48 protein-coding genes (1 of these 48 only partly in view) are annotated in these 57,291 nt (G+C 73.6%); 26 read left to right on the forward strand and 22 right to left on the reverse strand.

Going from position 1 to position 57,291, the window contains the following annotated elements; genetic code table 11:
• The first annotated feature begins 99 nt into the window (after positions 1-99).
• Both IH09_RS00005 and IH09_RS00015 read left to right on the forward strand, forming a co-directional pair.
• Positions 100-1,185 carry an XRE family transcriptional regulator gene (locus IH09_RS00005; protein WP_318279353.1) on the forward strand — a complete coding sequence of 362 codons (1,086 nt, stop codon included), beginning with the start codon at positions 100-102 and terminating at the stop codon, positions 1,183-1,185.
• 581 nt (positions 1,186-1,766) lie between these two features.
• Entirely contained in the window at positions 1,767-2,234 is a 468-nt protein-coding gene (locus tag IH09_RS00015; RefSeq protein WP_052853109.1) for a hypothetical protein, read from the forward strand.
• Positions 2,235-2,332: 98 nt separating this feature from the next.
• On the opposite strand, the gene IH09_RS00020 is transcribed toward IH09_RS00015, so the two are convergent.
• Positions 2,333-3,763, reverse strand: a complete 1,431-nt coding sequence (locus IH09_RS00020; RefSeq protein ID WP_052853110.1) for an amino acid permease — start codon at positions 3,761-3,763, stop codon at positions 2,333-2,335.
• A 238-nt stretch (positions 3,764-4,001) separates the two neighbouring features.
• On the opposite strand from IH09_RS00020, the gene IH09_RS00025 reads away from it, so the two are divergent.
• A complete protein-coding gene (locus IH09_RS00025) occupies positions 4,002-4,220 on the forward strand; it encodes a dodecin (protein ID WP_052853111.1) in 219 nt (72 codons plus the stop codon).
• Positions 4,221-4,296: 76 nt separating this feature from the next.
• On the opposite strand, the gene IH09_RS00030 is transcribed toward IH09_RS00025, so the two are convergent.
• Both IH09_RS00030 and IH09_RS00035 read right to left on the reverse strand, forming a co-directional pair.
• Entirely contained in the window at positions 4,297-4,758 is a 462-nt protein-coding gene (locus IH09_RS00030; protein WP_052853112.1) for a universal stress protein, read from the reverse strand.
• A gap of 108 nt (positions 4,759-4,866) precedes the next feature.
• Positions 4,867-5,568 (reverse strand): PAS domain-containing protein, encoded by a 702-nt coding sequence (locus IH09_RS00035; protein ID WP_110951957.1) that lies wholly within the window; start codon positions 5,566-5,568, stop codon positions 4,867-4,869.
• Positions 5,569-5,672: 104 nt separating this feature from the next.
• Here IH09_RS00035 and IH09_RS00040 point away from each other — a divergent pair, with 104 nt between their 5' ends.
• Together IH09_RS00040 and IH09_RS00045 are read left to right on the forward strand one after the other, a co-directional pair.
• Complete coding sequence (locus IH09_RS00040) at positions 5,673-8,849, forward strand: cytochrome P450 (RefSeq protein WP_052853113.1); 3,177 nt, start codon at positions 5,673-5,675, stop codon at positions 8,847-8,849.
• Positions 8,850-8,975: 126 nt separating this feature from the next.
• Positions 8,976-10,154 carry an FAD-dependent monooxygenase gene (locus IH09_RS00045; RefSeq protein WP_052853114.1) on the forward strand — a complete coding sequence of 393 codons (1,179 nt, stop codon included), beginning with the start codon at positions 8,976-8,978 and terminating at the stop codon, positions 10,152-10,154.
• On the opposite strand, the gene IH09_RS00050 is transcribed toward IH09_RS00045, so the two are convergent.
• Positions 10,136-10,762, reverse strand: a complete 627-nt coding sequence (locus tag IH09_RS00050) for a DUF2165 domain-containing protein (protein WP_110951958.1) — start codon at positions 10,760-10,762, stop codon at positions 10,136-10,138. The two genes, IH09_RS00045 and IH09_RS00050, sit on opposite strands and share 19 nt — an antisense overlap.
• Positions 10,763-10,880: 118 nt before the next feature.
• On the opposite strand from IH09_RS00050, the gene IH09_RS00055 reads away from it, so the two are divergent.
• Positions 10,881-11,915 carry a phosphatidylinositol-specific phospholipase C domain-containing protein gene (locus IH09_RS00055; RefSeq protein ID WP_052853115.1) on the forward strand — a complete coding sequence of 345 codons (1,035 nt, stop codon included), beginning with the start codon at positions 10,881-10,883 and terminating at the stop codon, positions 11,913-11,915.
• 28 nt (positions 11,916-11,943) lie between these two features.
• On the opposite strand, the gene IH09_RS00060 is transcribed toward IH09_RS00055, so the two are convergent.
• The 7 genes from IH09_RS00060 to IH09_RS00090 form a co-directional block, all read right to left on the reverse strand.
• Entirely contained in the window at positions 11,944-12,966 is a 1,023-nt protein-coding gene (locus IH09_RS00060) for a trypsin-like serine peptidase (RefSeq protein ID WP_052853116.1), read from the reverse strand.
• Positions 12,967-13,279: 313 nt separating this feature from the next.
• Positions 13,280-14,182, reverse strand: a complete 903-nt coding sequence (locus IH09_RS00065; RefSeq protein ID WP_052853117.1) for a phosphatidylinositol-specific phospholipase C — start codon at positions 14,180-14,182, stop codon at positions 13,280-13,282.
• 168 nt (positions 14,183-14,350) lie between these two features.
• On the reverse strand, positions 14,351-15,313 hold the full coding sequence (gene egtD, locus IH09_RS00070; RefSeq protein WP_052853118.1) for an L-histidine N(alpha)-methyltransferase: 963 nt from the start codon (positions 15,311-15,313) through the stop codon (positions 14,351-14,353).
• The gene (gene egtC, locus IH09_RS00075) at positions 15,310-16,065 is read right to left on the reverse strand and encodes an ergothioneine biosynthesis protein EgtC (protein WP_052853119.1); all 756 of its coding nucleotides are present in this window, start codon (positions 16,063-16,065) and stop codon (positions 15,310-15,312) included. Before egtC ends, egtD begins: the two co-directional genes overlap by 4 nt.
• A 76-nt stretch (positions 16,066-16,141) precedes the next feature.
• Positions 16,142-17,461: an ergothioneine biosynthesis protein EgtB gene (egtB, locus tag IH09_RS00080; protein ID WP_052853120.1), complete on the reverse strand. Its 1,320-nt coding sequence runs from the start codon at positions 17,459-17,461 to the stop codon at positions 16,142-16,144.
• Positions 17,458-18,792 carry an ergothioneine biosynthesis glutamate--cysteine ligase EgtA gene (gene egtA / locus IH09_RS00085; RefSeq protein WP_052853121.1) on the reverse strand — a complete coding sequence of 445 codons (1,335 nt, stop codon included), beginning with the start codon at positions 18,790-18,792 and terminating at the stop codon, positions 17,458-17,460. The genes egtB and egtA overlap by 4 nt, the downstream gene beginning before the upstream one ends.
• A gap of 292 nt (positions 18,793-19,084) precedes the next feature.
• Positions 19,085-20,296: a pyridoxal phosphate-dependent aminotransferase gene (locus IH09_RS00090; protein ID WP_052853122.1), complete on the reverse strand. Its 1,212-nt coding sequence runs from the start codon at positions 20,294-20,296 to the stop codon at positions 19,085-19,087.
• A gap of 143 nt (positions 20,297-20,439) precedes the next feature.
• Here IH09_RS00090 and IH09_RS00095 point away from each other — a divergent pair, with 143 nt between their 5' ends.
• From IH09_RS00095 to IH09_RS00105, 3 genes are all read left to right on the forward strand, one after another.
• Positions 20,440-21,084: a winged helix-turn-helix transcriptional regulator gene (locus IH09_RS00095; RefSeq protein WP_052853123.1), complete on the forward strand. Its 645-nt coding sequence runs from the start codon at positions 20,440-20,442 to the stop codon at positions 21,082-21,084.
• A gap of 206 nt (positions 21,085-21,290) precedes the next feature.
• The gene (locus IH09_RS00100) at positions 21,291-21,809 is read left to right on the forward strand and encodes an SLATT domain-containing protein (RefSeq protein ID WP_318279354.1); all 519 of its coding nucleotides are present in this window, start codon (positions 21,291-21,293) and stop codon (positions 21,807-21,809) included.
• Positions 21,810-21,966: 157 nt separating this feature from the next.
• Entirely contained in the window at positions 21,967-23,091 is a 1,125-nt protein-coding gene (locus IH09_RS00105; RefSeq protein ID WP_052853124.1) for a glycosyl hydrolase family 18 protein, read from the forward strand.
• Here the strand turns inward: IH09_RS00105 and IH09_RS00110 are convergent.
• Positions 23,035-23,931, reverse strand: coding sequence for a helix-turn-helix transcriptional regulator (locus IH09_RS00110; RefSeq protein WP_052853125.1), 897 nt, complete (start codon positions 23,929-23,931; stop codon positions 23,035-23,037). The two genes, IH09_RS00105 and IH09_RS00110, sit on opposite strands and share 57 nt — an antisense overlap.
• A 171-nt stretch (positions 23,932-24,102) precedes the next feature.
• Between IH09_RS00110 and IH09_RS00115 the strand changes: the two genes are divergently transcribed.
• Genes IH09_RS00115 through IH09_RS00125 form a run of 3 tightly spaced genes read left to right on the forward strand, consistent with a single transcriptional unit; the run spans position 24,103 to position 27,460 of the window.
• Positions 24,103-25,134 (forward strand): zinc-binding dehydrogenase, encoded by a 1,032-nt coding sequence (locus tag IH09_RS00115; protein ID WP_052853126.1) that lies wholly within the window; start codon positions 24,103-24,105, stop codon positions 25,132-25,134.
• Positions 25,131-26,312: an acyl-CoA dehydrogenase family protein gene (locus IH09_RS00120; protein WP_052853127.1), complete on the forward strand. Its 1,182-nt coding sequence runs from the start codon at positions 25,131-25,133 to the stop codon at positions 26,310-26,312. The genes IH09_RS00115 and IH09_RS00120 overlap by 4 nt, the downstream gene beginning before the upstream one ends.
• Entirely contained in the window at positions 26,309-27,460 is a 1,152-nt protein-coding gene (locus IH09_RS00125; protein ID WP_052853128.1) for an acyl-CoA dehydrogenase family protein, read from the forward strand. The genes IH09_RS00120 and IH09_RS00125 overlap by 4 nt, the downstream gene beginning before the upstream one ends.
• A gap of 88 nt (positions 27,461-27,548) precedes the next feature.
• On the opposite strand, the gene IH09_RS00130 is transcribed toward IH09_RS00125, so the two are convergent.
• A complete protein-coding gene (locus IH09_RS00130; RefSeq protein ID WP_052853129.1) occupies positions 27,549-28,127 on the reverse strand; it encodes a hypothetical protein in 579 nt (192 codons plus the stop codon).
• A gap of 210 nt (positions 28,128-28,337) precedes the next feature.
• On the opposite strand from IH09_RS00130, the gene IH09_RS00135 reads away from it, so the two are divergent.
• The 9 genes from IH09_RS00135 to IH09_RS00175 all read left to right on the forward strand — a co-directional run bounded on the left by IH09_RS00135 (position 28,338) and on the right by IH09_RS00175 (position 39,285).
• Positions 28,338-29,702, forward strand: coding sequence for a hypothetical protein (locus IH09_RS00135; protein ID WP_052853130.1), 1,365 nt, complete (start codon positions 28,338-28,340; stop codon positions 29,700-29,702).
• Between the two features lie 479 nt (positions 29,703-30,181).
• Complete coding sequence (locus IH09_RS00140) at positions 30,182-31,408, forward strand: S1 family peptidase (protein ID WP_052853131.1); 1,227 nt, start codon at positions 30,182-30,184, stop codon at positions 31,406-31,408.
• Positions 31,409-31,584: 176 nt separating this feature from the next.
• Positions 31,585-33,186 (forward strand): ABC transporter substrate-binding protein, encoded by a 1,602-nt coding sequence (locus IH09_RS00145; RefSeq protein ID WP_052853132.1) that lies wholly within the window; start codon positions 31,585-31,587, stop codon positions 33,184-33,186.
• Between the two features lie 29 nt (positions 33,187-33,215).
• Positions 33,216-34,181 (forward strand): ABC transporter permease, encoded by a 966-nt coding sequence (locus tag IH09_RS00150; RefSeq protein ID WP_052853390.1) that lies wholly within the window; start codon positions 33,216-33,218, stop codon positions 34,179-34,181.
• The gene (locus IH09_RS00155) at positions 34,174-35,085 is read left to right on the forward strand and encodes an ABC transporter permease (protein ID WP_052853133.1); all 912 of its coding nucleotides are present in this window, start codon (positions 34,174-34,176) and stop codon (positions 35,083-35,085) included. Before IH09_RS00150 ends, IH09_RS00155 begins: the two co-directional genes overlap by 8 nt.
• A 98-nt stretch (positions 35,086-35,183) precedes the next feature.
• Positions 35,184-36,212: an ABC transporter ATP-binding protein gene (locus tag IH09_RS00160; RefSeq protein ID WP_110951993.1), complete on the forward strand. Its 1,029-nt coding sequence runs from the start codon at positions 35,184-35,186 to the stop codon at positions 36,210-36,212.
• The gene (locus tag IH09_RS00165; RefSeq protein WP_052853134.1) at positions 36,196-36,888 is read left to right on the forward strand and encodes an ATP-binding cassette domain-containing protein; all 693 of its coding nucleotides are present in this window, start codon (positions 36,196-36,198) and stop codon (positions 36,886-36,888) included. The genes IH09_RS00160 and IH09_RS00165 overlap by 17 nt, the downstream gene beginning before the upstream one ends.
• Positions 36,889-36,974: 86 nt before the next feature.
• Positions 36,975-37,451: an acyl-CoA thioesterase gene (locus IH09_RS00170; protein ID WP_240150961.1), complete on the forward strand. Its 477-nt coding sequence runs from the start codon at positions 36,975-36,977 to the stop codon at positions 37,449-37,451.
• A gap of 325 nt (positions 37,452-37,776) precedes the next feature.
• Complete coding sequence (locus IH09_RS00175) at positions 37,777-39,285, forward strand: FGGY family carbohydrate kinase (protein WP_052853136.1); 1,509 nt, start codon at positions 37,777-37,779, stop codon at positions 39,283-39,285.
• 81 nt (positions 39,286-39,366) lie between these two features.
• Here IH09_RS00175 and lysX read toward each other — a convergent pair whose 3' ends face one another.
• The 3 genes from lysX to IH09_RS00190 form a co-directional block, all read right to left on the reverse strand.
• Positions 39,367-42,681, reverse strand: coding sequence for a bifunctional lysylphosphatidylglycerol synthetase/lysine--tRNA ligase LysX (lysX, locus tag IH09_RS00180; protein WP_052853137.1), 3,315 nt, complete (start codon positions 42,679-42,681; stop codon positions 39,367-39,369).
• Between the two features lie 26 nt (positions 42,682-42,707).
• Positions 42,708-43,853 carry a L,D-transpeptidase gene (locus tag IH09_RS00185; RefSeq protein WP_240150962.1) on the reverse strand — a complete coding sequence of 382 codons (1,146 nt, stop codon included), beginning with the start codon at positions 43,851-43,853 and terminating at the stop codon, positions 42,708-42,710.
• A 203-nt stretch (positions 43,854-44,056) separates the two neighbouring features.
• Complete coding sequence (locus IH09_RS00190) at positions 44,057-44,815, reverse strand: YwiC-like family protein (RefSeq protein WP_052853139.1); 759 nt, start codon at positions 44,813-44,815, stop codon at positions 44,057-44,059.
• Between the two features lie 168 nt (positions 44,816-44,983).
• Here IH09_RS00190 and IH09_RS00195 point away from each other — a divergent pair, with 168 nt between their 5' ends.
• The 4 genes from IH09_RS00195 to IH09_RS00210 all read left to right on the forward strand — a co-directional run bounded on the left by IH09_RS00195 (position 44,984) and on the right by IH09_RS00210 (position 49,202).
• Complete coding sequence (locus tag IH09_RS00195; RefSeq protein WP_052853140.1) at positions 44,984-46,168, forward strand: TIGR04053 family radical SAM/SPASM domain-containing protein; 1,185 nt, start codon at positions 44,984-44,986, stop codon at positions 46,166-46,168.
• A 56-nt stretch (positions 46,169-46,224) separates the two neighbouring features.
• A complete protein-coding gene (gene hemG / locus IH09_RS00200) occupies positions 46,225-47,688 on the forward strand; it encodes a protoporphyrinogen oxidase (RefSeq protein ID WP_318279355.1) in 1,464 nt (487 codons plus the stop codon).
• Between the two features lie 111 nt (positions 47,689-47,799).
• Positions 47,800-47,994: a hypothetical protein gene (locus tag IH09_RS00205; RefSeq protein ID WP_052853141.1), complete on the forward strand. Its 195-nt coding sequence runs from the start codon at positions 47,800-47,802 to the stop codon at positions 47,992-47,994.
• The gene (locus tag IH09_RS00210) at positions 47,991-49,202 is read left to right on the forward strand and encodes an MFS transporter (RefSeq protein WP_052853142.1); all 1,212 of its coding nucleotides are present in this window, start codon (positions 47,991-47,993) and stop codon (positions 49,200-49,202) included. Before IH09_RS00205 ends, IH09_RS00210 begins: the two co-directional genes overlap by 4 nt.
• A gap of 58 nt (positions 49,203-49,260) precedes the next feature.
• Here the strand turns inward: IH09_RS00210 and IH09_RS00215 are convergent, their stop codons facing one another.
• The 6 genes from IH09_RS00215 to IH09_RS00240 form a co-directional block, all read right to left on the reverse strand.
• On the reverse strand, positions 49,261-50,508 hold the full coding sequence (locus IH09_RS00215; RefSeq protein ID WP_052853143.1) for a phosphodiester glycosidase family protein: 1,248 nt from the start codon (positions 50,506-50,508) through the stop codon (positions 49,261-49,263).
• A gap of 146 nt (positions 50,509-50,654) precedes the next feature.
• Positions 50,655-51,182 carry a hypothetical protein gene (locus IH09_RS00220; protein WP_052853144.1) on the reverse strand — a complete coding sequence of 176 codons (528 nt, stop codon included), beginning with the start codon at positions 51,180-51,182 and terminating at the stop codon, positions 50,655-50,657.
• Positions 51,183-51,252: 70 nt separating this feature from the next.
• A complete protein-coding gene (locus tag IH09_RS00225) occupies positions 51,253-51,867 on the reverse strand; it encodes an N-acetylmuramoyl-L-alanine amidase (RefSeq protein WP_052853145.1) in 615 nt (204 codons plus the stop codon).
• Positions 51,868-52,102: 235 nt separating this feature from the next.
• Positions 52,103-53,518 carry a family 2B encapsulin nanocompartment shell protein gene (locus IH09_RS00230; RefSeq protein ID WP_052853146.1) on the reverse strand — a complete coding sequence of 472 codons (1,416 nt, stop codon included), beginning with the start codon at positions 53,516-53,518 and terminating at the stop codon, positions 52,103-52,105.
• Between the two features lie 125 nt (positions 53,519-53,643).
• The gene (locus tag IH09_RS00235; RefSeq protein ID WP_110951959.1) at positions 53,644-55,056 is read right to left on the reverse strand and encodes a family 2B encapsulin nanocompartment shell protein; all 1,413 of its coding nucleotides are present in this window, start codon (positions 55,054-55,056) and stop codon (positions 53,644-53,646) included.
• Positions 55,057-55,384: 328 nt separating this feature from the next.
• On the reverse strand, positions 55,385-56,350 hold the full coding sequence (locus IH09_RS00240) for an acetylxylan esterase (protein WP_052853148.1): 966 nt from the start codon (positions 56,348-56,350) through the stop codon (positions 55,385-55,387).
• 147 nt (positions 56,351-56,497) lie between these two features.
• Between IH09_RS00240 and IH09_RS00245 the strand changes: the two genes are divergently transcribed.
• Positions 56,498-57,291, forward strand: partial view of a hypothetical protein gene (locus IH09_RS00245; protein ID WP_052853149.1) — the 5' portion only. It continues 61 nt past the right edge of the window; only the first 794 of its 855 coding nucleotides appear in the window; it begins with the start codon at positions 56,498-56,500; its stop codon lies off the right edge, out of view.

The following is a 57,291-nucleotide window of genomic DNA, read 5'->3' on the forward strand; positions in this document are numbered from 1 at the left end:
CACCGAACAGATCTGACCAACCATCAGCTATCTCATCCACCACGAAGCAAGCAACGACGACGACCGCATCGAGTCACGGAGTGTCGTTGCAGTACTAGGGTGGCGGATACGAATCGGGAGGACGGTGAGGATCCGGTGCGGCGACGGCAGTTGCTGGCGAACCTCGCGGTCACGGCCGCCGCAGCAGCCGGTGCCCCGCTGACCTCCGGCGGCAAGCCCCCGGTGCACGAAGCCGCGCTCGGCGACGTGCTCATCGGCCGACTCCGCGACGCGATGCTCGGCCTGCACCACGACATCGCCGTCCCGCCGGCCGCCGCACTGCACACCGAGCTCGCGCGCGCCCTCGCCGACTTCCACACCTGCCGCTACGGCAGCCTCGCCGTACGCCTGCCCCGCCTCATCTGCGCGGCCCACGCACGCGCCACGGACGGCGACGGTCTCGAACACGGCGGACTGCTGGCCCGGAGCTACCTGCTGGCCACGCGCATGCTGATCAAGCTCGACGAGCAGCAACTCGGCTGGATGGCCGCCGACCGCGCTCGTCAGACCGCCGATGCGAGCGGTGCCCCCTTGCTGGTCGCCGAAGCCGCCCGTCAACTCGCCGTCCTGGCCCGCAAGGCGGGCTGGCACGGTCAGGCCATGTCCCTCGCTCTCACCGCCGCCGACCACCCCGGCCTGCGCAGTGGCGGACCGGCCTGCGCGGCCGAGCGCGGTCTGCTGATCCAGTCCGCCGCCTACACCGCGGCCCGCGCCGGGGACGCGGACGGGATGCGTGAGCTGACCGACGAGGCCGCCGCCATCGCCGACGAGCTCGGCGGCACCACCTTGCTGCGGGACCACGGCGGCGGCTTCAGCCCCATCACCGTCCAACTCCACCTCGTCTCCGCCGAGAACTCCGCGGGTGATCCCTCCGCCGCGCTCGCCGCAGCCCAGGCGGTGGCGCCGCGGAACCTGCCGAGCACCGAACGCCGGGCCCGCTACTACACCGACATCGCCACGGCATTCGCGCGGTGGAACCGCCGGGACGAGTGCATCCGCGCGCTGTTGGCCGCCGAGCACCATGCCCCCGAGGAGACCCACGCCCGCCCCGCGGTCAAGTCCCTGGTCTCCGGGCTGCTTGTCTCCGGGCGGACCACCACCGAACTCCGCGGGCTCGCTGCCCGTGTCGGCGTCCTCGCCCGATGACTCGCTTGGCGCGTACGGCCGGGACGGCTCGGCATCTTCGCCGTACGCGCCAGACAGGCCCGCGGACCGACTTCCCGGGCCGGACGCAGTCCTTCTGCTCCCCCGGTGGGCTCGCCGTGCCGCATGGGCAGAGGACAGGGGGCCAATCCAGTACCACACCGCCCGCTTCCGCCTCGTGCCGCAACTCGCCAGGGCCCTCAACGTGCCGACCCGCCTCGTGTACAAGCCGGGCTCGGCCCGGATCGAGCTGCCCCGGCCCGCGAGTGCCGGTAAGTCGGTCGGGCGTGTCCCGGCCGATGACGTCATGCTCTCCTGAGTTTGTGGGCGGATCCGCGACCCGCCGCGCACGAGGCGGTCGAACGCTGGATGAAATTGGCGCGAACACGTCAAAAATCTTGAGGAGTCTGCCTTGCTCTCTTCAGGGGTGCGTGTCTCAATGGGCAGCGATTCAGGTCGCTGACCACCCATCAGATCCGGGTGTGGTCGGCACGGGGCCCGAGCCGCGGTCCCCGCGTGGCCGCCTGCCGCACCGTCTCTCCGACGGCCACGAGCCTGTCCCCCCACCAGAAGGCGGAACCCTCATGAAACACGGCAAGCTCGGAATCGGCGCGGCGCTGGGCGTCGGGGTGGCTCTCGCGGGCACCCTCGCGATGGCGCCGGCCGCGGTCGCGGTGACGCCGACCACCGCCACCATCACGTTCGACTGCGGTCTGTACGGCTCCGGTACGGCGACGCTCACGGCGAGCCAGAACGGGACGGCCGCGACCATCAGCCTGTCCACGTCGGCGATCACCGCGCCCATCGACGTCGGGGCGAACTCGGTCAGCTCCAAGCTCACCCTCACCAAGAACGGCTCCGGGACGACAGTGTTCAGCGGCAACTCCAACCCGGCGATCCCGTCCGGCAGCGCGGTCTCTACCGGTCCGCTCACCGGTACGGTCGCCGCGGGCGACAGCCTGACGGCGAAGTCGCTTCAGGTCGTGGTGTTCGGCGTGACGGCCACCTGTAACGCCACCTCCGCGCAGTCCCCGGGCCCGTTCGTGTTCTGACGGCCGGCGGGGCGGCCGAGGTGCGGGGCCGTACGGCCGTACGGCCCCGCACCGCACCGGGCGGGCCCCGGCGCGGCCCGGCCGGGCCCGTACGGCCCTCAGGACCCGTCGCCCTCCCGGTCCGGTCCCGCCAGCTCGGAGCGGCGGTAGGAGTACGTGAAGTAGACGACCAGGCCGATGACGAACCACACGGCGAACCGCACCCAGGTCTGCCACGCCAGGAAGGTGATCAGCCAGAGCGAGAAGACGACGCCGATCGCCGGCACCACCGGCATCCCCGGCGTCCGGAACGTCCGCGGCAGCTCGGGGCGCTTGTAGCGGAGCACGATCACCGAGATACAGACGACCACGAACGCGAGCAGGATGCCGATATTGGTCAGCTCGGCGGCCTCCCCGATCGGCAGGAAGCCCGCGATGGCCGCCGACGCGACGCCGACGATCCAGGTCACCCGGGTCGGGACCTGGTGCCGGACGCTCGTCTTGGCGAACCACTTCGGCAGCAGCCCGTCCCGGCTCATCGAGAAGAAGACCCGGGTCACCCCGAGCATGAACGTGAACATGACGGTCAGAATGCCGATGATCGCGCCGACCGCGATGACATCCGCCAGCCGGTCCAGGCCCACCGACTTGAACGCCGTCGAGAAACCGCTCTCCGGGTTGATGTCCCGGTAGTTCTGCATGCCCGTCAGTACCAGGCAGGCCAGGACGTAGAGCACCATCGAGATCGCCAGCGAATACATGATCGCCTTCGGCATATGGCGCCGGGCGTCCCGGGACTCCTCGGCCGCGGTGCTCATCGCGTCATAGCCGAAGACCGCGAAGAAGACCGTGGCCGCACCGGTGAACGCGCCGCCGACCCCGAACGGGAAGAACGGGTGGTAGTTCCCGGTGTCGACGTGGAAGAAGCCGACGCCGATCACCACCAGCACCACCAGGACCTTCAAGCCCACCACGATCGTCTCGAAGCGCGCGGCGTTCTTGATGCCCAGGGTCAGCAGATAGGCGACCAGGAGACAGAGCGCCGCCGCGAAGAGGTCCACCCGGTGCCCGGGACCGGTTCCCGGCGCGCCCAGCAGCCACGCGGGCAGGTGGAGCCCCATCTCGCCGAGCAGAAAACTGAAGTAGCCGGAGATGCCGATCGCCACCACCGCGACGATCGCGGTGTACTCCAGCAGCAGATCCCAGCCGATGAACCAGCCGGCCAGCTCGCCGAGGACCGCGTACCCGTAGGTGTAGGCCGACCCCGCCTTCGGGATCAGCCCGGCGAATTCGGCGTACGAGAAGGCGGCCGCCGCGCTCGCCACGCCCGCGATGAGGAAGGACAGCAGGACCGCGGGCCCGGCCTTCCCGTTCGCGACCGTACCGGCCAGTGTGAAGATGCCCGCCCCGATGATGCCGCCGACCCCGATGGCCGTCAGCTGCCACAGGCCCAGGACGCGGGTCAGCCGCGGGCCCGAGCCGCCTTCGGTCTCCTCGATGTGCTCGATCGGTTTACGGCGCCATACGCCCTGTCCCGCGCGCAGCCCCATGCGTGATCCCTCCGTACCCTCCGGCGTGGTCCGACGGCGGCTCATCATGGTCCACCGGACGCGTCCGAGGAAGGCGCTGCGCCGGTCCGCGTCGCGCGCGCCGTCGGCCTCCGAGGGCGGGCGGTGGCCCCGGGGCCGCGTCCGGGGGCGGGTTCGCGGGTCGCGCGGGGTGTCGTTGTGAGGCACGGTAGGGAGAAGGGGATGCCCCGGTCGGCCCCACTGACGCAGGAGACCCTGTATGTCGAACCACACGTACCGAGTGACAGAGATCGTCGGAACGTCTGAGGAGAGCGTGGACGATGCGATCCGGCGCGGGGTCAGCCGCGCGACACAGACGCTCAGGGGCCTGGACTGGTTCGAGGTCACACAGGTCCGCGGGCACCTGGTGGACGGCCGTATCGGCCACTATCAGGTCGGGCTGAAGGTCGGTTTCCGGCTGGAGGACGGGAAGTCCTGAGACCGCCGCCGGGTACGGACGCGGGGGCGCGCTCGGGGCGGCGAGCGGTCCCCCCACAGGCGCGGGCCCGGCGCCGTTACGGGACGACGGTCACCGGCCAGCGCCCCGCCTTGACCAGACGGACCGCGACCGACCCCATGATGCGGTGCCCGGCCGACTCCGAGGCGCCGACCACCACCGCGTCGGCCGTCAGCTCGTCGGCCATCTGGACCATGCCGTTGTACGGATCGCCCCGCAGGGTGTGGAACTCCCAGCGCACGTCGTATATCCCCTGGAGTCGCTCCGTCGCCTTGCGGATCTCGGCCATCAGCTCCTCGGCCACCTCGCTGGTCGCGTCCACGACCGGGGCGCCCATCGCCGCACCGGCCGGCAGCACCGGCTGGACGTAGACCAGGACGAGCTTCGACGCCTGGCGCCTGGCCAGGCCGGCCGCGTACGCGGCGGCGCGCCACGACGAGTCCGAGCCGTCGATGCCGACGACGATGACCTTCGGGCCGTCCGTTCCGCGCTCGAAAGGCGCGGGCGAGTTCTGCTCCACACCAGGGAGGTTATCCGTACACACGTGCTGGATGCCTCCCGGGCCGCGCGGGCGTGCGCCGCGGGTGTGCCGCGGGCCGTTCGGCGCGTGCCGCCGGGACGCTCCGGCCTAGGCCGGAGCCGGCGGCCAGCTGTCCGGGGACAGCACGCCCAGTACGTACGCGCGGGCGACCAGCGCGGTGCGGCCCTGCACCCGCCAGCGGCGGGCGAGCCGGGTGAGGTGGTAGTTGACGCCGTCCACCGTCAGGCCGAGCGCGCCGCCGATCGCCGCCGTGGTGGCGCCGCCGGCCGCCAGCGCCAGAATCCGGGCCTCCACGGGGCTCACCGTGGCGGGCGGCGGGGGAGCGGCGTCGCGGACCCGCAGTAACGCCAGCAGCGCGGGCGGCCGTTTCGCCGGGTCGCCGACCGGATCGATCGTCAGCTCCCCTTCCCGTTCGCCGCCGTCGCCCCCGCTCCGCCACCGCACCTCCACCGGATAGCGCGAGCGGTGGCCCAGCCGCAGCGCCTCGGTCAGCCGGTGCAGCTGTGCTCGCGCCCGCGGGCGGAACAGGTCCAGCAGATTGCGGCCGCGCAACTGGCCGGGGACCGTGCCCCACTGCGCGGCCATCGCCGGATTGGCGACCAGCACCTCGCCGTCGGCCCGGCACACCGCGATCGGGGTGGGGATCCGGTCCAGCAGGATCAGGAAGTAGTTGTGCCAGGCGCTGTCCGGCTGCAGGCCGAACCCGTCCAGCGGGCCCCGCGCGGCGGGTGTCCCCGGCACGGTGGGCGCGCCTTCGTCCGCCGTGCCGCCGTCCGCCCCGTCGCGCATGTTCCCTCCCCGGCCCGCCCGCAAGAGCGGACGGTGAAAAACCACTGCACAATCATGCAGTTGCCGCGGCGGGCGGGGCACACCGGGCCGGTCACGCTGGAGACATGACCGACACCATCGCGCTCCCCGCGGACGAACGCGCCGCCGACGGCATACCGGTCGCCGATATCTCGGCGACGGGTCTCACCGCGACCCCCCTCCAGCAGACCATGGACCTCGCCCGGATCCACGGCCCGGTCTTCCGGCGCCGGTTCGGCCACCGCGAGACGCTCTTCGTCTCCTCGCTGGACCTGGTCACCGAGGTCGCCGACGAGCAGCGGTTCGCCAAGGGCGTGCCGGCCGTGCTGGAGTACGTCCGGGAGTTCGCCGGGGACGGGCTGTTCACCGCCTACAACGACGAGCCGAACTGGGCCAGGGCGCACGCGGTCCTGATGCCCGCCTTCGCGCTCGGCTCGATGCGTACGTACCACCCGGCGATGCTGAAGGTCGCCCGCCGGGTCATGGCGAGTTGGGACCGGCGGGCGGCCGACGGCACGGCCCTCGACGTCGCGGACGACATGACCCGGATGACGCTGGACACCATCGGGCTCGCCGGATTCGGCTTCGACTTCGAGTCGTTCGCCCGCGAGAGCGTGCACCCCTTCGTCGAGGCGATGGTGCGCTGTCTCCAAGGGAGCATGAAGAAGTTCAGCCGCGATCCCGACGCCGATCACACGGCGGAGGACGCGGCGTTGCGGGCCGACGCGGACTATCTGGCCTCCGTGGTCGACGAGGTGATCGCCGCCCGGACCGCGAGCGGCGAGACGCACGAGGACGATCTGCTGGGGCTGATGCTCGGCGCCCGCGCGCAGGACGGCGGCGCCGCGGACGGCGGTCCCACCCTCGACCTGGCCAACATCCGCAACCAGGTCATCACCTTTCTGATCGCCGGGCACGAGACCACCTCGGGCGCGCTCTCCTTCGCGCTGTACCACCTGCTCAAGGACCCGGCCGCGCTGCGTATGGCGCAGCGTGAGGCCGACGCGCTGTGGGGCGACACGGCCGACCCCGACCCGTCCTTCGAGGACATCGGCCGGCTGCCGTTCACCCGGCAGGTCCTCAACGAGGCGCTCCGGCTGTGGCCCACGGCCGCCACCTTCAGCCGCCAGGCGCGTGCGGACACCCTGCTCGGCGGCCGCTATCCGGTGCGGGCCGGGCAGTTGGTCTCGGTGCTCACACCGATGCTGCACCGCGATCCGGTCTGGGGCGACAACCCCGAGCTGTTCGACCCGGCCCGGTTCGGCCCGGAGGCCGAGGCGGCCCGCTCGCCGCACGCGTACAAACCGTTCGGCACCGGTGAACGAGCCTGTATCGGGAGGCAGTTCGCGCTGCACGAGGCGACCATGCTGCTCGCGCTGCTGGTGCACCGCTACCGCCTGACCGACCACACCGACTACCGGCTGCGCATCAAGGAGACGCTCACCCTCAAGCCCGAAGGATTCACGCTCACCCTGACCCGGCGCGGCCCCGCGGACCGGGCCGCGGTCCGCGCCGCGCTGGCCGTACTCCCCGGCGCCGCCGCGAGCGCCGACGACACCGCGGACGAAGCCGGTCTGCCGGCCCGTGTCCGGCAGGGCATCGGACTGCTGCTGGTGCACGGCAGCAACTACGGCACCTGCCGCGAGTTCGCCGAGCGGCTCGCCGACGGGGCCGCCGGCCTGGGCTTCGCCGCCGACGTGGCGCCGCTGGACGCGTACGCGGACGGGCTGCCCGCCGACCGGCCCGTCGTCATCGTCGCCGCCTCCTACAACGGGCAGCCCACCGACGACGCGGCCGCCTTCGTGCGTCGGCTGGCCACCGCGCCGGAGGGCGCCGCGGCGGGTGTGCCGTACGCCGTCCTGGGCGTCGGCGACCGCAACTGGGCCGCGACCTACCAGCGGATACCGACCCTGCTGGACGAGCGGCTGGCCGCGCTCGGCGGCGAGCGCCTGCTGCCGCGCGCCGAGGCCGACGCCTCCGGCGATCTCCCCGGCACCGTCAAGGAGTTCGCCGCCGCGCTCCGCACCGAGCTGCTGACCCGCTACGGCGACCCGGAGAGCATCGGCGCGAGCGACCCGGCCGCCGCGGACACCGGCTACACCGTCACCGAGATCAGCGGCGGACCGCTGGACGCGCTCGCCGCCCGCCACGACCTCGTCGCGATGACCGTCACCGAGGCCCGCGACCTCACCGCGCCGCGGTGGCCGCGGCCCAAGCGGTTCCTGCGGATCGCGCTGCCCGACGGCGTGACCTACCGCACCGCCGACCACCTCGCCGTGCTGCCGGTCAACGCGCCGGCCGCCGTCGAGCGGGCCGCCCGCGCCCTCGGGGCCGACCTCGACACCGTCCTCGCGCTGCACACCCGCCGCCCCGGCCGGGACGCCCTCCCGGTGGACCGGCCGCTGACCGTACGCGAACTCCTCACCCACCACCTGGAGCTGGGCGCCCGCCCGGCCCCCGGACAGGTCGCGCTGCTCGCCGCGGCCAACCCCTGCCCGCCGGAGCGCGCGGCCCTGGAAGCCCTCCCCGAGGACGATCCGCGCACCCTGCTCGACCTCGTCGCGGCCCACCCGGCGCTGGCCGGCGCGCTGAGCTGGCCGGTGATCCTGGAACTGCTGCCGCCGCTGCGCATCCGGCACTACTCCCTGTCGTCCTCGCCCGCCACCGACCCCCGGCACGCCGATCTGATGGTCGCGCTGAAGCCCGGCGGCACCGGCTCGGGGTATCTGCACGGGCTGCGGCCCGGTGACACCGTCCTGGCCCGCGTACAGCCCTGCCGTGAGGCGTTCCGGCTCGACCCCGCCGACCCCACCCCGCTGATCATGGTCGCCGCCGGTACCGGTCTCGCGCCCTTCCGCGGCGTCGTCGCCGACCGCCTCGCCGCGGGCCCGAGCGGACCCGCCCGGCTCTACTTCGGCTGCGACGACCCCGACGCCGACTTCCTGCACGCCGCGGAGCTCGCCGCCGCCCAGGAGGCCGGGGCCCTCTCCCTGCACCCCGTCTTCAGCGCCCGCCCCGAGCACGGCCACCGCTACGTCCAGCACCGCATCGCCGCCGAGGCCGACCAGGTGTGGGAGCTGCTGGAAGCCGGTGCGCGGGTCCATGTCTGCGGCGACGGCAGCCGGATGGCACCCGGCGTCCGGGCCGCCTTCCGCGCGCTGCACGGCGAGCGCACCGGCGCCTCGGCGCAGGAGTCCGAGGCATGGCTGCGCGAGCTGACCGCCGCCGGCCGCTATGTCGAGGACGTCTACGCGGCGGGCTGAGGCCGCCCCGGGTTCCGGCGGGCGCGGGACTGGATCTCCGTGCCCGCCGGGGCCAAGGTGGCAGTGCGGCCGACGGGGCCGCACCGCCCGGCGGCGACGCCGGCGGCCGACCGGGGGGGAGACGATATGACCAAAGCCCTGATCATCGGAGGCGGCATAGCGGGGGCGGTGACCGCGATGGCCCTGCACAAGGCGGGCATCGACGCGGAGCTCTTCGAGGCGTACCCCACCGGCGCGGACGACGTCGGCGCCTTCCTCGTCGTCTTCGCCAACGGCCTCGAAGCGCTGCGGGTGATCGACGCGCACGGCCCGGTGGTGGCGGCCTCCTTCCCCGCGCAGCGGGTACGCGTCCTGGACGACCACGGCGAGCAGCTGGGGGAGCGCCCCATCGCGGGCACCGGACAGGGCACCGGCCTCGGCCCGCGCACCCTGCGGCGCGCCACGCTCTACCAGGTGCTGCACGCCGAGGCGGCCCGGCGCGGTATCGCCGTCCGGCACGGCAAGCGGCTGACCGGCGCCGAGACCGTGCACACCGCGCACGGCACCAAGGTGGTGGCGGCGTTCGCCGACGGCAGCCGCGCCGAGGGCGATCTGCTGATCGGCGCGGATGGCGTGCACTCCGTCACCCGCGGTCTCCTCGACCCGGCCGCGCCGCGCCCCCGCTACACCGGCCGGAACACCGTCTGCGGTTACACCCGCGACACCGCCGCGCAGCTCGCCCCGGACACCTACACCATGATCTTCGGCAGGCGGGCGTTCTTCGGCTGCACCCGCGCCCCCGACGGCGAGATCTGGTGGTTCGCGAACGTCCCGGGCACCGAGCGGGACGCCGGTTCGGGGGCCGTCCCCGCCGCCGAATGGCGCCGCCGGACCGCCGCCCTCTTCGCGGACGACGACACCCCGGCCGCCGGTCTGGTCCGCGCCACCGACCGCGTCGTCGCCTCCGGGGCCTACGACCTCGCGACCACCCCCACCTGGTACGACGACACCATGGTCATCCTCGGCGACGCCGCGCACGCGGCCGCGCCCAACGCCGCCCAGGGCGCCTCGATGGCGATCGAGGACGCCCTCGTCCTCGCCATCTGCCTGCGCGACCGGCCGGATCCGCGCAGCGCCTTCGCCGCGTACGAGGAACTGCGCCGGGAGCGGGTGGAGAAGGTCGTCGCGGCCAGCGCGGGGATGGCCGCACTCGCCGCGCCGGGGCCGGGCGGCCGCCCGGCGCGCCCGGCGCCGCCCGAGCGCCGTACGGCGGACGGCAGCGCGGGCGCCGACGACTGGCTGACGGGCTACCGCATCGCGTGGTGAGACGGCGGCTCGGCGGACGGCCCGCCGAGCCGCCGGACCGGGTCCGGCAGGTGGACGACCAGCAGCGCGATCCCGGCGACGGTGAGGTTCCGGGTCGCCGCGTCCAGCCCGTTCCACTGCTTGGACTGCCACATCGCGAACCACTCGCCGCCGACCGCCAGGAACCCCGCCCCGAACAGCAGCAGCACCATCAGCAGCCCGGCGGTGGCCGTCTGCCGGGCCCGGCCGGTGCCGCCGCCGCGCAGGGCGCCGCACCACCGCACGGTGGCCAGGCCCAGCACCACCGCGGCCACCGTCTCCCAGGCGATGACCGCCACATACGCGGCGTCCTGGAGGCCGGGCGAGGTGACGGCCCGCCACATCAGGTGCGGGTCCCGGAACGTGGTGTCCATGGCCAGCACATGGCGGACGAACTCCCGGTTGGTGCCGAAGTCGGTGAGGTTGCCGAAGGCGATCAGCGCCATGGTGAGCGCGACCGTCCCCGTGAGCACCGTCGCCGCGAGCGGCAGCGCCCGGGACGCCTCCCCGGTACTCGTCCGCCCTCCCGGGCGCGGACCGCCGCCTCGTCCGTCCGGCTGCCTGCCCGTCTCCGACTCCTCAACGCCCATGCGCCGTCCCTCTCCTGATCAACTTCGCCGGCAACTCCCGTACGCTGCTGCCCACTCGGCCGGTGCGCGAACCGACGCGGGACCGGGCCGGCCACCGAACCAGGGGAGAGCGGGGCAGATGAGCGGAATACGGAGCGTGGGGACGGTCGCCGTCGCGGCGGCGGCGATGATGGCGGTGACCGCGCCCGCGAGCGCCGAACCGGCCGGTCCGGCCTACGACGCCGCCACCTCGGTGGGCGTCCACAACGCCTACGAGAAGGGCAAGTACCCCTATTTCGCGGACGCGTTGGACTCCGGCGCCGCGCTCGTCGAACTCGACGTCTGGACCAACGGCCTCGGCTCGTCCTGGCGGATATCGCACAGCAACCCGTTCGGGAACAACAGCAACTGCGTGAACGCCTCGACCGCGTCGGAGCTGCGCACCAACAAGCGCGACCAGGGCCTCGGCGGCTGCCTCGCCGATATGAAGGCATGGCACGACGCCCACCCCGGCCACCGCCCCGTCGTCGTCAAGGTCGAGATGAAGGACGGATTCAACGCCAAGGGCGGCCGCGGGCCCGCCGAGTTCGACGCGCTGGTGCGCGGGAAGCTGGGCGACGCGGTCTACGGCCCCGGCGACCTGACCGCGGGGCACGCCACACCGGACGAGGCGGTGCGGGCCGGCGGCTGGCCCACCCGCGACCGGCTCGCCGGCAAGTTCCTGTTCGAGCTGATCCCGGGCACCGTCGAGGAGCACAACCCGTTCGACGACCTGTGGACCGACGTGGAGTACGCCACCCATCTCAAGGAGCTCGCGGCGCGCGGCCGGCTGGCAGGGGCGGCCGCCTTCCCCGCGGTGCACGGCGCGGCCGCCGGCGACCCCCGCGAACGCTACGCCGATCCGGCCCTGCGCCCCTGGTTCGTGGTCTTCGACGGGGACGCGGCGACGTATCTGAACGGCGGTATCGACACCGCCTGGTACGACGCCCGCCACTACCTCCTGATCATGACGGACGCGCAGAAGGTCCCGCCGGTCATCGACGGCACCCGGCCGACCGAGGCCCAGGCGCTGGCCCGGGTCGCCCAACTCGCCGCCGCGCACGCCAGTTTCGTCACCGCCGACTGGTATCCGCTGCCGTCCGTCCTCAAGACCGTGCTGCCGCGCGGCGCCTGAGGGGCGGCCGGCGGGGCGGCGCACCCGGCTACCCGGTGGCGCGCCGGTAGAGCGCGGCGATCTCCGCGCCGAACCGGCTGCTGTAGGACGTGGTGTCGTCGCCGCCCCCGTCCAGTCCGCCGACCACCCCGATCAGCGAACCGGTGCCGGTGGCCCGGTCGAGGTCGGTGAGCATCGGCCCGCCACTGGTCCCGTTCGGGAAACCCGCGCAGGCGAACCGGAGCTGGGTCGGGCTCTGGGCGTCCGCGGTGTGCCGGCAGCCGACCGGCTGCTCCAGATCGTTGGGGTAGCCGGTCAGCTGCGCCGGGCGGCCGGCCGGCGCGTCGAACCGGATCCGTTCGGCGCCGGTGACGTCCTGGATCCGGGGGCGCGCCCCGCCCGCCGCGCGGACCCGGAGGAACGCCACGTCGTAGTCCGGATCGCGGTCGTTGACCCAGCGCGGATCGATCTCGATCCGGGTGGGCACCCACAGGCCGTACGGCACGACGCCGTCGTGGTAGCCGGGCGCGAACACCAGCCGGGTGCGGAAGCCGCCGTCGTGGACGCAGTGCGCGGCGGTGACGACGAGGTCCCCCGCCGGGGAGTCCACCACGCTCGCGGTGCAGTGGTGCGGGGCGTCGCCGTCGTCGCCGGGGGCGAAGAGCGCGCCGATCGGCGGTGCGGCGGCGGTCGGCGTCGCGGTCAGCGGCCGGGACGCCGGCAGCGGGGCGGACGTACCGGCCCGGGACGCAGCCACCGGCGGGCCCGGCCGTTCCGTGTACGGTCCGGCGCGCACCGCGGCGGCGGCCGCGTCACCGTCCGCCGGCCGCGCGGTGTAGGTGCCCCGGACGGTGTCCCCGGACGCCAGGAACTCCTCGGACGCCAGGGTCCGCACCACGAGCAGCACGCCGCCCGTGACCGCCGTCACGAGCGCGAGGGCGAGCACGGTGCGCAGCGGGCGGCCGGCGCGTTCGTGCCAGGGGCCGGCCGGCCCGGTACCGGTCGGCGCCGGGGACCCGGCCGCGTCGCGCCCGTGCTCCATGGGGGCGGGCTCACGCTCGCTCGTATCCACCAGCCGCCGCCCTCGCCGCATCAGCCGGCGCGGGCCCGTCGGACGGCCGGGGGCGGCACCGGAGTCGGATATTCCTTTTATTCTGATGCATTCCGGTGCATAAGGGTTGGCTGGTGACCGGTGCCGCGGCGGAACGGGGGACCGGGGCGCGGGCGCCGGTCCGCCGTCCGGAGCGGTCCCGCGGCCCCGCGCCCCCGGTCACGCACCCGGAAGCCGGCCGGTCCGGCGGCCGCGGTGCGCCCGCCGATGTCACCCGGTCGGCCGATCGCCCGGACGCCCCAATGACCCGGCCGGCCGGGCCCTGGTGTGCTTCCTACGCCGCCAGGTTGTGCCGGATCAGCGTCTCGGCCAGGCCGAACTCGTTGGGGAAGTCCATCGGGACGATGCCAAGGCCCGTCCAGCCGCTCGCCCCCGAACCCGCCAGCAGACTCTTGACCTGAGGGTTGAGCCGGTCGGCGTTGGAGCGGGGCGGCAGCAGGGCCGCGGTGCTGACGTAGTTGACGAACAGCTTGCCGGGCTGCGCGACGGCCTTGCGGAACTGCGCCTCGATCTTCGGGTACTTCCCGAACGGCTCGGTCATGTAGTCGTCCTGGATGTCGAAGAGCTCCGGATCGGCGTACCGGACGCCGCCCAGCCCGTCGGAATCCGCCAGCAGCACCACCTTGCCGCGGGCCTGACCCAGCGTCGGCAGACCGCCCTCCAGCCGGAACAGCGACCGGTAGCCCTTGTCGTCCAGATAGATGTCGAAGATCCGGCGGAACTCCTCGGCGGCGACCTCCGAGTACTCCTGCTTGACCCGCATCAGCACCGTTTCCGACGGGTGCGCCCGCAGGAACGCCCGGCAGGCGTTGAGGACGTCACCGAACATCAACTCCTGGTAGAAGGCCCCGTGGTGGATGGCGAAGACGCTCTCGATGGCCCGGCAGCGGACGTCCAGGAAGCGGATCCCGCTGTTGAGCTGGGCGTCGATGGCGGTGTTCTGACAGGCGACCCAGGGGCCGCCGATCCGGGCGCCGGAGTCATGGGTGCCGGGGATGGACAGTCGCTGTACGGGGGTGGCGTCGCCGAGTCCCGCCATCCAGTCCTGGACGGACAGGACGGTCGGCCCGCGCCCGGTGGCCCCCGCGGTGAACTGCCCGCTCCCGACGCCCGCCAGCACTCCCGCGGCCGACAGCACCGCTGTGCTCCGGAGGAAACTCCGTCGATCCAGCCCCATGGCGCAACCCCTGCCCCTCGTGTCGGCGCGCCGCACGGCTGCCCCGGTGCGAACGCGTGATCGGAGCATCGAACCATACGCACGCCGGACGCGGCACCCGGCCGCCGGACCTCAGGGGCCCACCGGCCGGGACCGGCCATACCAGGGGCCGTTATCGGCCGCCGCCCGTCAGTCGCGGAAGGCGAGCGACAGCGCGAAGCGGTCCTTGTCGTCCGTCCACCAGTGGGCCAACGTCAGCCCGGCTGCGGCGAGTTCGGCACGTACGCCGCTCTCGCGGAACTTGGCGGAGACCTCCGTCCGCAGCTCCTCGCCCGCCGCGAAGGTGACTGCCAGGTCCACGCCGGGGATCTTGACGGTCAGGTCCCTGCGGGCCCGCAGCCGCATCTCGATCCACTCGTTCCCGGCGTCCCAGAGCGCGATATGGGCGAAGTCCGCCGGATCGAAGTCGGCGCCCAGCTCCCGGTTGACGACGTGGAGGACGTTCTTGTCGAACGCGGCCGTCACGCCCCGCGCGTCGTCATAGGCGGCGACGAGCGTGGCCTCGTCCTTGACCAGATCGGTGCCGAGCAGCAGGGCGTCGCCCGGGGAGAGCAGATCGTGCACCGCGCGCAGGAAGACCGACCGCTCCCGGGGCAGCAGATTGCCGATGGTGCCGCCGAGGAAGGCGAGCAGCCGCGGACCGGGTACCGCGGGCAGCGGGATGCCCCGCTGGAAGTCGGCGACCAGCGCGTGCACGGTGAGACCGGGATACTCGGCGAGCAGCGCCTCGCCCGCGGCCGTCAGCGCGGACTCGCTGACGTCGACGGGCACGTAGGTGTGCAGCTCGGGCAGTGCGCCGATGAGGTGGCGGGTCTTGTCGGACGAGCCGGAGCCCAGCTCGATGAGGGTGCGCGCGCCGGTGGCCGCGGCGATCCGGGCGGCGCGGGCGCGCAGGATCTCCCGCTCGGCGCGGGTGGGGTAGTACTCGGGCAGCGTGGTGATCTCCTCGAACAGCTCGCTGCCGCGGGCGTCGTAGAACCACTTCGGCGGCAGCTGCTTGGGCGTACGGGTCAGCCCCTGGACGACGTCGGCGCGCAGTGCGGCCGTGGTGGCGTCGGCGGGGAGGGTGCGGGTGATGCTGAGGGGGCTCACGTGGCGGGCTCCTTGAGCGGGGTGAGCTGGACGTCGGTGCCGGTGGCGCGGAGCAGGGTGCCGTTGGGGACCTCGGTCCAGTGGGGGGAGTCGTCGTACGGCTCGGAGGCGATCACGGTGCCGCCGCCGGGCACGGACCGCCGGAAGAGGGTGTCGCCCCAGGTGGTGGCGGCGATGGAGGTGCCGTCGGTGAGCAGCAGGTTGAGCCGGGAGACCGGTGCCGCCGCCGCCACGGCCGTCACGGTGGCGGCCAGCGCCGCGCCGGGGTCGGCACCGCTCGCCATCCGGTGCTGGACGAGCGCCCACAGGAACGCCGCGTCGCAGCGGGCCTCCATCCGCAGCAGCTCCACCGGCGGCAGCTCGGCCGCCAGGCCGGCGAGCGAGCCGGGCCAGCCGCGCACCGCGCCGTTGTGGCTGAAGAGATACCGGCCGGCGGCGTACGGTGCGGCCGCCGCCTCGGCGTCCGCGCCCGCCTCGGTGGCATCGCGTACGGCGGCCAGCAGCGCGCCGGTGCGCACCACCCGCGCCAGGTCGGGCAGCGATTCATCGGCCCAGATCGGCCCGGCCCTGCGGTAGCGGGCCGGCACCGGGTCGCCCGGCGCGTACCAGCCGACGCCGAACCCGTCCGCGTTGACCGTGCCGTGCGCCTGGTGGCGCGGCGCCCAGGACTGCCGGTACAGGCCGTCCGGCGGGTCCAGCACCACCTCGCCGAACGGTATCGCCGGCCCGATGTATGCGATGTGGCGGCACATCAGCGCTCGGCCTCCTCGGGCGTGCTGCCGCGCTCCGGCCGGCGCCCCGCGGGCCGGTCCGGTCCGGCCGCGGGCCTCATACGCCCGCCGCCGGACCGGCGTCCCGGGCGGTGCGGAACCCGGCGAAGATCTGCCGCCGCACGGGCAGGTCCCAGTTGCGGAACGTGCCCCGGCAGGCGACCGGATCGACGGCGAACGACCCGCCGCGCAGCACCTTGTGCGCGGGGCCGAAGAAGACCTCCGAATACTCCCGGTAGGGAAACGCGGCGAAGCCCGGATAGGGCAGGAAGTCGCTCGCCGTCCACTCCCACACATCGCCGATCAACTGCCGTATGCCCAGCGGCGACTGGCCCTCCGGGTAGCTGCCGACCGGGGCGGGCCGCAGATGCCGCTGGCCGAGGTTGGCGTGCGCCGGGGTCGGGTCCGCGTCGCCCCACGGGTAGCGCCGCGCCCGCCGGGTGGCCGGATCGTGCCGGGCGGCCTTCTCCCACTCGGCCTCCGTCGGCAGCCGCCGCCCCGCCCAGCGCGCGTACGCGTCCGCCTCGTACCAGCTCACATGGAGCACCGGTTCGTCCGGCGGCACCGGCTCGGTCACCCCGAACCGGCGGCGCAGCCACCGGCCGCCCTCCTGCCGCCAGAACAGCGGCGCGCGCAGCCCGTGCTCCCGCACCTGCGCCCAGCCCGCCCCGGCCCACCAGCGGGGGTCGTCGTAGCCGCCGTCCTCGATGAAGCGCAGGTAGGCGCCGTTGCTGACCGGTGTGGTGTCCAGCAGGAAGGCGGGCAGCAACCGGCGGTGCGCGGGCCGCTCGTTGTCCAGCGCCCACGGCTCGGTGGAGGTGCCCATGGTGAACGGGCCGCCGGGAACCAGGACTTCGGCCGGCAGGATGCCGTCGGAGGTGACCGGCGGGTCGGGCGCGCCCAGCACGGCCGGACCGCGGCGCAGCTGATGGGTGATGAGCATGGTCTCGTCGTGCTGTTGCTCATGCTGCGCGATCATGCCGAAGGCGAAGCCGGCGTCCAGCAGCGGATCGCCGCGCAGCGGGGTGCGCGCCAGGATGTCCAGCACCCGGCCGCGGACCTCACCGGCGTAGCCGTGGGCCTCGGCGGGCCCCAGCAGCGGCAGCGACGGCCGCGCGGCGCGCGGATGCGCGAAGGCGTCGTAGACGGAGTCGAGGTCCGGGCGCAGCGCGTCGCGGCCGCCCACGGTGCGCAGCAGCCACTGCTCCTCCTGGTTGCCGATGTGCGCCAGGTCCCACACCAGCGGGGACATCAGCGGGGAGTGCTGCGCGAGGAGATCCCCTTCCTCGACGCAGGTGGTCAGCAGCCGGGTGCGGTCCCGGGCGGCGTGCAGCGCCACGGCCGCGCGCTCCCGGAGCGTCTCGGGATCGATGGTCACGGGCTGTCCTTCCCTGGGGTGAGGTCGCCGTCGGGTGCGGTGCCCGCGGCGTGCGGGTGGTGCGGAGTGCCGGGGTCGGCGTCCGTCCCGGACAGGGCGTCGAGGTGGTCGTCGGCGGGGCAGCGGCCGCGTGCCACATACCGCTCGGTGAACTCCGCGACGGCGGCCTGCACACCGGGGGAGCCGCCGAGCCGCGGCAGGGCCTCCTGCGCCGCCGCGAAGCAGGCCACGGCCGCGGCGTGCAGTTCGGGATCGGTCAGTGCGCCGCGGGCGGCCCGCCGCCACAGCGGATTGCGCGGCGCCGGCCGCGTACCCGCCGTCTCCGCGAGGGGTTTGACGATGCGGTAGGCCCGCTCGGCGGCCTCCTGATCGTCGAAGAGCGCGGCCGTCACGGCCAGCGGCACGATCCAGCCGCCGTCGCCCGCCTGCGCGTCGATCATGCGCAGTTCCAGATGGCCGCGCGGCCGGACCGGCGGGAAGAGCGTGGTGACGTGGTAGTCGAGATCCGCCCGGGTGGGGGGCCGGGGCACGCCCGTACGGACCCACTCGCGGAAGGTGAGGCCCTCGGGGGCGTCCCAGGGCCCGTCCTCGGCGCGGATGCACATCACCGGGGCGTCCAGGGCGTAGCGGACCCAGGCGCTGCGCGGGTCCGGGTCCTGGGGCGGGGCGAGCGTACGGGCCGGATCGAGCTGGGACCAGATGACCTGGCGGGTGGTGCGGTAGCCCGTCGGACAGCCCTCGCTGAACGGCGAGTTGGCGAACGCGGCGGCCAGCACCGCGCCCAGCAGATGGGCCAGCAGCCAGCGGCGGCCGTGCCCGAGCGGCCCCGGCTCCTCGTACCCGGCGTCCACGCACACCTGCACGGACGCGGTGGCGGCCATCATCTGCCGGCCGGCCCCGCCCCAGCGGTCGAAGTACGCCTCCATGGCGTCGTAGCGCGGCTCCGTCCGCACGCGGTGCGGGGGGTGCCACGGGTTGTGGCCGTGCCCGGCCAGGCTCAGCCCCCGGTCGAGCATGGCCGGGCGCACCAGTGCGAGGTCGGCCGCCATGGCGTCGATACAGGAGGTGAGGGAGGTGGCGGGCAGCGAGCTGAGCTCCAGCTGACCGCCGGGTTCGAAGGTGAGCAGTGAGTTGAGGGGGAGCGCGCGCAGTGCGGTGGCCGCGGCGTGCAGCCGGGCCGGTTCGACGGGGCTCCGGGGCTCGCGCGCGTCGTGGACCAGCCATTCGATCTCGACACCGAGGCGCCGCGGCGGGCCCGTCTTGAAACATATTCCGCGCAGGTGGGCTTCGAGCTCCGCTTCCGTCTCCGCCGGCAGTGCGGGCTGTTCCATCGGTTTCCTCTCCCCTCCCGGGTGGCGGCGGATGTGCCGCACTCCACCTAAGCGGCTGCGGAGGCCGTGCTCAAGGGGACCTGCGTGCGGTGGACGCGGCGGACGGGCGTCCTCCGGGGGAGCGGTCCGGTAAGGGGAGGGGACCGGCGGGCGGGGGACGCGGCGCCCGCGCGGCGCCGGGGCGGCCCTGGCGCCGCCGCCGGGCCCCGCGGACGGGCCGCGGGGTCAACGGGACGGCGCCGGGCGCGGCCTGCGTCCGTTCGGGTGGTGGGCCGCCGCGGCGGCCGTCACCTCATTGGCGGTAGCCCGCCAGGAAGCGGCCGATCCGGCTGATCGCCGCGTCCAGGTCGTCGGCGTGCGGGAGGGTGAGGATGCGGAAGTGGTCCGGGCGCGGCCAGTTGAAGCCGGTGCCCTGGACGACCTGGATCTTCTCCCGCAACAGCAGGTCCAGGACGAACTTCTCGTCGTCGTGGATCCGGTGCACGGCGGGGTCCAGCCGGGGGAACGCGTAGAGCGCGCCCTTCGGTTTGACGCAGGAGACGCCCGGGATCTCGTTGAGCCGCGCCCAGGCCCGGTCGCGCTGTTCGCGCAGCCGCCCGCCCGGTCGGACGAGGTCCTGGATGCTCTGCCGGCCGCCGAGCGCCGCCTGGATGGCGTACTGCGCGGGCGCGTTCGGGCACAGCCGCATGGAGGCCAGGGTGCCCAGGCCCTCCAGATAGTCGGCGGCGTGCTGCTTGGGGCCGGAGACGACCAGCCAGCCGGAGCGGAACCCGGCGACCCGGTAGGACTTGGACAGGCCGCTGAAGGTCAGGCACACCAGGTCCGGGGCGAGGACCGCGACGTGGTGGTGGACCTCGTCGTCGTACAGGATCCGGTCGTAGATCTCGTCGGCGAAGACCATCAGCTGGTGGCGGCGGGCGAGATCGAGCATGCCCTCCAGGAGTTCCCGCGGATAGACGGCGCCGGTGGGGTTGTTGGGGTTGATGATGACCATCGCCCGGGTCCGGTCGGTGATCTTCGAGGCGAGGTCGTCGAGATCCGGCAGCCAGTCCGCGGACTCGTCGCACATGTAGTGCACGGCCTTGCCGCCGGCGAGCGCGGTGACCGCGGTCCACAGCGGGAAGTCGGGGGCCGGGATGAGGACTTCGTCGCCGTCGTCGAGGAGTGCCTGGACCGCCATCGAGATGAGCTCGGATACGCCGTTGCCCAGGTAGACGTCGTCAACGCCGACGTCCGGCAGCCCGTTGTGCTGGTAGTGCTGCACCACCGCGCGGCGGGCGGACAGGATGCCGCGGGAATCGGTGTAGCCGTGGGCCCGGGAGAGATTGCGGATCACGTCCTGGAGGATCTCCTCGGGCGCCTCGAAGCCGAACACCGCCGGATTCCCGGTGTTCAGCCGCAGCACGCTGTGGCCCGCCTCCTCCAGTGCGTCCGCGTGCCGGATCACCGGCCCCCGGATCTCGTAGCAGACGTCGGCCATCTTGTTCGACTGCTTGAACTGCATGGGGCGGCCTCCCGGTCCTCGCCCACCGCGCGGCGCGGCGGCTTCCGTGTTCCTGGTTCTTCCGTGTTCGCTGATTCCCTCACCGTACTTGGTTTTCCCAAGTAGCGACTTGGAAAATCCAATCACATGTCTATGCTGGTGTCATGCCGCGCCGAAGCTATGACCAGTACTGCGCCGTCGCCCGAGCCCTGGACGCCGTCGGCGACCGCTGGACGCTCCTCATCGTCCGGGAGCTGCTGGGCGGGTCCCGGCGCTACACCGATCTGCACGCCGATCTCCCCGGCGTCAGCACCGACATGCTCGCCTCCCGCCTCAAGGACATGGAACGGGACGGTCTCGTCACCCGCCGCCGCCTCGCCCCGCCCGGCGCCGTCACCGTCTACGAACTGACCGCCCGCGGCCGCGCGCTGCGGCCCGCGCTCACCGCCCTCGCCGACTGGGGCGCCCCCGCCCTCGGAGAGCCGCGCCCCACCGACGCGGTGCGGGCCCACTGGTTCGCCGTGCCACTGATGGCCCGGCTCGCCCGGCACTTCACCGACGGCACCGCGGTGGTCGGCGTCGCCCTGGACGAGGGGGAGTTCCACGTCCTCCTCGGGCCGGACGCCGTCGGCACCGCGGACGGCCCCCGGTACGCCGACGGCCCGGCCGAGCGCCCGGACGTCCTCCTGCGGATGGACGCCGCGACCTGCGCCGCCGTCGCCGACGACCGCCTCCCGCTCGACCGGGGCATCGCCGCCGGCCGGATCGCGCTCACCCGGCCCGACGCGCCGGGCGCCGGCCCGGCCTGACACCGCGCCACCACCGCGCCGCGGGCGGCCCGTCGGCCACCGGGATCCGGTGCCGCATGGGAAAACGTCCGCCTTCCGCCGTGCAGGCCGACGCACCTGGGGGCTCGACGTACGACGGCACACCCCACGACGAGAGGGCGAGCGACTCACGGTGCGCTCTTGACAGTGACTTCACCGTCGGGCGAGATGGTGAGCGCGCAGGGGGCGTGACCGTCGAGTCGGGGGTGCACACGGTGGCAGAGGGCGGCGTTCCGGACTGCGTCGAGATACTGGAGCGCTGGAGCCGGGGCTTGCAGATGCTCCATGTGGCGCACAACATCGCCTCGGAGCGATTCGATCACTGGAACCGCGTCAGCGGCATCACCACGGCCATGCTGTCCGCCGTCGTCGGTACGACGCTCTTCGCCTCACTCTCGGCCTCCGGCCTCACCGGTGTCCGTGTGGTGGCCGGTGTTGCCAGCCTGCTGACGGCCGCGCTCAGTGCCGGGCAACTGGTCTGGAACTACCCCGAACTCGCCTCGCGCCACCGAGCCGCCGCGGTGCGCTACGCGGCCCTCCGCCGACAGGTGGAACTGCGGCTGGCGAACCGGGACCAGCTGACCGGGACGGACGTCGACGCCACGTCGTCCGCGTGGGAAGAGGTCGAGCAGTCGGCCCCACAGCTGCCGATCGGTGTCCGCCGCCATGCCAGGAGAGAGATCGCAGGCGTCCCGCCACGCCCCTGAGCACCGCACTTGGCGACACCGCACACCCCGTCAGGCGGCGCCCCCGGCACGGCATCCCCCGTGCGGCGGAGCACGGACACACGGGGGACGGCGCGGCGGCCGTCCGTTCGGCGGCACCCGCGGGGCGCCGGCGCCAACGGCGGGCGACGCTCGGGCAATGGACCTGGTATCAGCACCCCGGGCACGCACCGGACTCGCGCTCCTGCTCGCCGCGGTGACGCTCGCCGGACCCCTGACCCCGGCGGCCGCCGCCGCGCCGGGCACCGGCGGGCGGCACCGGGCCGTGGGCACCGCCGCGCCCGTCGCCCCGGCCGGGGCCGCCTCCGCCGCGCGGCGCACCGGCTCGGCCTGGCTGCCCTACTGGGGCGACACCGACGCCGCCTACCGCGACGCGGTGCGCCACGCCGGCCAGCTGCACACCGTCAGCCCCTTCTGGTACGAGGCGTCGGCCACCGAGGTCAAAGGCCAGGAGGGCGCCGGGCGGCGCGACATCATCGACGGGCTGCACCGGGCCGGCCTCGCGGTCGTGCCCACCGTCACCGAGACCCTCGACGCCGCCGCCATGGCCGAGCTGACCCACGACCCGCGCCGCCGCGCCGCACATCTCGACGCGCTGCTGGCGACGGTACGCAGCCGCCCGTACGACGGGATCGACCTGGACTACGAGACGATGGCCGCCACCGGCGACGAGGCGACCCGCGAACGCGTCCGGACCGGCTACGACACGCTCACCACGGAGCTCTGCGCCCGTCTGCACGCCGACGGCAGACAGTGCGTGGTCACCGTGCCGCCCCGGGCCCGTGGCACGGCCGCCGCGTTCGACTACCCGCACCTCGGCGAGGTCGCCGACACGGTGCGCATCATGGGCTACGACCTGCACTGGTCGGGCGGTCCGCCGGGCCCGCTGGCCGCCACGGGCTGGTACGAGGAGTTCCTGCGCTACGCCACCGCGACCGTCCCGCGGGAGAAGATCGAGGTGGCGTTCCCCGGCTACGGCTGGGACTGGGTCAAGGGATCCACCGCCAGGGCGACCCATGTGACATGGCGGGAGGCGGAGGCGCTGCGCGAGCGCGAGGGCGCCGAGCGCCTCTTCGACACCGCCTCCGGCACCCCGCACTTCGGCTACCGGCGCGACGGCGCCGACCACGAGGTCTGGTACCAGAACGCGCGCGGCGTCGCGGCCCATCTGCCGCTGCTGCGGAAGTACGGGGTGCGCGGCACCGGCCTATGGGCGCTCGGGTTCGAGGACCCGGACATGTGGGCCGTGCTCCGCGGCGAGTAGCCGCAGCGCCGCCTCGGACGGCGAACCGTCCGCCGCCGTGTACATCAGCAGGCCCTGCCCGGAACCGTCCGGCGTCTGCATCATCTCGAAGTCCAGCTCCAGATCCCCCACCAGCGGATGGTGGAAGTGCTTGGTGCCGTAGGTGCAGTTGCTGACGGCGTGCCGCGGCCACAGGCCGCCGAACTCGGTGCTCTTCATCGACAACTCGCCGATCAGCTCGGCGAGTTGCTGGTCGTCGGGATGCTGCCCCGCGGCCACCCGCAGCGCGGAGACGGCCCGGCGCAGCTCCTCGTCGCGGTCCGGGTACAGCTCGCGGGTGTGCGGGTCGAGGAAGAGCAGCCGCTGGGTGTTGGGGCGGTCCAGCGGCCGGCCGGGGCTCTCGAAGTCCAGATGCCCGGCGGTCAGGGCGTGCCCCAGGCGGTTCCAGGCGAGCACCTCGAAGCGCGGGCCGAGGGCGAGCGCCGGCACCCCGTCGAGGGCGGCGAGCAGCTGCCGCACACCGGGGCGGGCCTTGTCGGGGCGGACCACGGGGCGCCGGCGGGTGCGCGCGGGGCGGGCCAGTTCGCGCAGATGCGCCCGCTCGTCGGCGGTCAGCCGCAGTGCGCGGGCCAGCGCGTCCAGCACGCCCTCGGAGGCGTTGTGGCTCTGCCCCTGTTCGAGGCGGGTGTAGTACGCGACGCTCACGCCGGCCAGCTGGGCGAGCTCCTCGCGGCGCAGCCCCGGGACGCGGCGGCGCGCCCCGTAGGAGACCAGCCCGACGTCCTCCGGCTGCAACCGGGCGCGGCGGGTGCGGAGAAAGTTCCCCAGCTCGGCGGGTGTGTCGATGGCGGGTGAGTCCATACCGGCCAGTCTCGTGCATCGGACGGCCGGCCGCCTGACCCTGTCGGTAGCAGGGTCGCGGCGGCGTACCGGAGAGTGTTCCCTCAGCCATACCGACCGCTTAGTATGCCGGTGGCGAGGGGCCGCCGGGCCCCGCGCCGCCCGCGTATCCGAGGTCTGGGGAGGCACCAGGTGAAGGCATGGCGCGTACACGCGAACGGCGAACCGCGGGCGGTGATGCGGCTGGACGACGTGCCGGATCCCCAGGCGGGCCCCGGCCAGCTGCTGCTGCGGGTACGGGCCGCCGGCGTCAACTTCCCCGACGCGCTGCTCTGCCGCGGCCAGTACCAGGTGCGGCCGCCGCTGCCGTTCACCCCGGGCGTGGAGATCTGCGGCGAGGTACTGGCCGTGGGCGCGGGCGCGACCGGTGCGGTCGGGCAGCGCGTACTGGCCCAGCCGGCGCTGCCACAGGGCGGCTTCGCCGAACTCGTGGCCGTCGACGCGGCGACCGTACGCCCGGCCCCCGAGGCCCTGGACGACGCCGAGGCCGCGGCGCTGCACATCGGTTACCAGACGGGCTGGTTCGGACTGCACCGCAGGGCCCGGCTCCAGCCGGGGGAGACGCTGCTGGTGCACGCCGCGGCGGGCGGTGTCGGCAGCGCCGCCGTCCAGCTCGGCAAGGCGGCCGGCGCGCACGTCATCGGCGTGGCCGGCGGCGCGGAAAAAGCCCGCATCGCCCGGGAACTGGGCTGCGATGTCGTCCTCGACCGGCGCACCGACGACATCGTCGCCCGGGTCAAGGACGCCACCGGCGGGCGCGGCGCGGACGTCGTCTACGACCCGGTCGGCGGCGACGCCTACGCACAGTCCGCCAAATGCGTCGCCTTCGAGGGCCGTATCGTCGTCGTCGGCTTCGCCGGCGGCACCGTCCCCACTCCCGCCCTCAACCACGCACTGGTGAAGAACTACTCGATCCTGGGCCTGCACTGGGGCCTCTACCTCACCAAGGACCCGGCCGCGGTCGACGCCTGCCACGAGGAGCTGACCGAGCTCGCCGCGCGGGGCGCCGTCAAACCGCTCATCGGCGGCCGGGTCCCGCTGGCCGGCGCCGCCGAGGCCGTACAGCGCGTCGCCGACGGCCGGTCCACCGGCCGGCTCGCCGTCCTGCCGGGCGCCGCCCCCGGCACCCTGCCCGCCCTGCCCGATACGGAGGACGTGCGATGACCGACGCCGAGGACCTGCGCCGGCGCACCGCGGAACTGCTCGCCGCGCACCCGCCCGCCACCACCGCACCGCTGGACTTCCTGCGCGCCCGCTTCGACGCGGGACTCGCCTGGATCCACTACCCCGAGGGGCTCGGCGGGCTGGACGCGCCGCGCGCCCTGCAACCGGTCGTGGACGCCCTCCTGGCGGACGCCGGCGCCCCCGGCAACGACCCGGGCCGCAACGGCATCGGCCTCGGCATGGCCGCGCCCACCATCCTGCGCTACGGCACCGACGAGCAGAAGCGGCGCTTCCTGCGCCCCCTGTGGACCGGTGAGGAGGTGTGGTGCCAGCTCTTCAGCGAACCCGGCGCCGGCTCCGACCTCGCGGCCCTCGCCACCCGCGCGCGGCGCGTGGACGACGGCTGGGTGGTCGACGGCCAGAAGGTCTGGACGTCCGGCGCCCACCAGGCCCGGTGGGCGATCCTGCTCGCCCGCACCGACCCCGGCCTGCCCAAGCACCGCGGCATCAGCTACTTCGTCTGCGATATGACCGCCCCCGGGGTGGATGTCCGGCCGCTGCGCCAGATCACCGGCGAGGCCGAGTTCAACGAGGTCTTCCTGACCGGCGTCGCGATCCCCGACACGCACCGCCTCGGCGAGGTCGGCGAGGGCTGGCAGGTCGCGCGGACCACGCTGATGAACGAGCGGGTCGCCATCGGCGGCGCCCGCATCCCCCGCGAGGGCGGCATGATCGGCCTCGCCGCCGCCGACTGGCGCGCCCGCCCCGCACTGCGCACCCACGACCTGCACCAGCGGCTGCTGACGCTGTGGGTGGACGCCGAAGTGGCCCGGCTGACCGGCGAACGGCTGCGCCAGCAACTGGCCAAGGGGCAGCCGGGACCCGAGGGTTCGGGCATGAAGCTGGCCTTCGCCCGGCTCGCCCAGCAAATCAGCGGCTGGTCGGTGGAGTTCCTCGCCGAGGACGGGCTGACGTACGACGACTGGATGCTGCGCCGCCCCGAGAGCGTCGACTTCACCGGACGGCAGGCCGGCTACCGCTATCTGCGCGCCAAGGGGAACTCCATCGAGGGAGGCACCTCCGAAGTGCTGCTCAACATCGTCGCCGAACGCGTCCTGGGGCTGCCGCCCGAGCCGCGTACCGACAAGGACGTCGCGTGGAAGGACCTCCCCCGATGACCACCGACCCGACCGCCCCGGGGTCCGCCCCCGACCTCCTCTACTCCGAGGAGGAGGACGCGCTGCGCGCCGCCGTACGCGCCCTGCTCGCCGACCGCGCCGATCCGGCCACCGTGCTGGCCGGCCTGGAGTCGGAGACCCCGTACGACACCGGACTGTGGCGCGCGCTCGCCACCGATATCGGCGCCGCCGGTCTGCTGGTCCCCGAAGCGCTCGGCGGACAGGGCGCGAGCGCCCGCGAAGCCGCCGTCGTCCTGGAGGAACTGGGCCGCGCCGTCACCCCCGTGCCCTATCTGACCAGCGCGGTCCTGGCGGTGACCGCCCTGCTGGGCTGCGACCCGGCTGCTGGGGAGCCCGCCGGGCTGCTCGCCGCGCTCGCCGCGGGCCGGACCGTCGGCGTCCTCGCCGTGCCGCTGCCCACCGCGCCGGACGGCGCGGCCTTCGAGGGCGTGCGCGCCGCCGCGGACGGCACGCTGACCGGCCGGGTCACCTCGGTCGCGGACGCCGCGGCCGCCGGGCTGCTGCTCGTCCCGGCCCAGGGCCCCGGCGGACCCGCCCTCTACGCGGTCGAGGCCGCCTCGGACGGCGTACGCACCGACACCGTCACCCCCCTCGATCTCACCCGCCCCCTGGCCCATATCACCTTCGACGGTGCCCCCGGCCGCCTCCTGGCCACCGGGGACCGGGCCCGTACCGCCGTCGCGCACGCCCTGCTCACCGGCGCCGGACTGCTCGCCTCGGAGCAGCTCGGCGTCGCCGAATGGTGTCTGGCCGAGACCGTCCGCCACACCGCGCAGCGCACGCAGTTCGGCCGCCCGGTCGGCTCCTTCCAGGCGCTCAAACACCGCATGGCCGCCCTCTGGCTGGAGGTCGCCTCGGCCCGCGCCGCCGCCCGCGGCGCCGCGGGCGCGCTGGCGACCGGCGGTCCGGACGCGCCGGTGGCGGTGGCCGTGGCCCAGGCGTACTGCGCGCCGGTGGCGGTGCACGCCGCCGAGGAGTGCGTCCAGCTGCACGGCGGCATCGGCATGACCTGGGAACACCCGGCGCACCTCTTCCTCAAGCGGGCCAAGACCGACGAGATCGCCCTCGGCACACCGGGGCGGCACCGGGAGGCGCTGGCGGGACTCGTCGATCTGGCCGCGCCGTAGGGGAGGCGACTGCGTTGTAGGGGGGCGACCGTGTCGTACGGATAACGGGGGAGCGGGGGCGCCGGTTCCCGGGCGCCCCCGCCGCCCGTCAGCGGGTGAGGGCGAACTCCGGGCTGAAGTCGCCCAGCACGCCGTCGTCCGTGGCCACCTCCAGCGAGTACGCGGCGCCCGGCGAGACGCGGGGCAGGGTCACGAGCACCTCGCCGGCCGGACCCGAACCCGCCCGGGGCGCGACCTTCGCCAGCCGCTCCGGCTCCGCGCCACCGGTGTCCGTGTCCAGCCAGACGTCCACGCTCTTGCCGGTGCCGTTGCGCCAGGCCACGGTGATGCTGCCGGTCATCCGGAATCCGGCCGCGGCGTCCGCGGGCGACGGGGACGTCACCTCGATCCACCGCATCGGCTCGGCGTCCGCGGCACGGAAGGAACCCTGGGCGCGCGGTGCGGGGGCGGGCCGGTAGTCGGCGGGGGAGCGGCTCCCGGCGGCGGGCGCGGTGCCCGACGTCCGGGCTCCGGGACCGGCGTGGCCGGTGCGCGCGCCGACGGCGGTGACGCCCGTACCGCCCGGCGCGGAGCCGGAGTGGGACGGCACCAGCGCGAGTATCAGCAGCGAGGCACTGGCGGCGGTGGCGACGGTGGCGGCGACGGCTATGGGGGTGGCCCTGCGCATGGTGGCCTCGTTTCCTCGGTAAGGAGGGACGAGCCGGAACATCCCCGGTGACCTTGATCATCAAAAACGGCGCGCGGCGTGATCACTCGCATGGTCACCTCCTGCCCGGCGGCCCCCGCGCGCCGCCGAAGACCCCGCGGAAGAACCGGGTGGAGCGCCACGGGGAAACTTATTCCGTCGCGAATGGGTGGTTCGGGTAGCGTCTTAGCCATGAAGACCGCAACTCGTGCCCTGACCTGGCCGGTGCTGCTACTGGTCGCAGCCATTTTGGCGATGGTCACCGCACTGGCCCCCCAAGCCCATGCCGCCGGCGGACTTGACGAAGCCGCGGCCGCCCTCAAGAAGAGCCCGGTCTACGTCGACCCACGGGCCACCGGCACGTTCTCCACCGCGGAAGCGGACGCGCTGGCCAAGAAGATCAAGGACTCCGGTAAGCCGGTCTTCGTCGCCGTGCTGCCGCAGGCCGCCGAGTACCCGCCCGCGTCACTGCTGGCCAACCTGCGCACCAAGGTCGGCATCAGCGGCGTCTACGCCGTCGAGCTGGGTGACGGCTTCAACGCCGGCGCCGACCCCCGGGTGATGTCGCGGAACTCGGTCCACAACCTCGTCGGCGCGGTCAAGGGCTCCCAGTACAAGACCGTCGGCGAACGCCTGAACAGCTTTGTCGACACGGCCGGCGCGCAGGCGTCCGGCCACGCCCCCGCCGGCTGGGACGGCGGCGGCAGCGGCAGCGGCGGCACCGGCGCGGCCATCGGTATCGGCGCGCTGGTCGTCGTCGGTGGCGGCGGCGCGTACGCCCTCGCCCGCCGCAACCGCAAGAAGAAGGAAGAGCAGGAGCGCGCCGCGCTGGAAGACCTGCGGGTCGTCGTGGACGAGGACATCACCGCCTTCGGTGAGGAGCTGGACCGGCTCGACTTCACCCCCGGCGAGCGCGGCGCCGACGACGCGATGCGCGCGGACTACAGCCACGCGCTGGACGCGTACGAGAGCGCCAAGTCGGCGATGGCGGCGGCCCGGCGCCCCGACGACGTCCAGGCCGTGACCAAGGCGCTGGAGGACGGCCGGTTCTCGCTCGCCACGCTCGCCGCGCGACGCGAGGGCAAACCGCTGCCCGAGCGCCGGGTGCCCTGCTTCTTCGACCCCCGGCACGGCCCGTCGATCGTGGACGTCCAGTGGGCGCCCGACGGCGGCGCGGCGCGCACCGTACCGGTCTGCGCGGCGGACAAGACCCGGCTGGACGAGGGCCTGGAGCCGATGACCCGTACGGTCCGGACCGAGCACGGTGACCGCCCCTACTGGGACGCGGGCCCGTCCTACGGCCCCTGGGCCGGCGGCTACTTCGGCGGCAGCATGCTGCCCGGCCTCCTGATGGGCACCATGCTCGGCAGCATGATGATGTCGTCCCCCGCCCACGCCGCCGGCTTCGGCGGCCCCGGTGGCGTCGAGGGCGGGGAGTTCTCCGGCTCCGACTTCAACCCCGGTGACTTCTCCGGCGGCTTCGGCGGCGGCGGTTTCGGGGGTGACGGCGGCGGCTTCGGCGGCGGCGACGGGGGGTTCGGCGGCGGCGACTTCTGACCGGACCGGTCAGCGGCGCCACCCCGCGGGGGAGGCCCGGCGCATCCGGCGGATGCCACACGGCGCCGCCGGGCCCGCACCCCGTCCCGCCCTCCCATCGGCCCGGCCCGCATCGCGGCGCCGGGCCGACGCATGTGCGGCGGCGGACTCCGGCGTTCTTTCGCGTCCTCCTGAGGTCTCGCCTTCCGGGCGCGGCGCCCCGTCCCTGTCGTCCGTGGGCATCGCCCCGTCCTCACCCGGCTGACGGACATTCAGGTGCCGCGTGCCCGGATGGCGGCGCCCGAGCAGGGGACGTCGCCGGGTGCCACGGGGCGGCGGTGGTATGGGTACGGGCCGTGCGGGCCGGGGGCGAGGCGGCCACGGCCGGACGTCGGCGGGCCGGGAGACGCGGGGTCGCGCTCCTGCCGTCCGCCGCGCGGTCAAGGAGGCTCAGCACGTCGGACCCGACGTGCACTCGACACCGCGAGGAGACTTCCCCGATGCAACGCCGCTTTCGCAAGGCCGCTCTCCGGGGCGTGAGCATGGCCGCCGTCCTGGCGGCCATCGGTACGTTCGGTCCGGCGCAGGCCGCACCGCAGCCCGGTCCGGCGCCCCGGTCCGCGCCGCGCGGCATGCTCGCCGCGCTCCACCGGGACCTCGGGCTGACGCCGGACCGGGCCCGCGCCCGGCTCGCGCAGGAGGCCGCGGCGCAGCGTGCCGCCGGTACGCTGCGCCGGGTGCTCGGCGCGCCGCCCGCCGGGATGTGGTTCGACAAGACGGCCGGCAAGCTCGTCGTCGCGGTCACCGGCGCCCGCGACGCGCGGCGCGTACGGGCCGCGGGGGCGGTGGCCAGGACGGTCCCGCACAGCCGCGCCGAACTCACCGGGCTGGCGCGGCGGATCGGGAGCCGGGCCGGCGACGGAGTACCGGGCGTCACCGGCTGGGGCGTGGACGAGCGGGCCAACGGCGTCGTCGTCCGGACCACCCGCACCGGCCGCACCGCCGGGACCGACGCCTTCGAACGCGCCGCGCGGGAACTCGGCGCGCGCTCGGACATCCCCGTACGGGTCGAGCGCGGCGACCAGGCACCGCGTCAGGAGGGCGGGAGGGTCGTCGGCGGTGAGCGGTGGGAGCTCGGCGAGGACGGCAGCTGCTCCATCGGCTTCGCGGTGACCGGCGCGGCCGGCTTCCGGGGCTTCCTGACCGCGGGCCACTGCACCCAGCAGCCCGATCAGCCCGCGTACGGCAGGGACGGCAGCCGCCTGGGGACCTCCAACGAGGGCGGGCGGCACAGCGTCAACGGACACGACGGCGACTTCGGGCTGGTCACCGTGGACCGGCCGGAGTGGAGTCTGAGCTCGGACGTGGCGGGCCAGGACGGGGCGCCGGTCGCCGTCACCGGTGTGCAGGAGGGCGTCGCGGGCACCTCCGTCTGTCACTCCGGGGACACCAGCGGCTGGCACTGCGGCGAGATCACGCTGACCGACCAGACCGTGGACTACGGCAATGTCGTCGTCGACGGGCTGTCGTACACCAACGCCTGCTCGGCGCCCGGGGATTCGGGCGGCTCGTACGTGTCCCAGTCCGGCGCGCCGAAGGCGGTCGGGCTGCACTCCGGCGGCGGCCTCGCCACCTGCGCCGACGGCGGCGCCACCATCACCGTCTTCCAGCCGGTCGCGAGGGCGCTGGACCGGTGGCGGCTGCGGCTGAAGACGGGCGCGTCCTGACCGGGGCCCGGGGAAGCGGGAGAGGCCGGAGAGACCGGGACGCCCTGCCGTGCCGTGGGGCGCTCCGGGCCGGTCGCTGACATGGGCGATATGCCCCCGAACCATGGCCACTCCTTTACGTGCTGTTTAATTGCGAGGTATTCGCAATAACAGTCGATCTTCATCAGAGGTGTGGGATGACAGCCCGGTCCGTACGGGGAGTGGCGGCCGCCGCGATGGCGGGCGCACTGGCGCTCGCGATGGCGGCCTGTTCGACGCCGGACGGCGGCCGCGGCGGTGGCGCCGCGGGGAGCAAGGACTCCGCCGTCGTCGGTATCGCCTACGAACCGGAGACGCTCAGCCCGCTGCTCGGCTACGGCAAGGACGGCAACTCCAAGATCTTCGACGGGCTGCTCACCCACGACGCCGCGATGAAGCTCAAGCCGGCCCTGGCCGCCGCGCTGCCCACGGTCTCCGAGGACGGCAAGACCTACACCTTCCCGCTGCGCAAGGGCGTGAAGTTCAGCGACGGCAAGCCCTTCACCGCCGACGACGTCGTCTTCACCTACGAAACGATCCTCGACGAGAAGACCAACAACGCCTCCAAGGCCGAGCTGGACGCCGTCGAGAAGGTGGCGAAGAAGGACGACCACACCGTCGTCTTCCGGCTGAAGTACCCCTACGCGCCGTTCGCCGAGCGCACCGTGCTGCCCATCGCCCCGCGGCACATCGCGGGCGGACAGGACGTCAACAACGGCTCCTTCACGACCAAGCCGGTCGGCACCGGGCCGTACATCCTCACCAACTGGTCCAAGGGCGAGAAGCTCACCTTCAAGGCCAACCCCAACTACTGGGGCGGCGCGCCGAAGGTCAAGAACTTCACCATGGCGATCATCAAGGACGACGACATCCGGGCCACCCGCCTGCGCTCGGGCGACCTCGACGGCGCCATCCTGCCGCCCAACCTGGCCGCCACCTTCGCGTCGGGCCAGGGCAAGCAGACGCTGACCGCCAAGACCTTCGACTACCGCAACGTCACCCTGCCCAGTGCCAACCCGGTCACCGGTGACAAGGCCGTGCGGCAGGCGCTGGACGTCGCCGTGGACCGTGAGGCCATGGTCAAGGGCATCCTCAACGGCGCGGGCAAGCCCGCCTACGGCCCGGTGCCCACCGACAGCCCGTGGTTCGCCAAGGGCACCGAGCGTCCGCACGACCTGAAGAAGGCGGAGCAGATCCTCGACGCCGCCGGCTGGCGCAAGGGCGACGACGGCGTCCGGGTCAAGGACGGGCAGCGCGCTTCCTTCACCCTCTGGTACCTCTCCGGTGACAAGCTGCGCCAGGAGCACGCGCTCGCCTTCGCCTCCGACGTCAAGAAGGCCGGCATCGAGGCCAAGGTCGAGTCCGGCACCTGGGAGGCCATCGAGCCGAACATGAAGAAGGACGCGGTGCTGGCCGGCGGCGGCAGCCCGGCCGACCCCGACTTCGACCAGTACCTGCTGCTGCACTCCTCGCTGGCCGGCGACGGCTTCAACAACATGTCGCGCTACGCGAACAAGACCGTCGACGAGCAGCTCGTCGAGGCCCGCCGCACCGACGACCCCGCCGCCCGCAAGGCCGCCTACGACACGGTCCAGAAGCAGCTCGTCGACGACCCCGCCTACACCTTCCTCACCCACATCGACCACCTCTATGTGATCGGTGACCGGTGGAAGAACCTCACCACCCAGGTCGAGCCGCACGACCACGGCCTGGCCTCCGGCCCCTGGTGGAACGTAGAGGACTGGCAGCCGGCCACGTGAGCGCCCTGACCTCGCTGCCCTGGGGTCCGATGGCACGCATGACGGGACGGCGGGTGCTGCTCGCCGTCCCGGTACTGCTCGCCGTCACGCTCGGGGTGTTCGCCATCGCCGCCGCCTCGCCCTTCGACCCGGTCCGGGCGTACGCGGGCACCGCCGGGCTCACCGCCTCGCAGGAGAACCTCGACCAGCTCCGGCACAACCTCGGCGTCGACCAGCCGCTGCTCGCCCGCTGGTGGCACTGGCTGACCGGCGCGCTCACCGGCGACCTCGGCGACTCCGCGACACTGCGCGCACCGGTCTCGCAGGTGATCGGCGAACGCATCGGCTGGTCCGCGCTGCTGTGCGCCCTCGCCTTCGTCATCGCCATCGCCGTCGGCACGCTGCTCGGCGTGCTGGCCGCCCGGCGGCGCGGCGGTCTGCTGGACCGCGCCGTCACCTCCGTCGCCTACGCGCTGGAGGCCGCCCCGCCGTTCTGGCTCGGCCTGCTCGCCGTCTGGCTGTTCGCGCTCAAGCTCGGGGTGCTGCCGGCCGGCGGGCTCACCGACACCGGCAGCGAGGTCGCCACGGCGGGGCAGATCGCCCGCCATGTCGTGCTGCCCGCCCTGGTGCTCGCCGTCTCCCAGCTCCCGTGGTTCGTGCTGTACGTCCGCCAGGGCGTCGGCGACGCGCTGGCGGAGGACCCCGTGCGCGGCGCCCGCGCGCGCGGACTGCGCGAGCGGACCGTACTGCTCCAGCACGCGCTGCGCTCCGGACTGCTGCCGGTGCTGACCCTGATCGGCTCGCGGGTGCCGGAGCTGATCACCGGCGCGCTGCTGGTGGAGACCGTCTTCAGCTGGCCGGGTATCGCCGCCGCCACGGTCGAGGCGGCGACCAGTGTGGACTTCCCGCTGCTGGCCGCGCTGACGGTGCTCGCCACCGCCGCGGTCCTCGCCGGGAACCTGCTCTCCGATCTGCTGTACGGACTCGCCGACCCGAGGGTGGCCTTCGATGGCTGACACCGACACCACCACTTCCGGCACGGGCCCGGCCACGTCCGGTACCGCCACGTCCGGCGGGCGGGCCGCGGACGGCCGCGGCAGACGCGCCGTACGGGTGGGGGTCTCGGCCGCCCTGACGGCCGCCGTCGTCCTCGCCGTCCTGGTCGTCCCCCTGCTGTTCCCGCTGGACCGACAGGCCGTGGACCTGGCCGCCAAGCTTCAGCCGCCGTCCCTCACCCACCCCTTCGGCACCGATGAGGTCGGCCGCGATCTGCTGCTGCGCTGTGTCTACGGACTGCGCGTCTCGCTGCTGGTCGGCGTCGTCGCGGCGCTGGCCGCCACCGTCATCGGCACCGCGGTCGGCGCGCTGGCCGGCGCGCTCGGTGGCTGGGCCGACCGCGCGGTGATGCGGGTGGTGGACCTCTTCTCGTCCGTGCCGCATCTGCTGCTCGGCATCTTCATCGTGGCGATGTTCCGGCCCGGTGTCTGGCCGGTGATCATCTCGGTCGCGCTGACGCACTGGCTGTCGACCGCGCGGATCGTACGGGCCGAGGTGCTCTCGCTGCGCTCACGCCCGTACATCGACGCCGCGGTCTCCGGCGGCGCCTCGCGCTGGCGGGTGACGGTCCGCCATCTACTGCCCGGTGTGCTGCCGCAGGCCGGACTCGCCGCGGTGCTGATGGTGCCGCACGCCATCTGGCACGAGTCCGCGCTGTCCTTCCTGGGCCTGGGGCTGCCCGCCCACGAGGCGAGCCTGGGCATCATGGTCAACGCCGCGCGCGGCTCGCTGCTGGCCGGCGACTGGTGGCCGACGCTCTTCCCCGGCGTGTTCATCATCGTCCCCACCCTCGCCATCGCGGGCCTGGCCGGCGCCTGGCGCGAACGGATCAACCCACGCCGCCGATCGGAGCTGATGCTGTGAACGCGCCCGCAGACACCGGGAGCCCGGCCGCTGCCGCGCCGCCGTCCGGCTCCCCGGCCCCCGTGCTGTCCGTCCGCGGGCTGTCGGTCCGCTTCGTGATGCGCGGCGGCCGGCGGATCGCCGCCGTCAGCGACGCGGCCTTCGACCTCGCGCCCGGCGAATGCCTGGCCCTGGTCGGCGAGAGCGGCTGCGGCAAGTCCGTGCTCGCCGCCGCACTGCTCGGGCTGCTGCCGGGCAACGCCCGGACGGCGGGCTCGGCCCGGCTGAACGCCGCCGGCGGCACGGCGGGGCCGGACGCGGGGGACGGGGGCACGATCGAACTGCTCACCGCCTCCGAGCAGGAGCTCGCCCGCACCGTCCGCGGCCGCCGGATAGGGCTCGTACCGCAGAGCCCCGCCGCGCATCTGACCCCGGTGCGCACGGTGCGGGCCCAGCTGGAGGAGACCGTACGGGAGCTGACGGGGGTCCGGCGGTCCGGGGCGCGTGCGGACGCGGAGCGGGCGGCCGACCGGGCGGCCTTCCCGCTCGATCACCTCGACCGCTATCCGCACCAGCTCTCCGGCGGCCTCGCGCAGCGCGCCGCCACCGCGCTCGCGCTCGTCGGGGACGCCCCGCTGCTGCTCGCCGACGAGCCCACCACCGGACTGGACCGCGATCTGGTGGAGCGCACCGTCGACGAACTGCGCCGGCACACCGACGACGGCCGCGCGCTGCTGATGATCACCCACGATCTGGCGGCGGCCGAGCGGATCGCCGACCGGGTCGCCGTCATGTACGCGGGCCGGATCGTCGAACTCGCCGACGCCCCCGCCTTCTTCGGCACCCCGGGCCCCCGCCATCCCTACGCCCGCGGTCTGCTCGACGCCCTCCCGGAGCGGGCCTTCCGGCCCATCCCCGGTATGCCGCCGGAGCTGGGCGCCCTCCCGGACGGCTGCGCCTTCGCCGCCCGCTGCGACCGCGCCACCGCCGCCTGCGAGGCGCTGCCCGTACCGGCCGACGGCGTCGCCTGCCACCACCCGGTGGGGGCACCGCCCGCGGCACCCGGCGGACCCACCCCCGCCGAAGCCACCGAGCCCACCGGGGCCCAGCGGTCCGAGGAGGACGGCCGTCGTGCTCGAACTGCGTGACATCACCGCCGGCTACGAGCCGCGGACGCCCGTCGTCCGCGGCGTCTCGCTGACCGTCGCCGCAGGGGAGGCGGTCGGCCTGCTGGGGCCCAGCGGCTGCGGCAAGTCGACACTGGCGCGGGTCGCCGCGCTGCTGCACCGGCCGGACGGCGGGACGGTGACGCTGGACGGCGAGACCGTGACCGGCTGGCGGCACCGGGCACCGCGCCGCCAGCGCACCGCCTACGGCGTGCTCTTCCAGCAGCCCCGGCTCTCCGCCGACCCGCGGCTGCGGCTCGGCGAGCTGATCGCCGAACCGCTGCGCGCGGGCGGCCGGCGCGCCGAAATAGCGGACCGGGTAGGGGAGTTGGCGCCGGTCGTCGGGCTCACCGACGAGCTGCTGCGGCGCCGTCCGCACGAGGTGAGCGACGGCCAGTTGCAGCGCGCCTGCCTGGCCCGCGCACTGGTGCTGCGGCCGCGCTGGCTGATCTGTGACGAGATGACCGCGATGCTCGACGCGTCCACCACCGCCGCGCTGGTGGCGGTCGTGGAGTCCTACCGCCGCGAGAGCGGCGCCGGTCTGCTCGCGGTGGGCCACGACCGTACGCTGCTGGCCCGCTGGTGCGACCGCACGGTGCGCTGGGCGGACCTCACCGGGGCACCCGCCGCTCGCGCCGAGGCCCCCGCGGACCGCTGATCACCCGCGCCTACGATATGAGGCCAGTGGCCAGGGAGGTCCGGTCCGCCGGGCGGGCCGGTGCCTCGTGAGAGCGGGGAGCAGGCATGACGGAAATGGAACGGACGGCGGGCGCGGCAGCAGGAGCGGACGGGGCGGCGCCGTTCGCCCTGGGGATCACCGTCCGCGGCTACGAGACGGACAGCCAGGGCCATCTCAACCAGAGTGTGTACCTCCAGTACGCCGAGCACGCGCGCTGGTCGCTGCTCCAGGCGAGCGGCATCAGCCAGCGCACCATGGTGGACCGGCGGGTCGGCCCGGTGACGATCGAGACGACCATCCGCTACCGGCGGGAGCTGCGGGCCGGCGACGAGACCGAGGTGAGCTGCGCCTTCGTCTGGGGCACGGGCAGGACCTTCCGGATCGAGCAGACCGTCCGCACGGCGGACGGCACGGTGGCCGCCGAAGTGAGCGCCGTCTGCGGGCTGCTGGACCTCGACACGCGCAAACTGCTCGCCGATCCGCGGGCGTGCCTGCACGAGCTGGCGACCCGGCCGGGGCTGCTGGGCATCGACCCCGGCTGAGGTCATGGGCCCGCCCCGGCGGCGGGCGGCGCCGTCCGCACCCCGCCGTCGCCCGCACCCGCCGCGGGCGAGGCGCGGGACGGCAGCGGCCGCCGGTGACGGCCGGGGCGGACGGGACCGGCGCCCGCCCGGCGCATTCCGCCGTGCGGGGCCGTGACGCAACCCGGCGGGCCGGTGGCCGGGTGCGAAGATTCCGGCGGACGGCAGGCGGGCGGCCGGCGGCGGGGCCGTGCGCCCGGTGCGGCCGTCCGCACCGGTCCGCTCCGGCGGCGCGGCCCGCGCCGCCGCCCCGCACCGACCCACCGCACCCCCGACGGAGGCACCCGTGTCCGACCCCCGCGTCCCCGACCCCGACGGCGTCTGGCTCGGCCTCGACCTCGGCGCCGGGCACGCCCGCTGCGCCGCCGTCGACGGCACCGGCCGGCTCCTCGCCACCGCCGTCCGGCCGCTGACCGGCCGCCGCACGGGCAAGCGCCATGAACAGGACCCCGAGCAGTGGTGGACCGCGCTGTCCGCCGCCTGCCGGGAGGCCCTGGCCGGGCTCGACCCGCGGCGCATCCGGGGCCTGGCCCTCGCCGCCACGTCCGGGACGATCCTCCTCGCCGACGCCGACGGCACCCCGCTCACCCCGGGCCTGATGTACGACGACGGGCGCGCCGCCGAGCAGGCCGCGGCCGTCGACGAAGCCGGGGGAGCCCTCTGGCGGCAGCTGGGCTACGGCACCATGCCGGCCACCTGGGCACTGCCCCGGCTCCGCTGGCTCCTCGACCAGCCCCCCGGCCGGGAGGCGGTGGCCGCCAAGGGGGTCCGGCTGCTGCACCAGGCCGACCTGATCACCTGGCGGCTGGCCGGACACCAGGTCGCGAGCGACTCCAGCCACGCCCTCAAGACCGGCTACCACCTGATCGAGGAGCGCTGGCCGGACGAGGTGCTGGACCGGCTCGACGTGCCCGAGGACCTGCTGCCCGACGTCGTCCGCCCCGGCACCGTGCTCGGCACCGTGTGCGCCGCGGCGGCCGGGGCCACCGGCATCCCCGAGGGCACCGCCCTCATCGCGGGGATGACCGACGGCTGCGCCGCCCAGATCGGCGCAGGAGCCCTCGCACCGGGCGCCTGGCACCTCCTCCTCGGCACCACCTTCGCCGTCAAGGGCAGCAGCCCGCACCTCGTCCGCGACCCGGCCGGCGTCGTCCACTGCCACCGGGCACCGGGCGGGAACTGGCTGCCGGGTGGCGCCTCCGGCAGCGGCGCGGGCGTCATCTCCCCGTACTTCCACGGTGCGAACCTCGACGCCCTCACCGAGCGGGCCGCCGCCCTGGACCCGGACGCGATCGTCTACCCGCTGGTCTCCACCGACGGTGAGAGCTTCCCGTTCCGCGCCCCGGACGCCGAACCCTTCCTGCTCGGCGAAGTCCCGCACCGCGCCGCCGAGTTCCACGCCTATCTGCTCGGCGCCGTCTGCCTCGAACGGCTCTCCTTCGACTACCTCGATCTCCTCGGCGCCCCGGTCGACGGCCCCCTCACCGCCACCGGCGAGGGCACCCGCAACCCGTACTGGTGCCGGCTGCGCGCCGATGTCCTGGGGCGCTCCGTCCACCTGCCGGAACGGTCCGGGAGCGCCCTCGGGATGGCGGTCCTCGCCGCCACCTCCGCCGGCACCGGGCTCGACGAGGCGGCTGCCGCCATGGTCCGCCCCGGCGAGGAGATCCGGCCGCGGGCGGCCCGCACCGCCCGCTACCTTCCCGCCTACCTCCGCTTCATCGATGAACTCACCCGCCGCGGCTGGCTCGCCGAGGCCGTCGCCGACCACGCACGCGAGCGCGCGGGCCGGTGACGGGCCCGGGTCCGGCCCCGAACGGCCGCAGGGCCACCCCGTCGTGGGGTGGCCCTGCGGCAGACGTCCGCCGACGCGCGGTCAGCGGCGCCGTACCAGCGGGAACGGCAGCGTCTCGCGGATCGACAGCCCGGTGAGGAACATGACCAGCCGGTCCACGCCGATCCCCAGGCCACCGGTCGGCGGCATCGCATATTCGAGGGCCTGCAGGAAGTCCTCGTCCAGCTCCATCGCCTCCGGGTCGCCGCCGGCCGCCAGCAGCGACTGCGCGGTGAGCCGGCGCCGCTGCTCCACCGGGTCGGTCAGCTCCGAGTAGGCGGTGCCCAGCTCGGTGCCGAACGCCACCAGGTCCCAGCGCTCGGCGAGCCGCGGGTCCACCCGGTGCTGCCGGGTCAGCGGGGAGACATCGGTGGGGAAGTCCTTGTAGAACGTCGGCAGCGTCGTCTTCTCCTCCACCAGCCGCTCGTACATCTCCAGCACGACGTCACCGCGGCCCATCTCCGGCTTCACCGGCACCCCCGAGGCGTGGCACAGCCGGCGCAGCACCGTCGGATCGGTGTCCGCGTCGACCTCCTCGCCGAGCGCCTCGGAGATCGCGCCGTAGACGGTCTTCACCGGCCAGATCCCCGAGATGTCGTGCTCGACCAGCCGCCCGTCGCGGTCCGCCTTGCGGGCGGTGGCGCTGCCGAACGCGGCGACGGCCGCCCCCTGGATCAGCTCCCGGGTCAGGTCCAGCATCACGTCGTAGTCGGCGAACGCCTGGTACGCCTCCAGCATCGTGAACTCGGGGTTGTGCTTGTAGGAGATGCCCTCGTTGCGGAACGTCCGCCCCATCTCGAAGACCTTCTCCATACCGCCCACGCAGAGCCGCTTGAGATACAGCTCCGGTGCGATGCGCAGATACAGATCGAGGTCGTAGGCGTTGATATGGGTCTGGAACGGGCGGGCGTTGGCGCCGCCGTGGATCTGCTGGAGCATCGGCGTCTCGACCTCCAGATAGCCGCGGTCGATCAGCCCCTGGCGCAGCGCCTGTACGGCCGTGCTGCGGGCCCGCAGGGTGTCGCGCGCGTCCGGCGAGACGACCAGGTCCACATAGCGCTGACGGACCTTGGCCTCCGGGTCGGACAGCCCGCGGCGCTTGTCCGGCAGCGGGCGCAGGCACTTGGCCGTCAGCCGCCACCGGGAGACGAACACCGTCAGCTCACCGCGTTCGCTGGTGCCGACCTCGCCCTCGGCCTCGACATGGTCACCGAGGTCCACATCGGCGCCGAAGCGCTCCAGCGCCTCGTCGCCGCTGCCGTCCCGGGTCAGTGCGATCTGGAGATCGCCCGACCAGTCCCGCAGCACCGCGAAGAGCACACCGCCGTGGTCACGGGTGAGCAGCACCCGCCCGGCGACGGTGACGTTCTTGCCGGTACGGACCCCGCTCGCCAGGCCCGGGTACTCGTCGCGGACCTCGCCGAGGGTGTGCGTGCGCTGGACGCCCACCGGATACGGGTCGGTGCCGGCCTCCCGCAGCCGCTCCAGCTTGCGGTGGCGCACCCGCACCTGCTCGGGCAGCGCGGCCAGTTCCCGGTCCCGCTGCTCCTCCGCGGTGGCCGGTGCGTGGACCAGGCCCAGTTCGTGCAGGGACGGCAGACCCACGGTGCTGGCCGGGGCCAGCATCCGCTTCTTGTGGCCCTTGCCCCACAGCTTGCCCAGGCTCGGTACGGCCACGAAGCCCTCGGCGATTCCGGAGGCCATGCCGATCCGGGCCAGCGCACCGCCGTCCGCGTAGCACAGGAAGCGCGGGTACCACTCGGGGTTGTACTTCGCGTTCGAGCGGTAGAGGGCCTCCAGCTGCCACCACTTGGAGAAGAACAGCAGCAGCCGGCGCCAGAACTTCAGGACCGGACCGGCGCCGATCCGGGCGCCCTCCTCGAAGGCGGACCGGAAGACGGCGAAGTTCAGCGAGATCCGGTGCACCCCGAGCTGCCCGGCCTGGCCGCACAGTTCGGCGACCATGAACTCCATGACGCCGTTGGGCGCGGTGCGGTCGCGGCGCATCACGTCCAGCGAGATGCCGTCCTTGCCCCACGGCACGAAGGACAGCAGGGCGATCATCTTGCCGTCGCCGTCGAACGCCTCGGCCAGCAGGCAGTCGCCGTCCGCCGGGTCGCCGAGCCGGTCCAGCGCCATCGAGAAGCCGCGCTCGGTCTCGGTGTCCCGCCAGGCGTCCGCCCGGTGGATGACTTCCTGCATCTCCGCGTCGGAGAGCGCGGAGTGCCGGCGTACCCGGAACGTGGCGCCGGTGCGCTGCACGCGGTTGACGGCCTGCCGGGTCACCCGCATCTCGCGGCCGTCCAGGTCGAAGTCGTGGACGTGCAGGATCGCCTCGTCGCCGAGTTGCAGCGCGCCGAGGCCGCAGCGGGCGAACGCCTTGGCGCCGTCCTCGCTCGCGCCCATCACGGCGGGCTGCCAGCCGTAGCGTCCGGCGACCTCCAGCCAGGCTTCGATGGCCGGTGTCCACGCCTCCCGGTCGCCGACCGGGTCACCGCTGGCCAGGCAGACACCGGCCTCGACGCGGTAGGTGACAGCGGCCTTGCCGCTGGGGGAGAAGACCACGGCCTTGTCCCGGCGGGTGGCGAAGTAGCCCAGCGAGTCCTGGTTGCCGTAGCGGGCGAGCAGCGCCCGGATCCGGGCCTCTTCGTCGCCGTGCAGCGCGGCCTCCATGCGCTGCGAGCGGAACAGCGTGGCCGCGGCGTTCAGCAGCGCCAGTGCGCCGAACAGCCCGAGCACGGTCATGATCCAGTGCGGCGGGTGCCCCTCGACGAAGCGGCCGCCGACCAGCCCGCCGCAGACGCGGTTGGCCGCCCACAGCAGGCGGTTGCCGCCGCCGCGCTCCAGCGAGCCGGGGAAGAGCGACACCAGTCCCCAGCCGATCATCACCGCGGCCGCCAGCCCGGCGGCCAGTACCAGCGTGGCCCGCAGGAACGCGCCGCGCCGGGTGATCGCGTAGAACTCGCGGTGCGAGACGAGCAGCAGGATCAGCGCCCCGCCGCACAGCACCACGGAGAACGCGAACTCCCAGTAGCCCGCGGCCAGGAACAGTGCGTCCGCGAGGACGACCAGCGCCATGTAGGCCACGACGAACCACAGGGCGACCCGTTTGCGCGCGGTCATCGCCGCGGCCAACAGGAAGAGGAACGCCGCGTACGCGAAGTTCGGCGCCACCGGGATGGTGAGGGTGTCCAGCCAGTAGATCACCGGTTGGAGCCCGCGCCGCAGCGGTCCGATCAGTGCTGTCAGGGCACAGAAAAGCCCCAGCACGCTGAAGATGATGGCGAAGCCATTGGGGACACGGCGCCGGAGGCGCCGCCACCCCGTGAGTTGATCCTGGTCCTGCACGGTGCTCATTCCGTCACATTAGGCTCTGAAGGGGGTCAGCTGTTTGACGAGAGGGCGCTGTATTTCTGCCACCGGGACCAGTCGACCGCCCAGTCGCCGATCCCGTTGTTCCGGTCGGCCTCGCCGCGCACGGAGGAGCCGGTGACCTCGAACGGGTCACCGACCTGGACCTTGCCGTACAGCCAGTCCGCGTCCGCGTCGGTCAGGCCGATGCAGCCGGCGCTGGCGTTGACCCGGCCGACCTTGTCCGCGTTCCAGGGCGCGGCGTGCGCGTACGTCCCGGAGTCGGTGAGCTTCATCGCGTCCCGGACCGTCCGGTGGTAACTGTCGCCCAGCCCCACGGTCTCGGAGTTCATATCGATGGTGCCCTCCTTCGCCATCAGCGGGAAGGTGCCCGTCCAGGTGGCATGGTCGCCGTCCGGTCTGCCCGCCGAGACGGGAATCCTTCTGGTCTCCTCGCCGTCCTCGACGAACGACAGGTACCTGCGGTCCAGGTCGACCTTGATCACCTGGCTGCGGCCGATGGTGAAGTGGAGATCGTAGTCCTTGCCGAAGTAGCGGCCGCCGCCGGAGTCCACGCCGTTCAGCTCGGCCCGGAGGCCGACCTCGGTGCCCGGCTTCCAGTACGTCTCGGGCCGCCAGTCGACGCGGTCCTTGCCGGAGTAGTCCTTGACCCAGCCCCACGATCCGGTCGTGCCGTTGTCGGTGGTGACCTTCAGCCGGCGTTCGACCGCGGCCCGGTCGGTCACCGGGAAGTCGAAGGTGATCATGATGGGCTGGGCGACGCCGACCGTGGCGCCCTGCGAGCCGGGGCTCAGCACCAGCTTGTTGAGCAGGTCCGCGGCGGCCGTGGTCAGCGACTCCTTGGCCTCGCCGGTGCCGCCCTGGGCGTTCTTCGTCCGGGCGAGGACGGAGTACTTGGTGTCCGGCGCGGTCTTCGCCCGGGACGTCCAGACGGTGCCGCCGGCCCCGAGGGTGCCGGCCAGCTGCCGGCCCTTGGGGTCGGCCACCGTCACCTCGGTGAGGACCCCGCCGTGCGCCGTGACCTTCAGCCGGTCGCCGGCCTGCACCGTACGGGTGCCGCTCGCCGCTCCCAGGTCCACCTGCACCGGGGGGCCCTTGGGCGCCGATGCCGCGATCCCGCCGCACGCGGTGAGCGCACCGACGCTGACCAACGGCATCAGGGCCAGCGCGACATACCGCGACCGGACACGCCGGAACGGGCGGGCAGAGGGGGGCTGACGCATGGAGGGGGCTTTCCGTCGGCGACGCGAGAGGCGTGGGGCGATGTCGGTCGCTAAGACGGTTGATCCCGGACTCCCGTTGCGGGGGGTGACGTGATACACGCCACGTTGTGCCGGGGGCGCCGGGAATGCCGGGGGCGCTACGGAAGGGCCGCCAGGGAGGCGAGCAGCAGCGCCGAGCAGAGCACTTCGAGCGCGCCGACCACCCCGACGCGCACCCCGCGGGCGGGCAGTGTCACGGCCCGTACGAAGAAGAGCGTGAAGACCGGCGCCAGCCAGGGGTCCATCGTGGTCGCGACGACGACCGCGACACCGTGATAAACGGCCGAGGCGACGCGATAGGGACGGCTCGCACGCTCCCGGATCATGGTTTTCACATAGAGAATCGTGCCGGTGAAATACAGCAGACAGGCCACCGTGGCCGTCCAGACCGTGGAATCCAGCGCACCGCTTCCCAACCGGTAGGAAACGAGCAGCATGCCGCAGGCGGGGATCACCGCGACAATTCCGTTGAGCAGTGAACGTTCATTATTGCGGTACGCGTGGAACATATTGACCGCGAAGAACGGCACCGCGCACAGGGCCGCGACCAGCAGCCAGGGCCGGCCGGCGGCGAGCGGTGCGCCGAGCGCCGCACACGCCGCGCCGAAACCGGCCAGCGGCGCGAGATGGCGGCGCGGCGCCCGCGGATTACGGGACAGCCGGCGCAGCCGGACGTACTGCTGGGCGTGGTGGGCCGTGCCGTACGCGAGCAGCCAGACGGGCAGCAGCAGCGCGTGCCGGGCGGTGAATCCGCCCAGCAGGCCACCCGCCAGGAACGGTACGACGAGCATGGCCCAGGCGCCGTGCTGCTGGGGTATCCAGCGGCGGAGGGCGCGCCGCGCCGGCGAGATGGTCATGCCCCCGAATATAGACCGGACGATAAGAGAAAAAATAAGTCCGAAAGACCCGGACCTAAGTCCCGGAAATCCGGGGCGATATACCCGGTGAAGGGCGCCGGTGACGCAATTTCGGCGGCGTACAGTGCGAATGTTCCGAATTGCCGCAGCGACCTGTGGAGCCGTTTCGTGCCGAATAACCGCCTGGTCCGCCGCCCCCGCCACGACGTCGCCGAACGGCCCTTCATCGTCATCTGGGAGGCCACCCGGGCCTGCCCGCTGGCCTGCGCGCACTGCCGGGCCGAGGCGCAGACCGCCCGGCACCCCGGCGAACTCGGCACCGCGGACGCCCGCGCCGTCATGGACCAGATCGCCGCCTTCGGGCGCCCGAGCCCACTCTTCGTGATCACCGGAGGCGACCCGTTCCAGCGCCCCGACCTGAACGAACTCGTGCGGTACGGAACGGGGTTGGGGCTGCGCGTCGCCGTCTCGCCGTCCGGCACCCCCACCCTCACCCGCGACCGCCTCGCCGCGGTCCGGGACGCCGGCGCGATCGCCCTCTCGCTCAGCCTCGACGGTTCCACCGCCGCACTGCACGACAGCTTCCGCGGCGTCCCGGGCGTCTACGGCTGGACCCTGGACGCCTGGCGGACCGCCCGCGAACTCGGCCTCAAGGTGCAGATCAACACCACCGTCACCCGCCACAACCTCACCGACCTGGCCGATGTCGTCCGGCTGGTGCGCGACGAGGGCGCGATGCTGTGGAGCGCCTTCCTCCTCGTCCCCACCGGCCGCGGGCAGCAGCTCGCCGCGCTGTGCGCCACCGAGGTCGAGGACGTCCTGAACTTCGTCCACGACGCGGGCGCGGTGATCGCCGCCAAGACCACCGAGGGGCACCACTTCCGCCGGGTCGCCCTCCAGCGGGCCGTCCTGGACACCCTCGGTGAGGACCCGGCAGCCACCCTCGGGCTCGGCGGTCTCTACCGTCTGCTCACGGACCGGGCGGCGGAGCTGGGGCTGGACGCCGGCCGGGTACGGCGCCCGCCGATGGACGTCGGCTCCGGCCGCGGCTTCGTCTTCATCTCGCACACCGGCACCGTGCACCCCAGCGGCTTCCTGCCGCTGGACGCGGGCAACGTCAAGGACCGCCCACTCACCGAGATCTACCGCACCTCCGCGCTCTTCACGGCGCTGCGCGACCCGGCGCGACTCGGCGGCGCCTGCGGCGCCTGCGAGTTCCGCACCGTCTGCGGCGGCTCCCGGTCGCGCGCCTATGGCATCACCGGCGACCCGCTCGCCGCCGACCCGTGGTGCTCCTACCGGCCGGGCAGCTTCCCGCACCAGGACCGGCTGGCCGAGCTGCTCCCCACCTGAGACGCGCCCCCGTCCGGTCATCCGTCCTCCGCATCCCCCCTTGTCAGGAGCGCACTGTGAGCACCACGCCCGGTATACCGAAGACCGCCGCCACCCCGCGCCCGCCCCGGCACGCCGTGGTGATCGGCGGCGGGATCGCCGGCCTGGCCGCCGCCTGGCAGCTGCGCGAAACGGCCCCGGACGCGCTCCGCGTCACCGTCCTGGAGAGCGCGGACCGCGTCGGCGGCAAACTCTCCACCCGGACCCTCGCCGGCACCGTCCTCGACGACGGCTGCGAGTCGATGATGTCGCTGCGCCCCGAGGTGGTGCGGCTGGCCGAGGCGGTCGGCCTCGGCGGCGAGCTGCTGCCGCCCGCCGCCGCGCCCACCACCGTCTGGACCCGCGGCGCGCTGCGCGCCCTGCCGCCGGGCCATGTCATGGGCGTACCGACCGACCCCGACGCGCTGGCCGCGACCGGACTGCTCTCCGCCGCCGGCGTCGACCGGCTCCGGCGGGAGCCCGCGCTGCCGGCCGTGCCCGTGGTGGGCGACATCACCGTCGGCCGCTATCTCACCGACCGGCTCGGCCCGGAGACCGTCGACCGGATCGTCGAACCGCTGCTCGGCGGCATCTACGCCGGCCGCACCGAACTGCTCTCACTCGAAGCGGTGATGCCCCGGCTCCTGCCGTTCGCCCGCCGCGGTACCTCCCTCCTCGACGGGCTGCGCGCCGCCCGGCGGGACGCCCCGCAGGGCCCGCCGCCGCAGGTCGTCACCGGTCTGCGCGGCGGTGTGGGCCGGCTGCCCGCCGCCGTCGCCGCGTCCCTGGCCGGCAGCCGCGACGCGGAGATCCGCACCGGCACCCGCGTCGTCTCCCTGTGGCGCAGCGACCGGGGCTGGCACATCCTCGCCGAGACCGGTCAGGGCCCACTGGAACTCATCGCCGACGCCGTGGTGCTGGCACTGCCCGCGCACCCCGCCGGCCGGCTGCTCGCCCCGCACGCGCCCGCCGTGGCCGGTGAACTGTCCGGCTACGGCTACGCCGCCACCGCCGTCGTCACCCTCGCCTTCGACCGGCGTACGCTGCCCGCCGTCCCGCGCGGCAACGGCTTCCTCGTCCCGCCCGTCGACGGCCGCACCGTCAAGGCCGCCACCTTCACCAGCAACAAATGGAGTGCGGTGGCCGAGGCCGATCCGGGCACCTTCCACCTGCGCACCTCCATCGGCCGGTTCGGGGCGGCCGAGGACCTGGCGCGGTCCGACGACGAACTGGTCCGCCGCTCGCTGGCCGACCTGGGCGACGCGCTCGGCGGCCCGCTCGGCGATCCGTCCGACGCCGCCGTCACCCACTGGCCCGACGGGCTGCCGCAGTACACCGTCGGCCACCAGGAGCGCGTCGCCCGCATCCGGTCCGGGATGGCGCACCTCCCCGGCCTGGCCGTCTGCGGTGCCGCGTACGACGGAGTCGGGGTCGCGGCGTGCGTCGCGAGCGGGCAGCGGGCGGCGGCCGAGGTCCTGACGGCGGTCGACGCGGGCCGGTGACCCGCAGTGATCACCTGATCGGAGTACCCGGAGTCGAACCGCATATACCGCGAAATACGCCAAACTGGCCGCCCCCTGCCGCCTGATCAGGCGGCGTCGAGGAGGTGTGCCATGGTGATCTCCCTCTCGGTCATCCTCTTGCTGGTGATCTTGACTGTCATTTTCCTGCGCGGCGGAAAGCTCAAGCTCTCGCACGCCCTGGTCTGCGTGCTGCTCGGCTTCTACCTCGCGAGCAGCAGCTTCGCACCGGACATCCACAACGGTCTGGGCAGTGTCGCGGATGCGGTGAGCAGCGTGCGCCCGTGACCCTGTCGGCCTTCCGGAACCTCCTGCTCGCCACCATCGGTTTCGCCGTGACCTTCTGGGCGTGGAACCTCATCTCCCCGCTCGGCAACGACTTCCGGACCAGCCTGGGCCTGACCCACTTCGAGGAGTCGGCGCTGGTGGCCGTGCCGGTACTGGTCGGCTCGCTGGGCCGGGTGCCGGTCGGCGCGCTCACCGACCGCTACGGCGCCCGGGTGATGTTCCCGCTGATCTCCGCGCTCACCGTCATCCCCGTGCTGCTGCTCATCCCCGCCAAGTCCTACCCCGCGCTGCTCGTCGTCGGATTCCTGCTCGGCCTGGGCGGCACCACGTTCGCCATCGGCATCCCGCTCGTCAACGGCTGGTTCCCGCCCGGTAAACGCGGTCTGGCGCTGGGCGTCTTCGGTATGGGCATGGGTGGCGTCGCCCTCTCCGGCTATCTGACCCCGCGCATCCACCGGTACGACGAGAACCTCCCGTACCTCGTCGTCGCCATCGTGCTGGCCGCCTACGCGGTGTGCGCCGCGCTGCTGATCAACGACAACCCGGACCGGCCGGTCCCGCAGTCCTCCCTCGGCACCCGGCTGGGCCAGGCCGGCCGGCTCCGGGTCACCTGGGAACTGGCCGCGCTGTACGCGATCGGCTTCGGCGGCATCGTCGCGTTCGGCGTCTATCTGCCGACGTACCTGGAGAACGCCTACCACCTGGACACCACCGACGCGGGCACCAAAACGGCCGGATTCGCGGTGGTCGCCGTCATCTTCCGGCCCATCGGCGGCTGGCTCTCGGACCGGGTGCACCCGGCGGTGGTCACCGCCTGGGCGTTCGGCGGGGTCGCGGTGCTCGCCGTCGTCCAGGCATTCGGACCGGCGCTGAACCCCACCGGAACGATCGCCTTGCTGCTCATGGCGGCCGGCCTGGGCGCTTCCAGCGGCTCGGTCTTCGCGCTGGTCTCGCGGGTGACGCCGCAGGCCCAGGTCGGCAGCGTCACCGGCATCGTCGGCGCCATCGGCGGCCTCGGCGGCTTCGTACCGCCGCTCCTGATGGGAGCGGTCTACAGCGGTACGGGGTCCTACTCCATCGGCCTCATGCTGCTCTCCGACCTCGCCCTGGCCGGCTGTGTCTACGCCGCCGGCCGGATGCGCACCGTGGGCACCACCCCCATCGACACCACCGCCCCCACCCGCACCGGCGGTGCCTTCCCCGCATGACCTCGCCCGCCGGTCGTCCGCCGGCCTGCCAGCAGGATCTGGACGGCCCGAAGGCCGGTCAGGAGGACCGCGAGGAGAAGACCCCGATGCCGTTCGCGACCGGCCGCTCCGCACCGCCCGACGGATGGTTGCGCACCGTCACCTGCCGGCTGTCCGGGTCGCGGGTGACCAGCGTGGCCGACCCGCCGCCGTCCAGATCGACCGCCTCCCGCGCGCCCAACTCGCCCATCAGAAGGGCCAGTTCGCGCACCGTAAGACCGGCCTGACCGGCCGCCCCGTCCAACGAGAGCAGATAGAGCACCCGGCCGCCGGGCCCGAACCCGGCCGCGGTGCGCACCGCGACGGCGTCCGTGTCGAGACCGTCCACCGGCCGCGCGTCCCGCAGGACCGGGAAACCGCCGATCGCGAACCGCAGCGGACCGGCCCCCCGGCTCACGAGGCGGTGGCCGACCCCGACCGGATCGCCCGGACGTAGCCTGCGCAGTTGCCGGGCCCCCTCCTCCCGGCCCACCAGCACCACGCTCCCCGCGGCGACCCCGCCGCCGCCCGGCCGCTGTGCGAGCGCCGTCACCCGGCCGTGCCGGACGGTCACCTCGGCGGTCTCCGTACTGCACGGCGCCGCCCGGTCGGTGTCCGTACCGCAGGTGGCGCGCACCCGCGAGGCGGGGCCCCACCGTTCGGTGTACGCGCCGATGCCGTTCACCGGCAGCGCGAAGAGATTGAGCCCGCGCAGTGGCAGCGGCCCCCGGGCGGTCAGCACCGCACCGCGCAGCGTGAGCCGGTCGAGCCGCGCCCGGCGGTCGTAGCCGACACCGATGACGTCCTCGGTGGACGCGCCCGGCGGCAGGGCCGGGCCGAACCGCTGCCCGTCGGGCACCGCGCTCTTGAGCACCCGCCCGGCGGCGATCTCCGGTCCGTCCGGGGCGCCGGTCACCTCCACACCGGGGTGCTGGACCTCGACGATATGGAAGAAGTCTCCGTTGACGGCGCCCACCGCGCCCTGCGCGGCGGCCAGGCGGGACACCGGCGCCCGCGCGCCGACCACCCCCGGATGGAGCAGATCCACCGTGACCCGCGGATCGGCCAGATCGACCGTCAGCAGATGGCCGAGCACCGTGCCGCGCGGCACCGTCAGCCGGAATTCGCCGTACGTCACACCGGGCGCCACCGGCACCGCGGCCGCCCGGCGCAAGGTCTCGCCCGCGGCGGTGGCCGGTGCCCCGCCCGCCAGCGCGCCGCCGGCCAGCACCCCCCACGCCACCAGAACTGTCAGCACCGCGCGAACCCGGCCGAATCGCTGCCTCACGAGTCCCCCTGACGTCCCGCCAACTGTCCCATGTGCCCGGGGCGTTCACCACGAGCCGAAGTCGACGGGAATCCGTACATCCGCTGTACGGCGCCGTACGGGACGCCGCGCCCGGCGCGGGCGTCGCCGCGGGTGCGCCGCCCGCGCTACGGCAGGTGTCCGGCGGACCCGGCGTGCGCGGGCCCCGGGCCGTACGGCTCCGGCGGGCACTGGGCGCGCAGCTCGTCGAGTACCCGGCGCAGGTCCCCGGCCGGTACGGACGGCAGCAGCATGGCCACCGCCGTCAGCAGCCGGCCGAGGACGAACGTGGTGTCGGGGGTGGTGCGGACCAGGGCCCGTACCGCCTCGACATCGCCGTCCCGGAGCCCTTCGAGCAGCGTCACCACCCCGGGCGCCGCCGCCTCGTCGGTCTCCACCCAGCCCGGCTCGCCGGGTGTTTTGCGGGCCAGATGGTGCAGGACTCGGTCGGCGACATCGCTGCGGTACGCCTTGCGCACCGCCTCGTTGGCGACCCAGGCGAGAGCCGAGACCAGGTCCCGGCTCTCCTCTGCGGACATCTCCTCGGGGAGTGCCTCGTCGAACGCCTGCTGGTTGCCGTGCCGGAAGGCCAGGAGAAGGCGGCCCGCCTTGGCCTTCGCCGCAGCGACACTGATGTCTGATATCTCGCCACTCACCCGTAAAGCTTAAAGGTGCGGCATGTGTCCCCGCAGGTACGGTACGGCCCCGGCGTCACTTGGCGGTCTGTCAGGAGTCCTCGATGACCAGCCGCATATAGCGGGCCCAGTCCCAGTACTCGCCGGGGTCGGTGTGGTCGGTGCCGGGCACCTCGGCATGGCCGATGATGTGCTCGCGGTCCTTGGGGATGCCGTAGCGCTCGCAGATGGCGGCGGTCAGCCGTGCGGACTGCCGGTACAGCGCGTCGGTGAACCACTTCGGCTCGTCGATCCAGCCCTCGTGCTCGATGCCGATGCTGTGGGTGTTGTAGTCCCAGTTGCCGGCGTGCCAGGCGATATTGCGTTCGCTCACGCACTGGGCGAGGTAGCCGTCGGCGGACCGTACGACATAGTGGGCGGCCGCCTGGTGTGCGGGGTCCTGGAAGAGCCGGAGGGTGTCGGTGTACGTCTCCTGGGTCACATGCACCACGACCATCTCGATCGGGTACTGGGCCGGACGGTCGGCTTCGGTGTAGTTGGCGGGGCTGGCCGCGGACCAGTGGACGGGCGGATACGCCGCGAGGCCCGGCCCGGCGGGGCGCGCGGCCGCGCGGGCGGTGGCGAGCGGGGTGAGGGCGGCGGCCGCGGCGAGCGCGGCGGCGCCGGTGAGCAGCTGTCGGCGGGCGGGGTGGTGGCCGGACTCCATGGGAACTCCTGGCATGGTCAGATTTCGTCGCGTACATGTCACGCAGCTGTGGTGCGTTCATCATGCGCAACAGGGCGCGGCCTGCCAAGGGAATGGCCGATCCGTCAATGGCTTGACCAAAGATGGAACAATGCAGGTCAGAAGTGGGAAACAAATGATCGGACGTCACCCGGGTGCCGCGACCGGCCCCAAGACCGGGGACGGCGGCGGCACCCGGGCCCGGCCCGGTCGCCGGTCAGCGGCCGATCTCTACGTCCTCCAGGATGCCCAGCGCGTCCGGTACCAGCACCGCCGCCGAATAGTAGGCACTGACCAGGTACTTGATGACGGCTTGGTCATTGATGCCCATGAAGCGCACCGACAGCCCCGGCCGGTACTCGTCCGGGATGCCGGTCTGGTGCAGGCCGACCACACCCTGGTTCTCCTCGCCGACGCGCAGCGCGAGCACCGAACTGGTCTGGTCCGGGCGGACCGGGATCTTGTTGCACGGCAGCAGCGGGATACCCCGCCAGGCCCGCACCACCGTCTCGTCGATCTCCGCATGGGTGGGATAGATGCCCCGCGCGTTCCACTCCCGCCCGATGGCCGCGATCGTGCGCGGATGCGCCAGCAGGAACTGGGTCTTGCGGCGCCGGGACACCAGCTCGTCCAGATCGTCCGGGGTCGGCGGGCCGCTCCGGGGGTGGATGCGCTGGGTGAGGTCGGCGTTGTGCAGCAGCCCGAACTCGCGGTTGTTGACCAGCTCGTGCTCCTGGCGCTCGCGCAGCGCCTCGATGGTCAGCCGCAGCTGCTGGTCCAACTGGTTCATCGGGTCGTTGTAGAGGTCCGCGACCCGCGAGTGAATCTTCAGCACGGTCTGCGCGACGCTCAGTTCGTACTCGCGCGGCTCCCGCTCGTAGTCGACGAAGGTGCCCGGCAGCGACGGTTCGCCGACATGGCCCGCGGCCACGTCGATGGCCGCCTCGCCGTGCTTGTTCCGGGCGGGCGCGAGCGCGGCGCGGTAGGTGTCGAGATGCCCGCGCAGCGCCGCCGACCGGGCCAGCACCTCCTCGTACGCACCGCGCGGCAGCGTCAGGGCGGTCACCCGGGTCGCGGCCCGGACGGAGTGCTCCCACACCGTGTCCGGCGCCAGCAGCACCGCCTCGCCGACGGTGTCACCGCCGGCCAGCACACCGACCACGGTCTCGTCGCCGTACTTGCCGGCGGTGAGCCGGTCGAGCCTGCCGTGCGCGATCAGGATGACCCGGTCGGCCGGCCGGCCCTGCTCGGTGAGGAGGTCACCGGGCGCGTACTCCTGCTGGACGAACCGGTCGGCCAGCGCCTCCAGCGTCGCGGCGTCCTCGAAGCCGTACAGCGGCGCCATCTCCCGCAGCTCCGCCGGGATCACCCGTACGTCCGGGCCCTGCGTGACGAACTCCACCCGGCCGTCGCCGAGGGTGTGCGTCAGCCGGCGGTTGACGCGGTAGGTGCCGCCGGACACCTGCGTCCACGGCAGGACGCGCAGCAGCCAGCGGGAGGAGATGCCCTGCATCTGCGGCGCGGTCTTGGTCGTCGTCGCCAACTGGCGGGCCGCCGTGGTGTCCAGGCTCGAACGGTCCTGCTCGACGCCGGCCGGCTGCGGGGCGGACGTCGGATCCACCGATGTGGTCATGGAGAAAGTTCACCTGTTCCGAGGAGCATGTGCGGTGTCTGTATGTATGTGTCGTGTCCGCGGGCGATACGGGACACGGGATATGCGCGGCGTACGCGGGCGCCGCCGCGCGGGCCGCGGCCCGGTCAGCGGCCGATTTCCACGTCTTCGAGGACGCCGAGCGCGTCGGGCACCAGAATGGCCGCCGAATAGTAGGCGCTGACCAGGTAATTGATGACGGCGCGTTCGTCGACGCCCATGAAACGCACCGAAAGGCTCGGCTCGTATTCATCGGGAATTCCGCTGCGGTGCAGGCCGACCACGCCCTGGTTCTCCTCGCCGGTGCGCAGCAGCAGAACGGAACTCGTCCGCTCCTTCGTCACCGGGATCTTGTTGCAGGGGAAGATGGGCACACCGCGCCAGGACGGCAGTGAATGGCCCTGGAATTCGACCGCCGCCGGATACAGGCCGCGGGCGCTGCACTCCCGGCCGATCGCCGCGATCGTCTTCGGATGGGCCAGCAGAAAGCCCGGGTCCTTCCAGACCGTCGCGAGCAGTTCGTCGAGATCGTCGGGGGTGGGCGGACCGCTGCGCGGACGGATGCGCTGGGTGAGGTCGGCGTTGTGCAGCAGCCCGAACTCCCGGTTGTTGACCAGCTCGTGCTCCTGGCGCTCGCGCAGCGCCTGGACGGTCAGCCGGAGCTGCTCCTCGACCTGGTTCATCGGGTCGCTGTAGAGGTCGCCGACCCGGGTGTGGGTGCGCAGCACGGTCTGCGCGACGCTGAGTTCGTACTCGCGCGGCGCCCGGTCGTAGTCGACGAACGTGCTGGGGAGGGCGGGTTCGCCGTGGTGTCCGGAGGCGACGGAGACCGCCGATTCCCCGCTCGCGTTCGCCGGCCGGGCGGGGCCTTGGCCGGCCGTCGCGAGGTGTGCGCGCAGTTCGGGGGAGCGGTCGATGACCTCCTGGGCGGCCGGCCGGGGCAGCTCCAGGGTGGTCACCCGCGTCACCGCCCGGTAGCCGAACTGCCCGCGCGCATCCGGGGCGGTGAGCGGTTCGTCGCCGAGGTGGTCGCCGCCGGCCAGCGCGGCGAGCACGGTCTCGTCGCCGTACTTGCCGGTGCCGAGCCGGTCCACCCGGCCGTGGACGATCAGCACCAGCCGGTCCCCGGGCGCGCCCGCCTCGGCGATCAGCTCGCCGGGGGCGTAGTCGTGCCGGACGAACCGCTCGCCGAGCGCCCTCAGCACCGCGGTATCGGTGACCTCCCGCAGCGCGGGCAGTTCGCGCAGTTCCTCGGGGATGATCGCGGCCTCGGTGCCGGTGATGTCGAAATCGATGCGCCCGTCGCCGACGGTGTACGCCAGCCGGCGGTTGACGCGATAGGTGCCACCGGCGACCTGCACCCAGGGCAGCAGCCGCAGCAGCCAGCGGGAGGTGATGCCCTGCATCTGCGGTGCGGTCTTGGTGGTGGTCGCCAGATTCCGCGCGGCGGTGGTGCTCAGACTCGACGCGGTAAGAGAGCCCTCAAGTTCTGGTAAAAACGATTCTTCACTAATCGTCATGGTGTGGTGCCTGTTGCCTATCTCTCCGAAGGGTGCGAGGCGGCCGGTGCGAGGTCCGCTCCTCGTGGCCTTCGAGGAGGTTCACCGACACGGATTCACCGACGGCCCGCCGGACCGAAGATAGGGCTATGAATTTACCTGCACAATCCCTCGATAGGGTGGCATGGAATTATCTATTGATGGAAAGGTTTAGCAGTTTTCGGGACGGGGCAGCGTGCCGGGGCGCCCGCCTCGGCCGCACCATCCGGGACGGCCCGTGGCGCACCGCCCGCGGACCGGCGGCCGCACCGCCCCGGTGCGCTCCATGGGCCGGGGCGGTGACGGCGGGTCAGCCGAACAGCTCGCGCAGGAACCGCAGCTCGGCCACCCGCTGCTCCCCGCCGCCCCCCTCATGGCCGTTGAACCGCCACACCCGAAGCTCCTTCTCGCCCGCGTAGTGGTGGTGCGCGGCGAAGACGGTGGACGGCGGCACGACCGCGTCCCGCAGCGCCACGCCGAAGAGTGCCGGGGCGCTCGCGCGGGCCGCGAAGTTCAGTCCGTCGAAGTGGTCCAGCGTCTCCAGGGCGGTGTCGACGCGGGTGCGCTCGCCCGCGAAGTAGCGCACGAGCTCGCCGTACGGGTCCGCGTCCGTGATGTCGAGCGCGCGCCGGATGTGCGACAGGAACGGCACGTCGAGCAGCGCGCCCGCCAGCCCGGGGACCAGGCCCGCCACCGCGAGGGCGGTCGCGCCGCCCTGGCTGCCGCCGGCGACCACTATCCGGTCGGCGTCCACCGCGGCGTGTCCGCGGGCCGCCTCCACGGCGCGCACGCCGTCGGTGAACAGCCGCCGGTAGTAGTAGTCATCCGGGTCGAGCAGACCCTGGGTCATTTTGCCGGGCACCCCGGGATGGGTGGCGGCGACCGGATCGGGGGTGTCGCCGGGCCGGTCGGGACCGCTCTGCCCGCGGGTGTCCATGACCAGCGTCGCGTACCCGGCGGAGGGCCACAGCAGCCAGTCGTGAGGCTTGAGCCGGCCACCGCCGTAGCCTATGTACTCCACCACGCACGGCAGCGGTCCGGCGGCCGCCCGCGGGACCAGGAACCAGCCGCGGATACGGTGCCCGCCGAAGCCGGAGAACTCCACGTCGTAGGTGCGCAGCAGGGTGAGCCCGGCATCGGTCTCGGTGAAGCGGGCGTCGAGGTCGTGGGAGCGCGCCTCGTCGAGGGTGCGCTGCCAGAAGGCGTCGAATCCGGCCGGTTCGGGACGCGGCGGACGGTAGGTGCGCAGCTCGTCCAGGGGAAGGTCGGTGAACAAGGAAAACCTCCGGGCCGTATGACGGTGTGCAAGGCGGTATGCCGACTGTGATCAACCGTGTTCGCCGGTCGGATATTTCGGTCCGGGATTGTTCCAGGTTGGTCACCGTGGCGCCCAAAGCTCCGTAAAGAAGCGATCATTTGTGCCATGAGCTTTCCTCCGCCTCCGTCCTCACCGCCGAACCAGCCCCCCCAAGGCAACCCGGGTGGCTTCGGCCCGCCGGCCGGCGGCTTCGGCCCCGGCCAGGGCCAGGGCCAGGGCGGTTACGGTCCGGGCGGCTACGGTCCCCCCGCCGGCAACCAGCCCCCCGGCAGTTTCGGCCCGCCCGCGGGCGGCTTCGGCCCCGGCGGCCCGGGAGGACCCGTCGGCGGCTGGCCGCCGCCCGGCCCGCCCGCCGGCGGCGGTGGCGGCAACGGCAAGACGATCGCGGCCATCATCGGCGGTGGCGTGATAGCGGTGGCCGCCGTCGTCGTCTTCGTGGTGATGTCGCAAGGCAGCGACCCCGGCAAGAACCAGGCGGGGCCCGAGCACACCGCCACCGGCGCCACACCGTCCGCGACGGACTCACCCACGCCCGCCGATCCCACGACACCGCCCGCGACGCCGACGGCGAGTACCGACATCGAGAGCATGATGCCGTCGCCCACCAACGGCAAGATCCCGTTCTTCCAGCTGAAGCCGGGCGACTGCTACAACCTCCCGGCGGGCGGTGGCGGCAACAACGACTCGGCCTCCTGCAACGGCGCGCACGACGCCGAGGTCGTCTCCACCCACCGGCTGGACACCGGCCTCACGAGCGAGGACGCCATCAAGGAGAAGGCGTCGGCGCTCTGCAAGAGCGACCTCCAGAGCAAGGCGGTCCGGCAGCCCGCCGGAACCGCCGAGGGCACCTACGTCCAGTTCCCCAACATGAGCGGCTACAAGCTCGGTATCAAGACCGT

Origin of the sequence: Streptomyces celluloflavus (genome assembly GCA_000720995.1) — a bacterium.
Lineage (GTDB): Bacteria > Actinomycetota > Actinomycetes > Streptomycetales > Streptomycetaceae > Streptomyces > Streptomyces celluloflavus.

What these genes read in the sequence shown, in the direction of transcription:
- IH09_RS00015 (WP_052853109.1), top strand. Translation starts at nt 1,767, where the DNA reads ATGAAACACGGCAAGCTCGGAATCGGCGCGGCGCTGGGCGTCGGGGTG.
- IH09_RS00020 (WP_052853110.1), bottom strand. Translation starts at nt 3,763, where the DNA reads ATGGGGCTGCGCGCGGGACAGGGCGTATGGCGCCGTAAACCGATCGAG.
- IH09_RS00025 (WP_052853111.1), top strand. Translation starts at nt 4,002, where the DNA reads ATGTCGAACCACACGTACCGAGTGACAGAGATCGTCGGAACGTCTGAG.
- IH09_RS00035 (WP_110951957.1), bottom strand. Translation starts at nt 5,568, where the DNA reads ATGCGCGACGGGGCGGACGGCGGCACGGCGGACGAAGGCGCGCCCACC.
- IH09_RS00040 (WP_052853113.1), top strand. Translation starts at nt 5,673, where the DNA reads ATGACCGACACCATCGCGCTCCCCGCGGACGAACGCGCCGCCGACGGC.
- IH09_RS00045 (WP_052853114.1), top strand. Translation starts at nt 8,976, where the DNA reads ATGACCAAAGCCCTGATCATCGGAGGCGGCATAGCGGGGGCGGTGACC.
- IH09_RS00050 (WP_110951958.1), bottom strand. Translation starts at nt 10,762, where the DNA reads ATGGGCGTTGAGGAGTCGGAGACGGGCAGGCAGCCGGACGGACGAGGC.
- IH09_RS00055 (WP_052853115.1), top strand. Translation starts at nt 10,881, where the DNA reads ATGAGCGGAATACGGAGCGTGGGGACGGTCGCCGTCGCGGCGGCGGCG.
- IH09_RS00065 (WP_052853117.1), bottom strand. Translation starts at nt 14,182, where the DNA reads ATGGGGCTGGATCGACGGAGTTTCCTCCGGAGCACAGCGGTGCTGTCG.
- egtC (WP_052853119.1), bottom strand. Translation starts at nt 16,065, where the DNA reads ATGTGCCGCCACATCGCATACATCGGGCCGGCGATACCGTTCGGCGAG.
- egtA (WP_052853121.1), bottom strand. Translation starts at nt 18,792, where the DNA reads ATGGAACAGCCCGCACTGCCGGCGGAGACGGAAGCGGAGCTCGAAGCC.
- IH09_RS00090 (WP_052853122.1), bottom strand. Translation starts at nt 20,296, where the DNA reads ATGCAGTTCAAGCAGTCGAACAAGATGGCCGACGTCTGCTACGAGATC.
- IH09_RS00095 (WP_052853123.1), top strand. Translation starts at nt 20,440, where the DNA reads ATGCCGCGCCGAAGCTATGACCAGTACTGCGCCGTCGCCCGAGCCCTG.
- IH09_RS00105 (WP_052853124.1), top strand. Translation starts at nt 21,967, where the DNA reads ATGGACCTGGTATCAGCACCCCGGGCACGCACCGGACTCGCGCTCCTG.
- IH09_RS00110 (WP_052853125.1), bottom strand. Translation starts at nt 23,931, where the DNA reads ATGGACTCACCCGCCATCGACACACCCGCCGAGCTGGGGAACTTTCTC.
- IH09_RS00120 (WP_052853127.1), top strand. Translation starts at nt 25,131, where the DNA reads ATGACCGACGCCGAGGACCTGCGCCGGCGCACCGCGGAACTGCTCGCC.
- IH09_RS00125 (WP_052853128.1), top strand. Translation starts at nt 26,309, where the DNA reads ATGACCACCGACCCGACCGCCCCGGGGTCCGCCCCCGACCTCCTCTAC.
- IH09_RS00130 (WP_052853129.1), bottom strand. Translation starts at nt 28,127, where the DNA reads ATGCGCAGGGCCACCCCCATAGCCGTCGCCGCCACCGTCGCCACCGCC.
- IH09_RS00135 (WP_052853130.1), top strand. Translation starts at nt 28,338, where the DNA reads ATGAAGACCGCAACTCGTGCCCTGACCTGGCCGGTGCTGCTACTGGTC.
- IH09_RS00140 (WP_052853131.1), top strand. Translation starts at nt 30,182, where the DNA reads ATGCAACGCCGCTTTCGCAAGGCCGCTCTCCGGGGCGTGAGCATGGCC.
- IH09_RS00145 (WP_052853132.1), top strand. Translation starts at nt 31,585, where the DNA reads ATGACAGCCCGGTCCGTACGGGGAGTGGCGGCCGCCGCGATGGCGGGC.
- IH09_RS00150 (WP_052853390.1), top strand. Translation starts at nt 33,216, where the DNA reads ATGGCACGCATGACGGGACGGCGGGTGCTGCTCGCCGTCCCGGTACTG.
- IH09_RS00155 (WP_052853133.1), top strand. Translation starts at nt 34,174, where the DNA reads ATGGCTGACACCGACACCACCACTTCCGGCACGGGCCCGGCCACGTCC.
- IH09_RS00160 (WP_110951993.1), top strand. Translation starts at nt 35,184, where the DNA reads ATGCGCGGCGGCCGGCGGATCGCCGCCGTCAGCGACGCGGCCTTCGAC.
- IH09_RS00170 (WP_240150961.1), top strand. Translation starts at nt 36,975, where the DNA reads ATGACGGAAATGGAACGGACGGCGGGCGCGGCAGCAGGAGCGGACGGG.
- lysX (WP_052853137.1), bottom strand. Translation starts at nt 42,681, where the DNA reads ATGAGCACCGTGCAGGACCAGGATCAACTCACGGGGTGGCGGCGCCTC.
- IH09_RS00185 (WP_240150962.1), bottom strand. Translation starts at nt 43,853, where the DNA reads ATGCCGTTGGTCAGCGTCGGTGCGCTCACCGCGTGCGGCGGGATCGCG.
- IH09_RS00190 (WP_052853139.1), bottom strand. Translation starts at nt 44,815, where the DNA reads ATGACCATCTCGCCGGCGCGGCGCGCCCTCCGCCGCTGGATACCCCAG.
- IH09_RS00205 (WP_052853141.1), top strand. Translation starts at nt 47,800, where the DNA reads ATGGTGATCTCCCTCTCGGTCATCCTCTTGCTGGTGATCTTGACTGTC.
- IH09_RS00225 (WP_052853145.1), bottom strand. Translation starts at nt 51,867, where the DNA reads ATGGAGTCCGGCCACCACCCCGCCCGCCGACAGCTGCTCACCGGCGCC.
- IH09_RS00230 (WP_052853146.1), bottom strand. Translation starts at nt 53,518, where the DNA reads ATGACCACATCGGTGGATCCGACGTCCGCCCCGCAGCCGGCCGGCGTC.
- IH09_RS00235 (WP_110951959.1), bottom strand. Translation starts at nt 55,056, where the DNA reads ATGACGATTAGTGAAGAATCGTTTTTACCAGAACTTGAGGGCTCTCTT.